Origin of the sequence: Methylobacterium nodulans ORS 2060 (assembly GCF_000022085.1) — a bacterium.
Lineage (GTDB): Bacteria > Pseudomonadota > Alphaproteobacteria > Rhizobiales > Beijerinckiaceae > Methylobacterium > Methylobacterium nodulans.
In genome coordinates this window covers 168,092-225,762 of sequence record NC_011892.1, presented here as the reverse complement: position 1 = coordinate 225,762, position 57,671 = coordinate 168,092, and the positions used below count along the sequence as shown (strand labels likewise).

Annotated in this window: 48 protein-coding genes and 6 pseudogenes (2 of these 54 running past the window's edge); 30 read left to right on the top strand and 24 right to left on the bottom strand. The window is 67.2% G+C overall.

Annotation, left to right across the window (positions count from 1 at the left end):
• Positions 1-630 carry the 5' portion of a 4-hydroxy-tetrahydrodipicolinate synthase gene (dapA, locus tag MNOD_RS37360; RefSeq protein ID WP_015934137.1) on the bottom strand. 312 nt of this gene lie to the left of the window's left edge, so the window shows 630 of its 942 coding nt (coding positions 1-630); the start codon lies at positions 628-630; its stop codon lies off the left edge, out of view.
• Positions 631-647: 17 nt separating this feature from the next.
• Positions 648-2,090 carry an FAD-binding oxidoreductase gene (locus MNOD_RS37355; RefSeq protein ID WP_015934136.1) on the bottom strand — a complete coding sequence of 481 codons (1,443 nt, stop codon included), beginning with the start codon at positions 2,088-2,090 and terminating at the stop codon, positions 648-650.
• 253 nt (positions 2,091-2,343) lie between these two features.
• On the opposite strand from MNOD_RS37355, the gene MNOD_RS37350 reads away from it, so the two are divergent.
• The 7 genes from MNOD_RS37350 to MNOD_RS37320 are packed head-to-tail and all read left to right on the top strand — an operon-like array spanning position 2,344 to position 10,950.
• On the top strand, positions 2,344-3,429 hold the full coding sequence (locus tag MNOD_RS37350) for an ABC transporter ATP-binding protein (RefSeq protein WP_244424867.1): 1,086 nt from the start codon (positions 2,344-2,346) through the stop codon (positions 3,427-3,429).
• Complete coding sequence (locus MNOD_RS37345; protein ID WP_015934134.1) at positions 3,413-4,279, top strand: ABC transporter permease; 867 nt, start codon at positions 3,413-3,415, stop codon at positions 4,277-4,279. The genes MNOD_RS37350 and MNOD_RS37345 overlap by 17 nt, the downstream gene beginning before the upstream one ends.
• Positions 4,276-5,097: an ABC transporter permease gene (locus tag MNOD_RS37340; protein WP_015934133.1), complete on the top strand. Its 822-nt coding sequence runs from the start codon at positions 4,276-4,278 to the stop codon at positions 5,095-5,097. Before MNOD_RS37345 ends, MNOD_RS37340 begins: the two co-directional genes overlap by 4 nt.
• 51 nt (positions 5,098-5,148) lie before the next feature.
• Positions 5,149-6,189, top strand: coding sequence for an ABC transporter substrate-binding protein (locus MNOD_RS37335; protein ID WP_015934132.1), 1,041 nt, complete (start codon positions 5,149-5,151; stop codon positions 6,187-6,189).
• A gap of 47 nt (positions 6,190-6,236) precedes the next feature.
• On the top strand, positions 6,237-8,285 hold the full coding sequence (locus tag MNOD_RS37330) for a hydantoinase/oxoprolinase family protein (protein ID WP_015934131.1): 2,049 nt from the start codon (positions 6,237-6,239) through the stop codon (positions 8,283-8,285).
• Positions 8,282-10,297 (top strand): hydantoinase B/oxoprolinase family protein, encoded by a 2,016-nt coding sequence (locus tag MNOD_RS37325; protein WP_015934130.1) that lies wholly within the window; start codon positions 8,282-8,284, stop codon positions 10,295-10,297. Before MNOD_RS37330 ends, MNOD_RS37325 begins: the two co-directional genes overlap by 4 nt.
• A 38-nt stretch (positions 10,298-10,335) precedes the next feature.
• A complete protein-coding gene (locus tag MNOD_RS37320) occupies positions 10,336-10,950 on the top strand; it encodes a helix-turn-helix domain-containing protein (RefSeq protein WP_015934129.1) in 615 nt (204 codons plus the stop codon).
• A 191-nt stretch (positions 10,951-11,141) separates the two neighbouring features.
• Here MNOD_RS37320 and hglS read toward each other — a convergent pair whose 3' ends face one another.
• The 3 genes from hglS to amaB all read right to left on the bottom strand — a co-directional run bounded on the left by hglS (position 11,142) and on the right by amaB (position 15,453).
• Positions 11,142-12,536: a 2-oxoadipate dioxygenase/decarboxylase HglS gene (gene hglS / locus MNOD_RS37315; protein WP_015934128.1), complete on the bottom strand. Its 1,395-nt coding sequence runs from the start codon at positions 12,534-12,536 to the stop codon at positions 11,142-11,144.
• A gap of 122 nt (positions 12,537-12,658) precedes the next feature.
• The gene (locus tag MNOD_RS37310) at positions 12,659-13,888 is read right to left on the bottom strand and encodes a pyridoxal phosphate-dependent aminotransferase (protein ID WP_015934127.1); all 1,230 of its coding nucleotides are present in this window, start codon (positions 13,886-13,888) and stop codon (positions 12,659-12,661) included.
• Positions 13,885-15,453 (bottom strand): L-piperidine-6-carboxylate dehydrogenase, encoded by a 1,569-nt coding sequence (gene amaB, locus MNOD_RS37305; protein WP_015934126.1) that lies wholly within the window; start codon positions 15,451-15,453, stop codon positions 13,885-13,887. The genes MNOD_RS37310 and amaB overlap by 4 nt, the downstream gene beginning before the upstream one ends.
• Positions 15,454-15,491: 38 nt before the next feature.
• Between amaB and MNOD_RS37300 the strand changes: the two genes are divergently transcribed.
• Entirely contained in the window at positions 15,492-16,505 is a 1,014-nt protein-coding gene (locus tag MNOD_RS37300; protein ID WP_244424866.1) for a LysR family transcriptional regulator, read from the top strand.
• Between the two features lie 582 nt (positions 16,506-17,087).
• Here the strand turns inward: MNOD_RS37300 and MNOD_RS37295 are convergent.
• Positions 17,088-18,149 carry a tyrosine-type recombinase/integrase gene (locus tag MNOD_RS37295; RefSeq protein WP_015934124.1) on the bottom strand — a complete coding sequence of 354 codons (1,062 nt, stop codon included), beginning with the start codon at positions 18,147-18,149 and terminating at the stop codon, positions 17,088-17,090.
• A gap of 174 nt (positions 18,150-18,323) precedes the next feature.
• Between MNOD_RS37295 and MNOD_RS37290 the strand changes: the two genes are divergently transcribed.
• Together MNOD_RS37290 and MNOD_RS47535 are read left to right on the top strand one after the other, a co-directional pair.
• Complete coding sequence (locus MNOD_RS37290) at positions 18,324-19,559, top strand: RHE_PE00001 family protein (RefSeq protein ID WP_015934123.1); 1,236 nt, start codon at positions 18,324-18,326, stop codon at positions 19,557-19,559.
• A gap of 250 nt (positions 19,560-19,809) precedes the next feature.
• A pseudogene (locus MNOD_RS47535) lies at positions 19,810-19,974 on the top strand (DDE-type integrase/transposase/recombinase); the annotation flags it as partial.
• Between the two features lie 89 nt (positions 19,975-20,063).
• Here the strand turns inward: MNOD_RS47535 and MNOD_RS37285 are convergent.
• From MNOD_RS37285 to MNOD_RS42145, 4 genes are all read right to left on the bottom strand, one after another.
• Entirely contained in the window at positions 20,064-20,522 is a 459-nt protein-coding gene (locus MNOD_RS37285) for a ParB N-terminal domain-containing protein (protein WP_015934122.1), read from the bottom strand.
• A 166-nt stretch (positions 20,523-20,688) separates the two neighbouring features.
• Positions 20,689-21,360, bottom strand: coding sequence for a GntR family transcriptional regulator (locus tag MNOD_RS42150; RefSeq protein ID WP_157091795.1), 672 nt, complete (start codon positions 21,358-21,360; stop codon positions 20,689-20,691).
• A 249-nt stretch (positions 21,361-21,609) separates the two neighbouring features.
• A complete protein-coding gene (locus MNOD_RS37275) occupies positions 21,610-22,917 on the bottom strand; it encodes an MFS transporter (protein WP_050783607.1) in 1,308 nt (435 codons plus the stop codon).
• Entirely contained in the window at positions 22,914-23,303 is a 390-nt protein-coding gene (locus MNOD_RS42145) for a GNAT family N-acetyltransferase (protein ID WP_050783594.1), read from the bottom strand. The genes MNOD_RS37275 and MNOD_RS42145 overlap by 4 nt, the downstream gene beginning before the upstream one ends.
• 650 nt (positions 23,304-23,953) lie before the next feature.
• On the opposite strand from MNOD_RS42145, the gene MNOD_RS37265 reads away from it, so the two are divergent.
• Positions 23,954-24,655 (top strand): IS6 family transposase, encoded by a 702-nt coding sequence (locus MNOD_RS37265; protein ID WP_015934119.1) that lies wholly within the window; start codon positions 23,954-23,956, stop codon positions 24,653-24,655.
• Between the two features lie 394 nt (positions 24,656-25,049).
• Here MNOD_RS37265 and MNOD_RS37260 read toward each other — a convergent pair whose 3' ends face one another.
• Entirely contained in the window at positions 25,050-26,075 is a 1,026-nt protein-coding gene (locus tag MNOD_RS37260; protein ID WP_015934117.1) for a LysR family transcriptional regulator, read from the bottom strand.
• A 112-nt stretch (positions 26,076-26,187) separates the two neighbouring features.
• Between MNOD_RS37260 and MNOD_RS37255 the strand changes: the two genes are divergently transcribed.
• The 4 genes and pseudogenes from MNOD_RS37255 to MNOD_RS50860 form a co-directional block, all read left to right on the top strand.
• The gene (locus tag MNOD_RS37255) at positions 26,188-27,423 is read left to right on the top strand and encodes an ABC transporter substrate-binding protein (RefSeq protein ID WP_015934116.1); all 1,236 of its coding nucleotides are present in this window, start codon (positions 26,188-26,190) and stop codon (positions 27,421-27,423) included.
• Positions 27,424-27,425: 2 nt separating this feature from the next.
• On the top strand, positions 27,426-28,148 hold the full coding sequence (locus MNOD_RS37250; protein ID WP_015934115.1) for a nitroreductase: 723 nt from the start codon (positions 27,426-27,428) through the stop codon (positions 28,146-28,148).
• Position 28,149: 1 nt separating this feature from the next.
• On the top strand, positions 28,150-28,707 hold the full coding sequence (locus MNOD_RS37245) for a DUF4863 family protein (protein ID WP_015934114.1): 558 nt from the start codon (positions 28,150-28,152) through the stop codon (positions 28,705-28,707).
• Between the two features lie 283 nt (positions 28,708-28,990).
• Positions 28,991-29,173, top strand: a pseudogene (locus MNOD_RS50860) (transposase); the annotation flags it as partial.
• Positions 29,174-29,180: 7 nt separating this feature from the next.
• Here MNOD_RS50860 and MNOD_RS50855 read toward each other — a convergent pair.
• The 5 genes and pseudogenes from MNOD_RS50855 to MNOD_RS37220 form a co-directional block, all read right to left on the bottom strand.
• Positions 29,181-29,312, bottom strand: coding sequence for a hypothetical protein (locus MNOD_RS50855; RefSeq protein WP_425277530.1), 132 nt, complete (start codon positions 29,310-29,312; stop codon positions 29,181-29,183).
• A gap of 274 nt (positions 29,313-29,586) precedes the next feature.
• Positions 29,587-29,856, bottom strand: a pseudogene (locus MNOD_RS37235) (SDR family NAD(P)-dependent oxidoreductase); the annotation flags it as partial.
• Positions 29,857-30,121: 265 nt separating this feature from the next.
• Positions 30,122-31,354: pseudogene (locus MNOD_RS37230) on the bottom strand (ABC transporter substrate-binding protein).
• 26 nt (positions 31,355-31,380) lie between these two features.
• On the bottom strand, positions 31,381-32,817 hold the full coding sequence (locus MNOD_RS37225; protein WP_015934113.1) for a glutamine synthetase family protein: 1,437 nt from the start codon (positions 32,815-32,817) through the stop codon (positions 31,381-31,383).
• Between the two features lie 41 nt (positions 32,818-32,858).
• Positions 32,859-34,205: an aromatic ring-hydroxylating dioxygenase subunit alpha gene (locus tag MNOD_RS37220; RefSeq protein ID WP_015934112.1), complete on the bottom strand. Its 1,347-nt coding sequence runs from the start codon at positions 34,203-34,205 to the stop codon at positions 32,859-32,861.
• Positions 34,206-34,393: 188 nt separating this feature from the next.
• Between MNOD_RS37220 and MNOD_RS37215 the strand changes: the two genes are divergently transcribed.
• From MNOD_RS37215 to MNOD_RS47530, 5 genes and pseudogenes are all read left to right on the top strand, one after another.
• Positions 34,394-34,717 carry a 2Fe-2S iron-sulfur cluster-binding protein gene (locus MNOD_RS37215; protein ID WP_015934111.1) on the top strand — a complete coding sequence of 108 codons (324 nt, stop codon included), beginning with the start codon at positions 34,394-34,396 and terminating at the stop codon, positions 34,715-34,717.
• Positions 34,714-35,964, top strand: a complete 1,251-nt coding sequence (locus MNOD_RS37210; RefSeq protein WP_015934110.1) for an NAD(P)/FAD-dependent oxidoreductase — start codon at positions 34,714-34,716, stop codon at positions 35,962-35,964. Before MNOD_RS37215 ends, MNOD_RS37210 begins: the two co-directional genes overlap by 4 nt.
• Positions 35,965-36,065: 101 nt before the next feature.
• Positions 36,066-36,866, top strand: a complete 801-nt coding sequence (locus MNOD_RS37205; RefSeq protein WP_015934109.1) for an IclR family transcriptional regulator domain-containing protein — start codon at positions 36,066-36,068, stop codon at positions 36,864-36,866.
• Between the two features lie 420 nt (positions 36,867-37,286).
• A complete protein-coding gene (locus MNOD_RS37200; protein ID WP_015934108.1) occupies positions 37,287-38,615 on the top strand; it encodes an AmpG family muropeptide MFS transporter in 1,329 nt (442 codons plus the stop codon).
• 93 nt (positions 38,616-38,708) lie between these two features.
• Positions 38,709-39,246, top strand: a pseudogene (locus MNOD_RS47530) (IS630 transposase-related protein); the annotation flags it as partial.
• 264 nt (positions 39,247-39,510) lie between these two features.
• Here MNOD_RS47530 and MNOD_RS37190 read toward each other — a convergent pair.
• Entirely contained in the window at positions 39,511-40,536 is a 1,026-nt protein-coding gene (locus tag MNOD_RS37190) for an IS110 family RNA-guided transposase (protein WP_043753531.1), read from the bottom strand.
• 67 nt (positions 40,537-40,603) lie between these two features.
• On the opposite strand from MNOD_RS37190, the pseudogene MNOD_RS37185 reads away from it, so the two are divergent.
• Positions 40,604-41,020, top strand: a pseudogene (locus MNOD_RS37185) (IS630 family transposase); the annotation flags it as partial.
• 495 nt (positions 41,021-41,515) lie between these two features.
• Here MNOD_RS37185 and MNOD_RS37180 read toward each other — a convergent pair.
• The 4 genes from MNOD_RS37180 to MNOD_RS37165 form a co-directional block, all read right to left on the bottom strand.
• Complete coding sequence (locus MNOD_RS37180) at positions 41,516-42,721, bottom strand: IS91-like element ISMno24 family transposase (protein WP_015934105.1); 1,206 nt, start codon at positions 42,719-42,721, stop codon at positions 41,516-41,518.
• Between the two features lie 15 nt (positions 42,722-42,736).
• Positions 42,737-43,597 (bottom strand): tyrosine-type recombinase/integrase, encoded by an 861-nt coding sequence (locus tag MNOD_RS37175; protein ID WP_015934104.1) that lies wholly within the window; start codon positions 43,595-43,597, stop codon positions 42,737-42,739.
• A gap of 167 nt (positions 43,598-43,764) precedes the next feature.
• Positions 43,765-45,987 carry a xanthine dehydrogenase family protein molybdopterin-binding subunit gene (locus MNOD_RS37170; protein ID WP_015934103.1) on the bottom strand — a complete coding sequence of 741 codons (2,223 nt, stop codon included), beginning with the start codon at positions 45,985-45,987 and terminating at the stop codon, positions 43,765-43,767.
• 11 nt (positions 45,988-45,998) lie between these two features.
• Complete coding sequence (locus tag MNOD_RS37165; protein ID WP_015934102.1) at positions 45,999-46,469, bottom strand: (2Fe-2S)-binding protein; 471 nt, start codon at positions 46,467-46,469, stop codon at positions 45,999-46,001.
• A gap of 132 nt (positions 46,470-46,601) precedes the next feature.
• On the opposite strand from MNOD_RS37165, the gene MNOD_RS37160 reads away from it, so the two are divergent.
• The gene (locus MNOD_RS37160; protein ID WP_015934101.1) at positions 46,602-47,198 is read left to right on the top strand and encodes a hypothetical protein; all 597 of its coding nucleotides are present in this window, start codon (positions 46,602-46,604) and stop codon (positions 47,196-47,198) included.
• 65 nt (positions 47,199-47,263) lie between these two features.
• Positions 47,264-47,479 (top strand): putative molybdenum-binding oxidoreductase, encoded by a 216-nt coding sequence (locus MNOD_RS47525; protein ID WP_015934100.1) that lies wholly within the window; start codon positions 47,264-47,266, stop codon positions 47,477-47,479.
• Between the two features lie 539 nt (positions 47,480-48,018).
• Here the strand turns inward: MNOD_RS47525 and MNOD_RS37155 are convergent.
• Complete coding sequence (locus MNOD_RS37155) at positions 48,019-48,666, bottom strand: hypothetical protein (protein WP_015934099.1); 648 nt, start codon at positions 48,664-48,666, stop codon at positions 48,019-48,021.
• A gap of 180 nt (positions 48,667-48,846) precedes the next feature.
• Here MNOD_RS37155 and MNOD_RS37150 point away from each other — a divergent pair, with 180 nt between their 5' ends.
• A complete protein-coding gene (locus tag MNOD_RS37150) occupies positions 48,847-49,548 on the top strand; it encodes an IS6-like element ISMno6 family transposase (protein WP_012631082.1) in 702 nt (233 codons plus the stop codon).
• A 276-nt stretch (positions 49,549-49,824) separates the two neighbouring features.
• On the opposite strand, the gene MNOD_RS37145 is transcribed toward MNOD_RS37150, so the two are convergent.
• Both MNOD_RS37145 and MNOD_RS44805 read right to left on the bottom strand, forming a co-directional pair.
• Positions 49,825-51,159, bottom strand: coding sequence for an IS1182-like element ISMno38 family transposase (locus MNOD_RS37145; protein ID WP_012631034.1), 1,335 nt, complete (start codon positions 51,157-51,159; stop codon positions 49,825-49,827).
• Between the two features lie 72 nt (positions 51,160-51,231).
• Positions 51,232-52,193 (bottom strand): IS630-like element ISMno11 family transposase gene (locus MNOD_RS44805; protein ID WP_076611772.1). Its coding sequence is split into 2 segments (ribosomal slippage): positions 51,232-51,854 and positions 51,854-52,193, totalling 963 coding nucleotides; the frame shifts between segments, so codons are not numbered across the junction.
• Between the two features lie 233 nt (positions 52,194-52,426).
• Between MNOD_RS44805 and MNOD_RS37130 the strand changes: the two genes are divergently transcribed.
• The 6 genes from MNOD_RS37130 to MNOD_RS37105 form a co-directional block, all read left to right on the top strand.
• Positions 52,427-53,446 (top strand): helix-turn-helix transcriptional regulator, encoded by a 1,020-nt coding sequence (locus MNOD_RS37130; RefSeq protein WP_244424865.1) that lies wholly within the window; start codon positions 52,427-52,429, stop codon positions 53,444-53,446.
• Between the two features lie 575 nt (positions 53,447-54,021).
• A complete protein-coding gene (locus MNOD_RS37125; RefSeq protein ID WP_015934097.1) occupies positions 54,022-54,939 on the top strand; it encodes an NADP-dependent oxidoreductase in 918 nt (305 codons plus the stop codon).
• Positions 54,940-55,148: 209 nt separating this feature from the next.
• Entirely contained in the window at positions 55,149-55,766 is a 618-nt protein-coding gene (locus MNOD_RS37120; protein ID WP_015934096.1) for a nitroreductase family protein, read from the top strand.
• Positions 55,767-55,802: 36 nt separating this feature from the next.
• A complete protein-coding gene (locus MNOD_RS37115) occupies positions 55,803-56,348 on the top strand; it encodes a carboxymuconolactone decarboxylase family protein (protein WP_015934095.1) in 546 nt (181 codons plus the stop codon).
• 156 nt (positions 56,349-56,504) lie between these two features.
• On the top strand, positions 56,505-57,215 hold the full coding sequence (locus MNOD_RS37110; RefSeq protein ID WP_015934094.1) for an SDR family NAD(P)-dependent oxidoreductase: 711 nt from the start codon (positions 56,505-56,507) through the stop codon (positions 57,213-57,215).
• Between the two features lie 27 nt (positions 57,216-57,242).
• On the top strand, positions 57,243-57,671 hold the 5' portion of the coding sequence (locus tag MNOD_RS37105) for a glutathione S-transferase N-terminal domain-containing protein (RefSeq protein ID WP_015934093.1). Its footprint extends 267 nt past the window's final position; 429 of the gene's 696 nt are visible here — the first part of the coding sequence; its start codon is at positions 57,243-57,245; its stop codon lies beyond the right edge, outside the window.

The window sequence follows — 57,671 nt, the reverse complement described above, 5'->3', positions numbered from 1 at the left end:
CACGATGATGCCGCCTCTGGCGCCTGCCGCGACGTGCAGCGGGTACAGGCTGTCCTCACCGCTGAGGACGGCGAAGTCCGGGTCCACACCGGCCACGACCTGCAGGAAGTGGTACATGTCCGTATTGCACGCCTTCATGCCGATGATGCGCTCGTGGCGCGACAGCTCGTGCGTGACGGCGGGATTGATCGCGATGCGGGTGCGGTAGGGGATCTCGTAGATCAGGATCGGCACCGGCGCGGTGTCCGCGAGGCGCAGGAAGTAGTCGCGGATGCCGGCCTGGGTAGGGTTGGTGTAGTAGGGTGTGAGCACCAGCACTGCGTCGATGCCGACATCGGCGAATTCCCGGGTGGCCTGGAGCGCGTCGTGGTAGCCCGTGTCAAGGACGCCGGCGATCACGGGGCCCTGGCCGTTCATGGCTTCGACCGAGAGGCGGGCGGTCCGGATGCGCTCGGCCCGTGCGAGCGCGCCGTACTCGCCGGTGCCGCCGAGGGGGACGATCCCGTCGATCCCCTGCTTCAGGAGCCAGGCGAAGAGCGCCTTCAGTGCGCCCTCGTCCACGGTGTCGTCGTCGCGCACGGGTGTCGGGATGGCGGGCAGGATGCCGCGAAGGGCGTTCGCCGTCAGCATGATGGGGTATCCGATCGTCAGGAGTGCGAGGCAGAAGTCGGCGCGGTGGCGCGAAGCGGCAGGAGTCGGCCGGAATTGAAGAGGTCGCTTGGATCGAAGGCCTGCTTGATCGCCCGCATCATGGCGAGTTCCACCGGGGGCTTGTAGCGAGCCATCTCCGGCAGGTGGGTCGCGCCGACCCCGTGCTCGGCGCTGAAGGTGCCGCCGAGGGCCATCGCTGCGTCGTCGACCGCGTGGCGGATGCGCTGCACGATCGCCTCACGCTCGGCGAGCACCTCCCATGCGGCGAAGCTGAAGAACGGTATGAAATGGACGTTGCCGTCGCCCAGGTGGGCGACGACCAGCACCGTCAAGCCCGGGATGATGGCGCGCACGGCCGCCGTAGCCGATGCGATGAACGCGGGCACCGCGGAGATTGGCACGGCCGTGTCCGAGGTCAGACTGACGCCTTCCTTCTTGTTCGCTTCAGACACCCCATGCCGGACGGCCCAGAGCGCCTCGCGCTGCGCCTCGCTCGCACCGACGACGGCGTCCGTCACGAGGCCGCGGTCGAGCGCATCCTCCAGAACCGCCTGCATCGCAGCATCGAGGGAGGCCTCGTTGCCCGTGTCGGCGAGTTCGACGAGGACGTGCCATCCGCCCCCCGTCACGGGGATGCGGCGCCCCGGCACGTGCTTCACGACGAGGGCCGCTTGGCTGTCATTGATCATCTCGAAGGCCGAGAGCCGCGACCCGCAGGACGCGCGGAAGAGGCTAAGCGCCTCGATCGCCGCCTGCGGCTCGGCCACGGACAGCCACGCCACTGAGCGGGCGGTCGGCAGCGGATGGAGCTTGAGCACCGCGCCGGTGATGAGACCCAGCGTGCCCTCCGAGCCGATGAAGAGGTGCTTGAGGTCGTAGCCGGTGTTGTTCTTGCGCAGGGCCGTAAGGCCGTCCCAGATCGTCCCGTCGGGCAGCACCACCTCGAGGCCGAGCACGTTGTCGCGGGTATTGCCGTATCTCAGCACGCCGGTGCCGCCCGCATTCGTGGCGATGGTACCGCCAACCTGGCAGGAACCCTCGGCGCCGAGGCTCACGGCATAAAGCCGGCCGTGCTCGGCCGCCGTCGCCTGCACGGTCGCGAGCACGCATCCGGCATCCACCGTGATCGTGTCGTTGACGGGATCGATGGCGCGGATGCGGCGGAGCCGCTGCAGCCCGACGATGACCGGCCGCGGACCGCCGCTCGGGGGGACGGCACCACCGCAGAGGCTGGTGTTGCCGCCCTGAGGCAGCACCGGCGTCCCGGTCCTGGCACAGAGCCTGACGACCTCGGCTGCCTGCTCGGGCGTGGCGGGCAACACCACGCACAGCGCCTCACCCTGGGAGAGGCCGCGCCAGTCCTCCACGAACGGCGCCATGTCTGCTGCGGACGAGAGGATGCCAGACGCACCGACGATAGCCGCCAACTTCTCGAGCATCTGACACCCCCGATGAGTCGCCGCGCCTGGTCGCGGCTGAAAGGTCGACCTCCGCCACGGTCGAACGACAACGCCGGCTGCGGCGCGGCCAGCAGCCTTACGGCGATTAAGTCTCGGGAAAATTTTTCTTTCAAGATAATTATTCTCTTTACAGAAGAAAAAATCGGCGCACGATCAGGGGTAGCGAGGGGGATCGGCGATGCGGGCAGACGGCATAGCGCCTAACGGTGCGGCAGGATTGCAGGTCGATGCCGTGACGAAGGCATTCGGCGGCGTCGTCGCCCTTCAACCCTGCTCCTTCACCGTGCCGGCCGGCGCGATGTGCGCACTCCTCGGGCCGTCCGGCTGCGGCAAGACCACGACCCTGCGCATCGTCGCGGGCTTCGAGTTGCCGAACAGCGGTCGCGTGCTCATCGGCGGCGAGGACAAGACCTACGCACCGCCGCAGCGCCGCCGCCTCGGGATGGTGTTCCAGAGCTACGCGCTGTTTCCCCACATGACCGTGGCCCAGAACGTCGCTTTCGGGCTGCGGATGGCGGGTCTGCCTCGGGCCGAGATCGAGGAGCGGACGCGGCGGATGCTCGATGTCATCCGCCTGCCCCAGTTCGCCGACCGGCATCCCGCCCAGCTCTCGGGCGGGCAGCAGCAGCGGGTCGCCCTGGCGCGTGCGCTGGTGACGGAGCCCTCCGTCCTGCTCCTCGACGAGCCCCTCGGCGCCCTCGACAAGAGCCTGCGCGAGCAGATGCAGTTCGAGATCCGGCAGCTCCAGCAGCGCCTCGGCATCACGACGCTCATCGTGACCCACGACCAGGAGGAGGCTCTGACCATGAGCGACCTCATCGTGGTGATGAGCAAGGGCCGCATCCTCCAGGTCGGCACGCCGACGGAGGTCTACGAGCGGCCGAAGAGCCGCTTCGTCTCGGAGTTCCTGGGAACGTCGAACATCCTCGCCTGCCGCGTCCGGTCGCAGGACAGCGGGGGGGCCGTGCGGGTGGGTGTCGCGGGACTTACCCCGGAGGCGGCGTTCACGGCGTGGTCCAGGCACCCGCCCGGCGCCGACGCGGAGGTTCTGGTCGCCATCCGCCCCGAGCACATCCACATGGCACCCAGCAGCGGCCACGAGGGCATCACGGGATTCGTGGACGGCCAGATCACCGGGCACGTCTTTCGCGGCGCGACCCATGTCTACCAGGTGGCGGTGCCAGGTCTCGAGGTTCCGTTCATCGTCTACCAGCAGGTCACCGGACCGATGGCCGACGTGGCCCTGCCGCTCGGGACGCCGGTGGCGCTCACCTGGCCCGAGGGAGCCGCGAGGGTCGTCGATGCAACCGCTCATTAAGGCCCAGGCATGGCGGCGCCGGCTGTCGAGCCTGCTCGCCCTTCTGCCCGCCCTGACCTTCCTGATCCTGTTCTTCGCGGTGCCGCTCGCCGAGAACGCGGTCCGCAGCGTCGCCGTGCCGACGGCGGAGGGAACGCGGATCTCCGGCGAATACTACGCCCGCCTGTTCACCGATCCCTACTACCTCGGCATCCTGGCTCAAACCGTATGGGTGAGCTTCGAGGCGACGCTGATCTGCGTGGTGATCGGCTTCCCGATTGCCTACTACCTGGTACGGCACGGGGGCCGCTGGACCAGCCTGCTGATCTTCCTCCTGGTCGCCCCGCTCCTGACCTCGATCATCATGCGCACCTTCGGGTGGAGCGTGATCCTGGCCCGCAACGGCGTCCTCAACGTCGTCCTCCTCGATCTCGGCCTGATCGAGCGTCCCCTCCGCCTGCTGCAGGGGCCGGCCTCGGTCATCATCGGGCTCGTGCACGTGCTCGTGCCCTTCATGGTGATCTCGATCGCCGCCGTCCTGCGCGGCATCGACCGGCAACTGGAGGAGGGAGCGCAGATCCTCGGCGCCGGCCGCCTGCGCACCTTCTGGGAGGTCACGCTGCCGCTCAGCCTCGACGGCATCGCCACCGGCTCGATCGTCGTGTTCATGCTGGCGAATGGCAGCTTCCTGACGATGCTGCTCCTGGGCGGCGGCAGCGTGGTGACACTACCGCTGCTGATCTACCAGCAGTTCCTGCTCGTGCAGAATCTCGGCTTCGCCTCGGCGATGGGGAACGTCCTCCTCGCCCTCGCGGTGGCCTCTCTCTTCCTGCAGCTGCGTCTGCTCCGGCGCCGGGGGACGAGAGCATGATAAGCCTTCCGCTCCTGCGACGCCTCGAGCGCGTCCTGCCGCAAACCGTCCTCACGGCCTTCGTCGTCCTCTTCTTCGTCTTCCTCCTGGCGCCGATCGTCTTCGTGGTCCTCGTGTCGTTCTCGGATGCAGCCTTCGTTCAGTTTCCCGTGCAGAGCTACTCGCTGCGCTGGTACTATCGCCTGCTGGAATACACGCCCTTCCTGACCTCGCTGCTGTTCAGCCTGAAGCTCGCGGTCCTCGCCGCGCTGGCGGCGGCGCTGCTCGGCGTCCCGGCGGCCCTGGTACTGGCGCGCAGCGGCACGGCAACGGCGGATGCCGTCTCGACCTTCCTGCTCTCGCCGATCTCCATCCCGATGATCCTGCTCGGCGTGGCGCTCCTCTTCAACCTGTCGTCGCTGGGGCTCGGCATCTCCTTCACGTCGCTGCTCATCGGCCACACGGTCGTGTCGCTGCCTTACGTCGTGCGCACCGTCGTCGCCGTCTACCGGGGCATTGGGCGGGAATATGAGGAGGGCGCAGCCATCCTGGGCGCCAGCCGGTGGCAGATCTTCCGGTACATCACGCTGCCGCTCATCAGCTCCGGGATCTTCAGCGGCATGCTGTTCTCGATCCTGATCTCCCTCGACAATCTCTCGCTCTCGCTCTTCTTCACCAGCGCGCAGACCAACACCCTGCCGGTGGTGATGCTGAGCTACCTGCAGAACCAGTTCGACCCGGCGATCGCGGCCATCGGTACGGTGCAGATGCTGATCGCGTTCCTCGCCCTCCTGCTCATCGATCGGACCGTCGGTCTCAAGCACATGAGCTCAACCTGACGCGGGCTCGGCCTGCCCGCTTCCTCTCAGACCGACCCTGGAGACCAGACCGTGCCCACACTCACACGCACACGATCCGTCGCAGCCAGTCTCGTAGCGGTCACGGCCGTCGCGTCAGGCCAGGCGCGCGCCGCCGACCTGACCGTCACCGCCTTCGGCGGCGTCTGGGAGAAGTCGCTGCGCACCTGCTACATCGAACCGTTCCAGAAGCAGACGGGCAAGACGGTTGACGTCGTGCTCGGCACCGGTCCGCAATACGTCGCGCAGATCTCCGCCAACCCGCAGAAGCCGCCGATCGACGTCCTGCTCCACCTCATCGACAGTGCCGAGGATGCCAAGAACAAGGGACTCGTCGAGACGATTGATCCGGCCAAGGTGCCGAACCTCGCCGACGTCCCCGAGCCGTTCAAGCGGATCGCGGGCGGGACCGCCGTCGCCACCCATTACGGGGCGGCGGGACTCGCCTACAACGCCGACAGGATCAAGAACCCGCCCAAGACCTGGGCCGAGTTCATCGACCGCACCATCAAGGGCGACTGGCAGGCGAGCCTGCCCGGGATCAACGTCGCCAGCACCACGCCGACGGCGGTGATCTGGAACTTCAACGACGTCCTGGGCGGCAAGGGGGCCGACGTCGCGCCGGCGGTCGCGAAGCTCAAGGCGATGCGCGACAGCGGCAATATCGTCTTCTGGAACGACGTGAACCAGTTCCTCACCCAGATGCAGTCGGGCGAGGCGGAGATCGGCATCTACTGGGACGGCCGGGCCTGGGCCGCGAAGGATGGCGGCTTCAAGGCCCTCAACTTCGTCTATCCCGAGCCGGGCGGCGTCGTGAGTCCGACGGTGGTGCAGAAGGTCAAGAACGGCTCTCCGCTCGCCTGGGACTTCATCAACTTCCTGTTCGCGCCGGACCGCCAGTCCTGCTGGGCCGCCGCCATCCAATATCCCGTCGTGAACACCAAGGCGGAATACAAGCCGGAGCAGAAGGCCCGCATGCCGTCCTGGCAGAGCGTGCGCTGGCCGCCCTTCGCCGAGATCCTCGCGAACAACGCGCAGTGGGTCGAGACCTGGAACAAGCAGATCGGACGCTGACGCCCGCGCCGCAGCCGGCCCAATCGGACGAACGCCTGGAGACGACAATGGGTTATCGCGTAGGAGTGGATATCGGCGGATCCTTCACGGACTTCGCGCTGTTCGACGAGGCGACGCAGAGCCTCAGGACGCTCAAGGTCTTCTCGCGGCCGGACGAGCCCGGCGCCGAGGTGATGGAGGGCGTGCACCTCGTCGGAGAGCGCTACGGCATCGCGCCCTCCGACATCAGCTACTTCACCCACGGGACGACGGTGGGGATCAACACCGTCATTCAGCGCAAGGGCCTGAGGCTGGCCCTGTTCACGACCGAGAACTTCCGGGACGTGCTCGAGCTGGCGCGCCTCAAGATCCCGGACATGTACAACCTCCTCTCGAAGCGGCCCGAGCCGCTGATCACCCGGGACCGGGTCTTCGGGATCGCCGAGCGGCTCAACGCCGACGGCAGCGTGCAGCGGCCGATCGACGAGGCGAGCGTCGGCGAGGCGGTCGCCGCGGCCCGCGCGGCGGGCGCCGAGGGCATCGTCGTCGCGTTCCTGCACGCCTACCGCAACCCGGTCCACGAGCAGGCCGCCAAGGCGGTGATCGCCCGGCTCGCGCCGGATGTCCCGGTCTTCCTGTCGAGCGAGACCTGGCCGATTGTGCGCGAGTACGAGCGCACCATCACGGCGGTGATCGGCGCCTACGTGCAGCCGCGGGTCGCCCACTATCTCGGCTCGCTCCAGGCCGCCCTCAAGACTGCCGGCGTCGACGCCGAGCCGCGGCTGACCAAGTCGAACGGCGGCGTGATGACCGCCGAGCAGGGCAAGAGCGAATGCGTGCAGATGATCCTCTCGGGCACCGCCTCGGGGGTCATTGGCGCCGCCTACGTCGCCGAGACCTGCGGCGTGAAGCACTGCATGAGCCTCGACATCGGCGGCACCTCGGCCGATGTCGCCGTGATCATCGACGGCCAGCCGCAATACGGCATCGGTGAGCTGATCGGCGACTTCCAGATCTACATCCAGTCGGTCTCGGTTTCATCGATCGGCGAGGGTGGCGGCTCGATCGCCTGGATCGACGCGCAGGGCGTGCTCAAGGTCGGCCCCGAGAGCGCCGGCTCGCGGCCAGGTCCCGCCTGCTACGGACGCGGCGGCACGCGCCCCACGATCACGGATGCCTTCGCGGCGCTCGGCCTCGTCGGCCTCGCCGAGATCGGCTACTCGGCCGTGACGATCGACCGGGAGAAGGCGCGGGCCGCGGTCGCCACCCTGGCCACGCCGCTCGGGCGCACGATCGAGGAGACCGCCGAGGCCATCATCCGGATCGCGGTCTCGGGCATGTACACCGACACCAGCGCCCTGGTCTCTCGCTTCGGGATCGACCCGCGCGACTTCTCCTGCCTCGCCTTCGGCGGCGCGGGGCCGATGATGGCCTGCTTTCTCGCCCGCGAGCTCAACATGCGCGACGTGCTGGTGCCGCCGACGCCGGGAGTTCTCTCGGCCCTCGGCGGCCTGATCGCCGACATCAAGAGCGACTTCATCAAGACGCTCTACACCGACCTCGTCCCGGATCTCGGCGGGACGATCCGCGCGGAGTTCGCGGACCTCGAAGCGCAGGCCGTGTCCTGGCTGCGTGACGACCAGGGTTATGCGGGCGACTACACCCTGAGCCACTCGGCGGAGCTGCGCTACAAGGGGCAGTCCTTCGAGCTCGACACGAAGATCCCGGCCGGTCCGGCCTCGGCCGGCGACGTCGCCGCCATCGCGGAGGCGTTCCACGCCGAGCATCAGCGCGTCTACGGGCATTGCGACCGCCGCGCCGCGGTCCAGATCATGGCTCTGCGCCTCATCATCAGCGGCGGAACGGCGAAGCCCGGCTTCCTGCGCCAGCCCCTCGTCGAGGGTGTCGCCACTCCCCTGCGCCACGCCGAGGTCTGGCTCGACGGTGCGATGCGCTCGGTCGGCGTCTTCCACCGGGCCGATCTGAAGCCCGGCCAGAGCTTCGCCGGCCCAGCCGTGGTGACCCAGGACGACTGCACCACCGTCGTGCCGCCGGGCATGGCGGTCCGGGTCGACGAGTACACCAATCTGCGCATTGCTCAGGAGGCCGCGCGATGAACCTCGACATGACCGCCCTTCAGGTCCTCGCCAATTACTGCGCCGCGGCCGCCGAGAGCATGGGCTGGACGCTGATGCGGACGGCCTACTCGACCTTCGTCAAGGAGACCGAGGACTTCTCCTGCCAGGTGCTGACCCGCGACGGCCTCACCGTCGCTTCGCCCAAGACCTTCGGGGCGACCTGGTACACGGGCCTCGATTACGGGGATCTGATCCGCCTCTTCGACTATGAGGAGGGCGACATCTGCATCACGAGCGACCCCTACGCGGGCTACGTCGCCACCCACACGCCGGACATCCACATGTGGAAGCCGGTGTTCCGGGACGGCCGGATCGTCTGCTTCGTGGGCTGCCACATCCACAACACCGATGTCGGCGGCGCCGTGCCGGCGACTCTGTCGCGCACGAACACCGAGATCCACCAGGAGGGCTTGCGCATCCCGCCGATGCGCCTCATGCGCCACGGCGTCCTCAACGCGGATCTCCTCGCGCTCATCGCCAACAACGTGCGCCTGCCCGAGCAGAACCACGGCGACCTCAATGCCCAGATTGCCTGCGTCAACGTCGGCGAGCGCAAGATCCACGAGATCATCGACCGCTTCGGCGCGGACGACTTCGTGACCGGCCTCGACGACCTCCTCGAATATGCCGACAACCAGGCCCGGGCGGTGATCCGGACGATCCCGGACGGCGAGTACGCCTTCGCCGACTATGCCGACGAGGATCAGACCGGCGGCTACCCGGTGCGGATCGCCGCCACGCTCAAGGTCCACGGCGACACGCTGACGGTGGATTTCACCGGCAGCGACCCGCAGCTCGCCTCGGCCCTCAACATGCCAACCGGGGGCAAGGAGCGGCACGCGCTCGCCACCGTCGGCACCGTCTATGCGCTCTACTGCCTCGACCCGACGATGATGCTCAATGCCGGCCTGATGCGGCCGACGCGGGTGATCCTGCCCGAGGGCACGGTGATGAACGCAGTGATGCCAGCGGCGGTCGGCATGCGGAGCCTCCTGTGCAACCTGGCGCAGACGGTGGTCATCGGCGCGTTCTGCCGGGCGGTGCCCGAGCGCCTGCCCGCGTCGCCCGGCAGCGCCGTCAGCATCATGAACGTGAAGACGACGACGAAGGGCGGCCGCACGGTAATGGCCTCGATCGGCCCGGTGGGCGGCGGGGCCGGCGGCGGCCCGTTCGCGGACGGCTCGGAGGGGTGCGGCGCCAACATGTCGTTCCTGAAGAACACGCCCGTCGAGATCAACGAGGCGGAGGTCCCGATCACGATCCGCCGCTACGGGCTCGTGCCCGACACCGGCGGGCCGGGCCTTTACCGCGGCGGCACGGCTCTGGAGATGGAGTTCCAGCTCCACGCGCCGCAATCCATGGTGACGGCGCGCAACCGCGACCGCTCCGTCTTCTCGGCTTGGGGGCTCGCCGGCGGGCGGGCCGGGACGGTCTCGCGCTTCGCCCGGAATCCTGGCAGCGAGACCTGCACGGAGCTGGGCTCGCAGGACGTCGTCGTCTGCGAGCCCGGTGACGTCATCCTGATTCAGGGGCCGGGGGCGGGCGGTTACGGCGATCCGCTGGAGCGCCCGCCGGAGGCCGTCCTCTCGGATGTCCGGCGCGGGCTCGTGTCGCGGGCGCGGGCGGAGACGGATTACGGCGTCGTGATCGGCCCCGACCTGACGCTCGACGCCGCGGCAACCGCCGCCTTGCGCGAGCGCGGGCGCTCCGAGGCTCCTTGCCCCGAATTCGGCTTCGGCGAGGGGCGGCTGGCGTTCGAGCGCGTCTGGACCCGCGACCGCTACGCGGCCCTCACCGCCATCCTGGCCGAGGTCCCGGTCAGCTGGCGCTTCTTCGTGAAGCACCAGATCTTCGCGGACCTGAAGCAGCGGGGGGAGGCCGCCCAGGGCGGGGCCGCGGACGTCTACCGCGCCTACGAGGCGGTCGCGGCTCGCTTCTCGGATCTTCCCCGGGTACAGGCTCTACCCCAAGTGGTGCAGTCCGCCGCCTGAGCGTCGGACTTTATCGGCGAGCACAGACGGCTGTCACGATGGATGTTGTCCTCGACCCTGACCCGCGCGAAGGCCGCGCGGGTGGCAACGCAGAGCAGAGTCTCGGCCAGCGGCTCAGGGAGCTGCGCCGGAGCCGGAAGCTGACGCTCCAGCAGGTTAGCGACCGGAGCGGCATCAGCCTATCGAGCCTGTCGAAGATCGAGCGCGACGAACTCTCGCCGACGGTCACGACCCTCGAGCGGATCGCAGCCGGGTACGAGATCGACTCGGCGGCGATCTTCGGCGGGCGGGAGGCGGTGCATCGCGCCCCCGGCCGCCGCTCGATCACGCGGGCGGATGGCGGCCGCTCGATGCCGACGGGAACCTGCGACAATGTCTGGCTGTGCCCCGAGCTCAGCCACAAGCTCATGACGCCGATCCTCACGACCGTGACCGCGCGCTCCCTCGAGGATTACACCGAGTGGGCGCGCTACGAGGCCGAGGTGTTCATGTACGTGCTGAGCGGCAGCGTCATCGTCCACAGCCAGATCTACGAGCCGACGCGGCTCGCCACCGGCGAGTCGATGTATTACGACGCGAGTACGCCGCATCTCTGGGTCACGGAGTCGAAAGATCCCGCGAAGGTCCTGTGGCTTTACGCAACCTATCGTTGAGATGATCCGCCGATCCGCCTGAGAGCCTGCGTGTTTCGTGCCGCCCCCGGGCGGCACGCCGTCGGCTAGAGCAGGATCCGATCACGTTGCAATCGGATCCTGCTCCAGATCTTTGTTTTTTGACGCATTTTCTGCGACGAACCGGCATCCACTTCGTCGGAAAATGCTCTCCCCCGACTCCGCTTCCTGCCCTACGCGGCGCCTCGCATGGAGGCGGCGAGCGCCGCCCGGACCGCCGCGATGCTGGCGCGCTCGGCCGCGGCGTAGAGCGCGTCCTCGTCGGTGACGGTCGCGCCCAGGTCCCTCTCGAAGGCCGCCCTAGCTGCGCGCCGGGTGTGGTTGCGCTGGCCTTCGTCGCCGAGGTTCGACGCGAAGATGCCCGCCGCGCTCACCGGCAGGAAGTCCTCGTAGGTGATCGGCTCCGCTCCGACGAAGCCGGAGGCGACGAGGGTGTCCAGGTCGGCCTCCGCGGGCGCACCGGGCTTGCCGGTCGGCGCGTAGCGGAAATAGGCGAGCCCCTCGCTGCGCAGCGTGGCTTCGTCGTCGGGGAAGGCCCGGAATACCTCGGCCAGCGCCGCGCTGTAATCGGCGGCGTTGGAGCCGTCCGGCTTGACCTGGACGCGGTCGCGAACCTCCGTGAGCAGACGATCGTAGAGCGCGCGCCCCTTCGGGGTGAGGGCGACGCCCCGCTGCTCGATCTCGCCGAACCGGGCGGTGTGGGTCCCGTTCTCGGCGGTGCCGCTGCTGCGGAAGCGGATGGGTTCCTGCAGGGCGCGGAAGCTCGTCTGCCGCAGGAGGATCGGCACCCTGCGGCGCGGCGGCCCCTCGATGACGGCCTTCGGCGTAATGCCTTTGCCCGGCATACCGTCCTGTACAGCGTCGATGTCGAGCGTGCGGGGGGTGAGATGGTTGATGTGCGGTCCCTTGAAGCAGACGATGTCGGCGACGAGGGGGTGCACCTTGCGCAGGCGGGCATAGACTTCAGCCGGCACGGTCGCCTCGCTTTGCCAGCGGAAGGTCTCCAGCGCCTCGGCCACGAAGGCGTCAGCCTCGGCCGCGTCGAGTCCTCCGTCCCGCTCGGCCAGCGCGATCAGGTCGAGGCAGCCCGAGGTGAAGATCGACCTGCTCCCCAGGATCTCGGCCGCCTCCCGGCGCAGGGTCTCGTCCGGCAAGAGGTCGAGACGCAGGAGCGAGGTGAAGACGCGGAAGGGGTTACGCCGCAGCGCCTCCGCATCGACCGGCCTGAAGGCGGTGGAGTGGACCGGGACACCGGCGACGGAGAGGTCGTAGTAGCCGACCGGCACCATGCCCATGACGGCGAAGAGCCGCCGCATCGTGGCGAGTTCCGCCGCGGTGCCGACGCGGATGGCGCCGTGGCGCTCGAGCTCGAGCCGCTCGATCTCGTCGTTGTCTCGCAGGCGGCGGTCGAGGAGGGCGTCGCCGCGGCGGACATCGAGGTTCACCGTGCGAACCAGGTCCATGAGGGTGCCGTATTGCGGTACCTCCGCGCGGTACATGTCCGACATCGCGCGGGAAAATCTCGTCCGCACGAGGTCGGGACTCACGATGGTCTTGTTCGCGCTCACGTCAGATCTCCTCGCCTTCGAAGCGTCCCACCGCCCGTGCCGGTCCCAGCGCGGCCGTTCCGGCGCACCGGCCGGCTCGCGCCACGCCCGATCGCGTGGCACGGCATGTCCTCTCGCGGTCTTCAGGCCAGAGCCGCGCAGGCGGTGCGGATCCGCCCGCAGGCCTCGGTCAGCTCGGCTTCCGACGTCGCGTAGGAGATGCGAAAGAAGCCGGCGAGACCGAAGCACGACCCCGGCACCACTGCCACGTCGGCCGACTCGAGCAGGTGGCGGCAAAAGGCGCGGTCGTCCTCCAGCACCGTCCCGTCGGGCGTCGTTCTCCCGAGCAGGCCGGCGCAGTTCGCGAACGTGTAGAATGCGCCTTCGGGCCTACGGCACGAGAGGCCCGGCATCGCGTTCAGCGCCTCGACCACGAGGTCGCGGCGGCGCTGGAACGCCACTCTCCGGTCGGAGATGCTCGCCTGGTCGCCGACGAGAGCCTCGAGCGCGGCCGCCTGGCTGATGGAGCTCGGACAGGAGGTCGACTGGCTCTGCACCGTGGCCATGGCCTGGATGAGCGCCTTGGGTCCCGCACCGTAACCGATGCGCCAGCCCGTCATCGCGTAGGCCTTGGATACGCCGTTCACGGTGAGCGTGCGCAACCTGAGCTGCGGCGCCGCGGATGCGGGCGTGGCGAAGCGGCGCCCGTCGTACAGGATGTGTTCGTACATGTCGTCCGACATCAGCCAGACGTGCGGATGGCGGTCGAGGACCTCGGCAAGCCCGACGAGGTCGTCCGCCGTGTAGGCCGACCCCGTCGGGTTCGAGGGTGAGTTGAGAAGAAGCCAGCGGGTCCGGGGGCCGATCGCCCGCTCCAGAGCCTGCGGGGTCAACCGGAACCCATCCGTCTCCGCGCAGGGAACGATGATTGGGACGCCGCCGCAGATGGCGACGATATCGGCATAGCTCGTCCAGAACGGCGCCGGGATCACGACCTCGTCGCCGGGATCGAGGCTCGCCATGAAGGCGTTGTAGAGGACCTGCTTCGCCCCGGTCCCGCAGGTGATCTCGTCTAGCGCGTAGTCGAGGCCGTTGTCGCGACGGAATTTTTCCCGGACGGCAGCCTTCAGCTCGGGCGCGCCGTCGAGGATCGTGTACTTCGTGCGGCCCTCGCGCATGGCGCGAGCCGCCGCCGTCTTGACAGGTTCAGGCGTGTCAAAGTCGGGCTCGCCGGCGCCCAGCACGATCACCGGACGCCCCGCACGCTTGCGGGCGCTCGCCTCCGCGGTGATCCTGAGGATCTCGGAGACCTCGATCGAGGCGAGACGGGCGGCCGGCCGAAAGACCGGCCCGGTCTGGAGGGGCGCGTTCATGCCTTCGCCGAGCCCTCGTCCGCGATCTCGAACTTGACCCCCTGCGCCAGCGGCATCGCCCGGCCATAATTGATGGCCGTCGTCTGGCGGCGCATGTAGGCCTTCCAGGCGTCCGAGCCGGATTCACGCCCGCCGCCCGTCTCCTTCTCGCCGCCGAAGGCGCCCCCGATCTCAGCCCCGGAGGAGCCCATGTTCACATTGGCGATGCCGCAATCGGAGCCGGTCGCCGACAGGAAGCGGCTCGTCTCACGCATGTCGTTGGAGAAGATCGAGGACGAGAGCCCCTGCGGCACGCCGTTCTGGAGATCGAGCGCTTCGTCAAAGCTGCGGACACGCATCACGTACAGGATCGGCGCGAAGGTCTCGTGCAGCATCGGCCCGACCTGCGCCGGCATCTCGACGAGGGCCGGGCGGACGTAGAAGCCGCCGGGCGCGACGCCGTGCGTGTGGCGCCCGCCGCCATGCACGATTCCGCCCACCTCCCTCGCCTCCGCGAGCGCCCGCTCCATCCCGGTATACGCCGCCTCGTCGATCAGCGGCCCAACCAGGGCGTCACCCTCAAGCGGGTTGCCGACCGAGACCGACGCGTAGACCTGCTTCAGGCGCGGCACGAGCGCGTCGTACACGCTGTCGTGGACGAAGAGGCGGCGCAGGGTCGTGCAACGCTGGCCGGCGGTGCCCATGGCCGCGAAAGCGATGGCGCAGAGCGCCAGGTCGAGGTCCGCCGACGGGCAGACGATCGAGGCGTTGTTGCCGCCGAGTTCCAGGATTGCCCGGGCGAAGCGGGCCGCGACGCGCTGGCCCACCACCCGGCCCATCGCGGTCGAGCCCGTGGCCGAGACGACCGGCACGCGTTGGTCGTCGACCAGCACCTCGCCGACGTCGCGACCACCGAGGATCAACGTTGAAAGACCCTCCGGTGCCTCGGGGAAGCGCGCGATCACGCGCTCGGCCAAGGCCTGAACGGCGATGGCAGTGAGCGGCGTCTTCTCCGAGGGCTTCCAAACCACGCTGTCGCCGCACACGAAGGCGAGTGCCGCATTCCAGGACCACACCGCCACGGGGAAATTGAAGGCCGAGATGACGCCGACGATCCCGGCCGGGTGCCATTGTTCCATCAGGGAATGATCGGCCCGCTCGGACCCCATGGTCAGCCCGTAGAGCTGGCGCGAGAGGCCGACGGCGAAATCGCAGATGTCGATCATCTCCTGGACCTCACCCAGGCCCTCGGAGACGATCTTGCCGACCTCGATGGTGACGAGCCGACCGAGCGCTGCCTTATTGGCCCGCAGCTCCTCGCCGAGGAGCCGCACTAACTCGCCCCGCCGCGGCGCCGGCACTTGGCGCCAAGCCAAGAAGGCATCGTGCGCCCGTCCGATTGCCGCGCGAGCCTCGTCCGGCGAGGTCTCCTGGACCCGGACGATCAGCTCACCCGTGAGCGGCGAACGGACGATGCACGACCCTTCCGCCTGGCGCGGAAGCTCGGCGCCGAACGACTCGAGCAGCGCGGCGACCTCGTCGGCAAGCGGATGCGCGACGGGAGCGGCTTCGACGGCCTGGGACATCGTAATCTCGCGGATGGTGTCCCGAACGGGACGGCGGGGTGAGCCTTCGGCCCGTCGGGGCGATTTTGCAAAGGAGACTTCTTCACCAGTGCATGACGATTTGGAATAAGAGGTCCATGGCGACGTCACGCACCCGAATGCCCTCGTTCCAGGAGCTCACCGCCTTCGAGGCGGCCGGCCGTCACGGCAGCTTCACGCGGGCCGCCGACGAACTCGCCCTGACTCAGGGGGCGATCAGCAAGCAGATCCGGCAGCTCGAGACCACGCTTGAGACGGTGCTGTTCGAGCGCGCCAAGGGACGCGTCATGCTCACCGCCGCCGGCCGCGCCCTGCTGCCGACCGTCGGGCGCCTCCTCCAGGACTACGTCACCGCGGCCCATTCCGTGATGGCGTCCGCCGGCAGCGAGGTGACGCTCAAGCTCGCCGTCCTGCCGACCTTCGCCACCCGCTGGCTCATTCCCCGTCTGCCGAGGTTCCTGGCGTCACACCCGCACATCACGATCAACCTCGTGACCGAGCCGGAACCCTTCGATCTCATGGCACAGTCCGTCGACGCCGCGATTCATTTTGGGGCTCCAAACTGGGCTCAAGCGGACTGCATCAGGCTCTGCGACGAGGCCGTGGTCGCGGTCTCGGGGCCAGCCTACGCGGAGCGCTATGCTCTGAACTGCCCCGCCGACCTCGTGCGCGCGACGCTCCTGCAGCAGGCCAGCCGTCCCGGCCTGTGGCGGGACTGGTTCGCGGCGATGGGGTTCGTCCACCCATTTCCTTTTCGAGGACCGCTCTTCGATCAGTTCGCGATGACAATCGAGGCTGCGAAGGTCGGAATTGGTATCGCGCTCCTTCCGTCCTTCTTGGTCGAGCAGGAACTCGCCGATGGCAGCCTCATCCAGATCGCGGCGCCACTTCTCACGGGATCGGGGTCGTACTACATTGTTGTTCCTATCGATCGAAGGCGGGAATTCACCATCGTATCCTTTGTGGATTGGCTTGTCGCTGAAGCGGCCACCTCAGCATCAGGGCGATCCAAAAATTTGTTGACTGAAATATAATATAATTTCTGATATTAATATGTATAATATTAATAAGGGTACTTTGATATATAATATTATGACTTTGGTTGCACGATTGATCACCATGCCATCATCAACTGCTCGCTCTGACATAAGCAACGCAAGGGGCGGCTGATGTCAGAAAACTACGCCATGAAATCATATGTCCGAAAACTGCTCGCAACCGGACGTTCTCGACACGCCCCGCGAATGTCCGCGAGGGGTCATGACCAGCCCTGCTTGCCCACGTGCCCCGACATTGAAAGCTACGATGCATGTCAGTCTGCCCTAGCTTGCACGACGGCGGCTTTCTAGCCCGTCTTATTCGCGAGGGCCTGGACGATGCGGTGTTTCGAGGTGTCGGCGTGCGCTGGCGGGCGCCCTCGATGACGCCTCCAGTCGCCGTTTGATCGAGATAGGGCTGGAGGAACAGGAGCGGGTAGGTGGGGGCGTCGCAGCCCCGTGGCTCAGGCGGAAGCTGGGCGGAGCACGCCTGCCAGATGGCGCACCAACGCCGCTTCAGGAGAGGCGGCCGCTGCGCGCTGAGCCCGTCGACGCGGTGAGCGGGCCACTCCCCCTCACTCAAGCTCGATTTTGCAGCGTCGCGAGCTTGCGGGCGGCGCCCCGTTGGGCTCTCAGCCGCTCGCCGTAGCGGGCCGGCATGGCGGGCGTCTTCCACGAGCCCGCCTGCATGACCTCGAGCAACTCGAACCCGGCCGCGAACATGTCCTGGGTCGCCCCGACCCGGGTCGAGTGCCCCGACGGGGGACGCGCGAGCTTCACGCCCGCGGCCAGCGCGATCTCGCGGTAGAGCCGATGCACCTCCGCGTCGCCCAACGCCGCGGCCCCGACCCGACCACCCTTCGTCACCGGCCGGAACAGCGGCCCGCTCGTCAGCCCGGCTGCCTCCAGCCACGCGGACACATGCCCGACCGTGTCCGGCGCCAGGTACTTGACTGCGCCTTCGCCCTCCTGGTCGGTCTTGGTCCGCCGCACCAGGATCGTGCCCGAGCCGTCCTCCACGCGCTCGAGATCCTCGATGAGCAGCGACACCAGTTCCGAGCGCCGCAGCAGCGTATCGTAGGCCACGGCCATCAGCGCGGCATTGCGCAGCGCGATCAGCGGCACCTCCCGATCGCCCTCGGCCACGCGCCGGTGCAGCCGCTCGGGGGTCTTCACGGCGAGCATGCGGTCGATGCTGGGCCGGTTGAGCGGCTCGGCCTGCTTCTGGCGGCGGCCCTTGGCCCGGCTCATGCGCTTGACCGCCAGCCGCACGCGCTCGTCCGTGCACGGGTTGGGCAGACCGGCCGCGCGGTGGAGCATGGCGATCGAGGAGCGGTAGCGCTCGACCGTGGCGCGCGACTTCCGCGCGGCCTGGGCGTCGATGAAGTCGGCGACCGTCTGCGGCGCGGCGGGCAGGACGGAGCGGCCGTGCGCGCGGCACCACGCGGCAAAGATGCGGCTGTCGGCGGCAAGCGCCCGCAGCGTGTTGGGGGCGAAGGCGCCCTGGGCGGCGCGGGCGTAGGCCTCGAGCCGCTCCAGCAGCGCGGGTCCGGGCGGCAGGGCCGCGGCGAGCGGGACGGGGAGGGCGAAGGATGAGCCGTGGGGCGGCGCGGGGGCGGGATCGGCGGGGTCGAACTCCATGGCCGCAGCGTAGCCGTACGATCCTCAACAATCCACCCATTCCCGACGATAGCTGGTATTATCGGGGGTGATTTCGAGGGCGTTTGGAGAGGCGTTTCGGGGCCGCAAGCGCCCCCTCCCAAGTGAACCAAGTGATAGTGCGATTCACTTGGTTCACGTATCATCAACCACGTTGTGAGAAGCCCTTACGCCGTCGACAAACTCTTCACCGCCGCGACCTGGCGCCGGCTCGCCGGTCCGGCCGAGCGCGCGGCCGAGGCGCTCCTGCGCCTGGACGAGCGCCTCGCCCGCACGGAGCCGGCCCTCGCCGACGGCGTGAGGGCGCGCGCGCACTTCGTCGACGCCCAGGCTGCCCTCGGGCTCGAGGGTCGGCTCGTGCTCATGGAGGACCTCGTCCTGCACGACGCCGCCATGCCCGTGCGCCGGCCGACCCCGGAGCTCGGTCGGGCCGCGCACATCCTCGCGACCCGCCGCCGGATCGCCGCGGCCCGCCCGGACTGGCCCTTCGCGCGCGAGGGCTGGTCCGCCCTGTTCGGAGCCGCGGGACGCGATCCCGACGGAACGGAAGCACCGCTCGGGAGCCCATCGACGGAGACGCCGCGCCGCGGTGACGCCACCGAGCCGCAACCCTGGGCCAGGCCGCGCTTCGGGCAGGATTCGTTCGACGACGAGGACGACGGGGCCACCAGCTCAGGTGATGAGGATGAGCTCTGGACAGCGGACGAAGCCAGCGATTCGGCCTTCGCGGACATCGACCAGCTGCTCGCCCGCAGCCGGCGCACCCTCGCCGAGTTCAACGACCTGACCACGGATGAGGGCCGGGCTGTGCTTCGGGTGCGCGATCCGCAGTACGGGGAAGCCGAACGGCTGGCGGCCTGGCGGCGGATCGCCCTCAAGGACGTGCAGGAGCTGCCGACGGTTCTCGCGGCCGCGGTCGCGCTCGACGCCTGGTTCGCCCTGGACCCGTCCGAGCGCCAGCCCTTCCTCGGCCCCCTCCTCGCGGCCGCCCTCCTCCATCAGCGCGGGACGGCGCGCCATCACCTCCCTGCCCTCGCGCTCGGCCTGCGCGAGAGCCGGACGCGGTGGCTGACGGTGCACCCCGCGCCCGAGCGCCTCGGCGCGATCCTGCGTGCCGTTGAGGCGGCGGCACACGCCGCCGGCCGCGACCTCGACCGGCTGAGCCTCGCCCGCGAACTGATGCTTCGCCGGGCGCAGGCCAAGCGCCGCACCTCGCGGCTGCCGCAGCTCGTGGAGGTGTTCCTGGCGAGCCCGCTGGTCACGGTCCAGAGCGCGGCCCAGCGGCTGGGAACCTCAGCCCAGGCGATCGAGGCCATGCTGGCCGATCTCGGCCCGGCCTGCCCGCGCGAGCTGACCGGGCGCAGGCGCTACCGGGCCTGGGGCATCGTGTGAGGCGCATGCACCGCAGAGCATGAACCTGTTCCTGATCAGATGGCTGATGCGCAAGCACAAGAGGCTGGCAGGCCACAAGACACGGGCTGCCAAGACGCTCGGGCAGATGGCGCAACAGCAGCCGCGGGCATTCGTTCATTGGTCGCTGGGTTATCTGTCATAGGCTGGTGATAGGAGCCGGATGAGTCGAGAGGCTCCCGTCCGGTTCTGAGAGGGGCCGGAGGTGAAATCCCTCCGGCCTACTCACCCCTACGTGGCGACCTGGGCCGGGTTCGTCTACGTGGCCTTCGTGATCGACGCGTTCGCTCGGCGCATGGTCGGCTGGCGGGTGTCTCGGACCGCCCATGCTGGCTTCGTGCTGGATGCCCTGGAGCAGGCGCTGCGCGAGCGCCGCCCTGTCGTAGGACGCGGACTCCGCCCGCTACCAGGGCGGCCACTTCGCCACGGCGCGCATGCCGGAAGATACCGCCTGAGACAACTGCGCGCCCGTGGCGGAGCCCGCGCTCAGTGTCCCGTCCTGAGCTGCGCGAGAGGGACGAGGCATTCGGAAATCGGGAACTCCGTCGAGTGCCGGCTCGTCTTGGGCGGCAGCAGGGGTCCGCGGATGGCCGCGTGCATCACGGCGGACCGATCGACATGACGATCCTCACGCCAGCTCCCGACCCGGATGTAGCGGTGATCGTAGTCGACGACCGCGCACGGCACGACGCTCAGCTGGAGCCGTTCCGATGCGGCATGCCGGTGGTGGCCGTCCAAGATCACGTGATGTCGGCTCTCCACGAGCAGTGGGTGCGTCCAGACATCCCTCTCCCTGATCCGCCCGAACAGCCGATCCACGTGGAGCGCATCTGTCCTCTCGTGCGGGATCAGGGCGCGGACCGGCAGGAGCCGCAGCGTCCACCACCGGTCATCCTCGCCCTCCCGGCGTACGTCCACAGGTTCGAAGGCGGTCTCGATGGGCATGGGCCAAACTCCCTCGTCCGTTGGGTAGGTTGTGGGGGACTTCGCGCGTGTTCCGCGCGGCCAACGGAGGCGCCGTGCCCTGGTGACCGGCGCCCCGGTTCGACGCGGGCAGCGGACGCACCCGACGCCGCGTCGGACCGTCCGCTCCCGCACACCGGCGTCGCGCCTAAAGGAAGAAGTGCTTCAGAGCGCGCACATTCACCTCCTTCACCAGTGTAGGAAGTCGCTCTATCGTGCCTACAAGTAAGATCTTTAGTTCAAATACCGCTAAATCTGGATTCTTTTCCCGAAGGTGACCGATCAAGCGGGAGACGTTTGCGAATACCATGCGCGCGGTTCCAGCATCCTCCAGATCCAATAGGCGGATATACCGAGTGTGATCATTGAACGTCTGCATCAACGCGAGTGCAGCGGTGTTGCCGGCGAGGCCCGCGATGCGTTCCAGAAGCTGCCCGACGAAGACCGACTGCGACAGAGCGAGGTGCTGCTTGGAGGCGACGTCTCCCACCCCCCCAATCTTCGGAACTGCGGGCTCCTCAAGACCGCGCATCGTGAAATGCGCGATGCCCTTCTCGACGGCATAGCGGCTGACCATGAAGGCCAATTCGTACCGGTCAGAGAGTTCGCTCAGGTCGAGTGGCTTGGTGTAGAAGCCCTTGTGCGGCACCGACACAATCAGGCCCTCGACGCTGAGGCGGATGAGAGCCTCGCGCACCGGGGTGGCGCTGATCTTCAGCCGGTCGGCGAGGTCCCGGGCCCGAAGTTGCTGGCCCGGGTGGAACGCGTGTTGGAGGACAAGATCCTTGAGGCGGGAGTGGGCGTCCCGCATCGCGGTCATCGCGTCATCTTCTCTACAGGTCGGACCCGGTATGATCAGCCTGTCTTGGATTTGGCCATTGACGATCACTGGCCGTGTCTCCGTCAGTTCCGAAGCTTTATGCTTCGGAAATTCCGAGCTTGGCAGTCAGATTACCTTGCGAGAGGAAACCTGTCAATATAGGTTGTATATGTCCCTAAACTGACATCTGTAAATGGAATTTTCGCCGCGGCAGCCGCCGAGGCGCTGAATCACGGCACTGTGCGGCCGCTACTGGCGGGGCGGCGCGTCCGTCCCGGATCCGGCCGCCGACCGGCCGGAGAGCACGATCGCGGCGGCCAAAGCCTGCATGAGGACCATCATCAGGAGGGGAGCGGTGCTGCCCCGCGAGAGGTCCCGCAACAGGCCGAGGATCGCCGGCGCGAAAGCGTAGGACGTCTGGTTGGCGGCCGTCACGAGGGCCATGACGCGAGGGGCGTCCGTCGGGGTGAATTCGACGCCCGCGATCTGCGGCGGGAGCGAGAGTTGGCTGCCGACCCCGATCCCGAAAAGCACGCAGCCCGCGAGCAGGAGGACGAGCGACTGCGTCCCCGCGGCGACGAGGGCGAGGGTTCCCACGGCCTGCAGGGTAAAGTTCCCGCTCGCGACGATGCGCCAGTCCGATCGCGCGGGCAGCAGCATCCCGACCAGCGTCCGTCCGGCGATTGCGCAGGCGGTGACTAGGCTCACGGCCACGCTCGCCCAGTCCTCTCCGAGCATCGGCGCCGCGACGAGGACGAGCGTGACGATGATCCCGATCTGGGCGAATAGCCCCAGCGAGAACGCCGCGGACAACGTCAGGAAGCGGCGATCGGTCAAGGCCGCGGCGCCGGCCGGGAGGGCCGGCTGCCGGGCCGCTGGCTCGGCGCGCGCCTCGGCGGCTTGCACGGCGGCGCCGTCGGGAAGCAGCCCGAGGCTCTCGGGCGTCGGCCGCAGGAACCGGCCTGCGCACCACCACAGGCTGCCCGTCATCGCGGCCCCCATGACGACGGCCGCGCCGAGGAGATCCAGCCGGACGATCAGGAACTGCCACAGGGGCGCGAAGACGATGCCCCCGACGCTCGCGCCGTTGAATGCCGCGCCGAGCGCGGCCGGGCGCAGCCGCCTGAACCACGGCGAGACCATCGCGTTGATTGCCGCGCCGCTCGTCAGGGCGAACCCCGTCCCGGTCAGGAGCGCCGCCGGAAAGAGCTGCCAGGGCGCGGCCGCGAGCGCCCAGCCCAGCATCCCGGCCGAAGCGGACGCGGCGCCCAGGCGCGTGACGGCGACGAGCCCCAGGCGCACGTGCAGGCGCGCGATCTGGCTGACGATGCCGGCGCTGACCAGGAAGTGCGCGGTGACCGCGGCCGAGGTTAGGGACACCGGCCATCCGTGCTTGAGGTGGAGCGCGGCGAGGAAGATCGACGGGCCGTAGAAGCCCACGCCCCACGCGAAGGTTGCGACCACGAAGGCGCAGACCACCACCCACCAGCCGAAATATACCTGCCTCGGACTGCGCGCGACCCCGAGGAGAGCCGAGAGGCGCGTCGCGCGACTCACGTCCGCGCCCCGCGCCGCCACAGCAGCACCCACAGTTCCGTCCGCTTGCGGAACCCGAGGCGCCCGTAGAGCGGTCGCGCGCCGTTCGCCGCGTAGACGTGGAGGAAGGGCACGTCGCCGCGCCGGTGCGCGGCCCGGGCGAGGCTCGCCGTCACCGCGGCGCCGAGGCCGCGCCCGCGCGCCTCGGGAGAGACCGCGATCGCGCTCAGTTCGACGTGTCCGTCCAGCCGGAAGCGCTCGCCGCCCATCGCGACGAGCCGGCCCGTCCGCGCGTCACGGACGCCGACGTAGCGGCCGAGCACGGGGGTCCGGCGCGCGAAGGGACCGGGTCGCGCGGCCTCGACGAGGGCGAGGATGTCGCCCTCGTCGGGGCGGTCCGAGCACAACCACCTCGTCCTCCGCCGGAAGGGGCTCCGGCAAGTTCGCGGCCGGCATGACCATCTGGAGGATCGGATGGGCGCCGACCGTGTGCCAGCCGGCCGGAGGCGCTTCCTCGCGGGGACGGAACAGGCGCACGTCGCCGGGCGGCAGATCGATCATGAGATCCGACAGGGCCGCCTCGCTCGCCTCCCTGACCGCCGAGTACGGCGCCACGTCCCGGGGGTAGTGGCGCGCGAGGCCGCGCCCCGAGGCGAGCGTGGCGTGAGGCCCGGTCAGGGCATGCCATGCGGGATTATCGAGTTGATCGCTCATCGAGCCGTCCCATTGAGTGTTGTCTCTGCTCCGGCGCTCCCGCGGGCATGCCGGCCGCGGGATGATAGGCGCGGACCGTCGCACGACGCTTCGGAGCCGGCCGAAGCGTGGCGTTCGCCCCCGCGCGCCGGACCGGCCGCGTCACGCCGTCCGCTGCAGGGGCTGCCCGAGCGACGCGAGCAGGCCGCGGGCGCACAGGCTCTCGGTCACGCGACCGGCCTTCACGGCGATCATGCTGAAGGAGTTCGACGCGCCCAGTCCGTGCGAGGCTTCCGCGGCGGGCTTGTCACGTTGCCGAGCAGCCCAGCTTGCGGCGACTGATCTTGCACCGTAGCCGGAGGGGATGAACGCGCCTTCCTACGCCGGCTACCGCTTCCCGTCCGACATCATCCAGCGGGCCGTCTGGATGTATCTGCGCTTCACCCTCAGCTACCGCGATGTCGAGGAACTCCTGGCCGAGCGCGGCATCAGCGTCGCCTACGAGAGCATCCGGCGCTGGGTGCTCAGCTTCGGTCCCGCTATCGCGCGTCGGCTGCGCGCCTCTCGCCCGAAGCCACACGGACGTTGGCACCTGGACGAGGTGTTCGTGCAGATCTCTGGCCGACAGATGTACCTGTGGCGGGCCGTGGATGCCGAAGGCGAGGTGCTGGACGTGCTGGTCCAGCCCAAGCGGGACAGGCGGGCTGCCCAGAAGCTGATGCGCAAGCTGCTGAAGAAGCAGGGCATGGCACCCGAGGCGTGGGTCACAGACAAGTGCCCGGCCTACGGTGCCGCCCTTCGTGAGATGAAGCTGAGCGGGGCTGAGCACGTCCAGCGAAAGCGGGCGAACAATCGGGCGGAGAGCTCGCATGTGCCGGTGCGACGACGGGACCGGAAGCAGCAAGGCTTCAAGTCAGCGCGCTCAGCTCAGCGGTTCTTGTCCATGCACGCGGCCACCTACAACACCTTCACTGTTCCCCGCCCCCTTGTCTCGGCTCCTACGCACCGGCTCTTGCGAGCCGAGGCGTTCGATATGTGGCGCAGTGCGGCCGGCGTCGCTGCCTGAAATGAGCCAGCCGGGTCTTATCGCGGCCAAGCGAGCCAACGTGACAAGCCCCTTGTCGGGAATGTCCGGTTGCGAGGGTTTTCCGGATGTTTGATTTCCTGACGCGGTTCCCTGATATCCGCCGTCACGCCGCGCTCTCGTGTCAGGCGCGTCAACAGAAACGGCCGCTCTGGCTGTAAGGAATCGGTCGTTTTCCCGCACAGCCTGGCACAGGCGGCGGGAGGGTTTCTCGAAATCGGAAGCGTCCGCACATCGGCGACGGCGCACGAGACTCATGCCGTCCTTGCGCCTCCGATCGCTCAAGGACGACAAGTTCGGTTCCGATCCGCAAATCTTCCTCAAGGCGAATGCTGCTTCTGCACCCTGCAGCGCCAGGACGGCCTCTTGTCGACGGTCAGGATTGATCTGTGGCTTGCCCAACCGCATCTGCGATGCCTCGACTGGCACGAAATAGTGCTTCCCGAAGCCACGCATGGGCCGGATCCTGCCTCCAACGCTCGTGCCAGACCATCTGCACGGCCATCGTACGGGGCTCCCAAGGCGGCATGGACACGCGCGCGACGCCGGCCGCCTCGAAGCCGTGCGCCAGCGACGCCGGCACGATCGCCACGCGTCGCGAGTCCGCGAGCAGGCTCGGCACCGCCAGGAAATGGGGTTGGAGGACGCTGAGGCGAGGCACCAGGCCCGCCGCCCTGAAGGCACGGTTGAGGGCGTCGCGGTCGAACATCTCGGTCTGCCGCGTCAGGCCGCGCTCGGAGAGGCGTCCGTCCGGCAGGCCGTCCTCGGTCCCGCCGACGGTGACCACCATCAGCGGGTCCCGCGCCAGCGTGCGGATGTCGGTCGCGCCTCCCGCTTCCGGATGATCGGGCGCGGTGACGAGGACGTCGCGGTCCTCGAACAGGGTTCGCGCATGCAGGCGGTGCGGGATCTGCGAGAAGATGCCCACGACGATGTCGATCTGGCCGAGATCGACCTGCATGGTCAGGTCGATCCGCGTCGCAGGACGGATCAGGATCGACGCGAGGGGCGCCTCCGTCTCGAAGGTCCGCATGAGGGCAGGAGCGACGACCGCGGTGATGTGGTCCGTGGCGGCAAGCCGGAACTGCCGCGTCGAGCTGGCCGGATCGAAGCGCTGCGGCCCGATCGCGCCTTCGATCGCCGTGAGGGCATCACGCACCTGCACGGCCATGGCCAGCGCCCGCGGGGTCGGCTCCATGCCCTGCACGGTCCGCACGAAGAGGTCGTCCCCGATCAGCGTCCGCAGGCGACGTAGGCCGTGGCTCACCGCCGACTGGCTCAGCCCGAGGGACTGGCCGGCCCGAGCGACGTGACGCTCCCGCATCACCGCGTCGAAGAGCCGGATCAGGTTCAGATCGAGCCGATTTAGGATGCTCGCGCGTGTCCCAGCGCCCCTCGTCATGATCGACCCCTCTGCGCGCGATGAACGAAGCTCATAATGAGATTGCCGAACTTGCACTTCCGCAAGTGCAGCCTGGCCAGGCATCGTTCCTCGTCCTCGAAGGGAACGCGCTATGCCGTTTTCGCCCGCTCTCGCCCAACGCTTCCTCAGGCGAGGATCGTTGGCCCTGACCGGCCTCTGGCTCGCTGTCTCGCCGGCCGTCGCGGAAGGCGGACCGCCCGTAAGGATCGGCGTGCTCACGGACCTCTCCTCGCTCTACGCGGACAACAGCGGCAACGGTTCGGTCGTCGCCGCGCGTATGGCGGTCGAGGATTTCGGAGGCCGCGTCCTCGGACGCCCAATCGAGGTGATCGCCGCCGACCATCAGAACAAGACGGATGTCGGCGCCGCGTTGGCGCGCCGCTGGCTCGACGCGGACGACGTCAAGGTGATCGCCGACGTGCCGAACTCCGCCATCGCGCTCGCGGTGCAGGATATTACCCGCGAGCGTCGCCGGTTCTTCCTTGCCTCGGGGGCGGCGACCTCCCGGCTGACCGGGGACGCCTGCTCGCCCACTGGCATCCACTGGACCTACGACACCTACGCCCTCGCCCAGGGTACGGCGCGCGCCGTGACCCGGCGCGGCGGCAAGTCCTGGTACTTTGTCACGGCGGACTACGCCCTCGGCACGCAGTTCGAAGAGGACGGCCGGCGCGTGATCCAGGCGGCGGGCGGTCGCGTGCTCGGCTCGGTGCGCCATTCCATCGGCAGCCCGGACTTCTCCTCCTACCTCCTGCAGGCGCAAGGCTCGGGGGCGCAGGTCGTCGGGCTGGCCGATGCGGGCGGCGATCTCATCCTCGCGCTGAAGCAGGCCGCCGAGTTCGGGGTGGTGCAGTCGGGCCAGACGCTGGCGGGCCTGCTCGTCTTCATCGCCGACATCCACGGCCTCGGCCTGCCGGCGGCCCAGGGCCTGATCCTGAGCACCGCCTTCTACTGGGACCTGAACGACGAGACCCGGGCATGGTCGCAGCGCTTCGTCGCGCGCACCAATAAGGTGCCGACCATGATCCACGCGGGTACTTTCGGTGCGGTGACGCACTACCTCAGGGCGATGGCCGCCGCGAACACGGACGACGGCCCGACGGGCGCGGCGCAGATGCGCAAGATGCCGGTCAACAACTTCATGACCCGTGACGGCCACATCCGCGAGGACGGGCCCCTCGTGCGCGACATCTACCTGATGCAGGTCAAATCCCCCGCCGAGAGCAAGACGCGCTTCGACTACTACAAGCTCCTGGAGACGATCCCGGGCGAGGAGGCGTTCCGGCTGATCTCGGCCGGCAACTGTCCGCTGGTCACACGGGGGTGAGAATGGCGAACCTCGATCTAGTCCAGGCGCTCGACGGTGTCATGAAAGGACGCTTCGCCACCCGCTTCTACATCGACCGGCCCGTCTCCCACGGCACGATCCGCGACATCCTCGATGCCGCGCGCTACGCGCCAAGCGGCGCCAACATCCAGCCCTGGCGGGTGTACGTGCTAGCAGGTGCAGTAAAGGCCGAGATCTGTCGCGACATCGTCGCGACGCACGCGGCCGAAGCAGCGCACCACGCCTCCGAGTACACCTACTACGCGCCGAGCCTCCCCGACCTGTACCAGAGCCGCAAGCAGGCCTTCGGCCGGATTTTCTACGGCTCGCTCGGCATAGCCCAAGACGACTTGCGCGGTCGGGCCGCGCAAACGGCCAAAAATTATGATTTCTTCGGCGCGCCGGTCGGCTTGATCTTTACGCTCGACCGCCGACTGGAAAAGGGCAGCTGGCTGGATCTCGGCATGTTCCTGCAGAACGTGATGCTGGCCGCCAAGGTGCGCGGCCTCGATACCTGTCCGCAGGAGACTCTGGCGAAGTACCACCGCGTGCTGCGCCGCCACCTCCCGATCGCGGCCGAGGATGTCGTCGTGTGCGGCATGGCGCTCGGTGTCTGCGACGCCGCCGCGGTCGCGACCCGCGGGGTCATGGAGCGCGCATCGGTCGAGGCGTTTGCGAGCTTCCACGGTTTCGAAGCGCCACGGGCGCATGACCAAGGAGAGTGAGATGGACGGACGCGAACAACTGATCGAGCGGAGCATTCCCTTCCTCGACGAGGTCAAGAACATGACCGCGGGGCCCGAGGTCGAGCGCTGGCTCAACGAGACCTACGGACCAGGCAGCGCCCTGTATGAGGACCTATCGCGCCTCATCAAGCAGGGGGTCGAGGAGGGCTGGGCGGCCAACATCGAGGTGGGCGGCCGGCGATACCGCCGCAGCCGGCTGTGCGAGCCGATGGCGCGGACGCTGAACTTCAGCATCACCGCCGTCTACATGGACAGTCAGGGCGGCCGGATGGCCGTCGACTATCACGACGGCGAGCCGGGCGACGCGGACGCGAGCTTCCGCGGCGACTACCACGGCCACCCCTACGGCGAGCTGAACATGGTCGTGCCGCTCGACGAGAACGCCGTGCTCGCCGGGCCGAGCGGTTGGTGCCACGCGGGCTGGACGGCGCCGGCGCCGGGCAGCCATCACTACCCCGAGGTCAAGGGCGGCGCGCTCATCGCCCTGTTCTTCCTCCCGGCGGGACGCATCTCCTACGACGTGAAGCCGCCATCCTGAGACCGGCCACGGTCAGAGAAGGAGCGATCCTCCCGCCATTTGCTTGCACCACCGGACGTATCCTCGAATGAGGCGAGTCTCACGTCGATGGGCGTCACGCGGACCGGAACGCGGACATCGCACCATTTAGGATGAAGTTGACACCGGTTCATCGTAGAAAGTGCGACAAAAATCAAAGATCTAGAGCAGCGTCCGATTGCAACACGATCGGGCGCTGCTCTGGGGTCAGGACCCATTGATATGAGAGGCGCGATCTGATTCAGGCTCTGCGAGGAGACTAAGAATGAGCGACCTGTACTGGTTGACGGATGAGCAGATGGCGCGTCTGCGACCGTACTTCCCCAAGAGCCACGGCAAGCCGCGGGTTGACGATCGGCGGGTGTTGAGCGGCATCGTTTTCGTCAATCGCAACGGGTTGCGCTGGCGCGATGCGCCGAAGGACTATAGTCCGCACAAGACGCTCTCATGCGACCTTAGGAGCTTGTCTGGTTCGTTTCCCGAGCGCGCTGGCTGCGGTACTCGGGCACCAGCAAGCCGCTGCGCCCCAAATATTCGAGCTCAACTTCCTGGAAGATTACGGACGTGTCGTCAGGGTGCTTGCCCATAGCCTCGAAGAGCAGGTCCGAGACCCCTTATAGATCGCAGCCTTCTGCTCGCTCGTGGTGCGGTCTGCGCCCGGGCTCGCTCCTCCGCGGGTCACCTGAATGGTCACGATCGGCATGTCATACCGCCGCGCGTTTGTGTTGACGCGTTCTCCTCCCCACCCGCATCTCCGCGCAGCATGGTTCGTATGGACGGATCAGATCAAAGGCGCGCCGGTATCACTCCCCAAGAAAGGTGTGGGGAGGGCGCGGGGGGAAACGCCCTCTCCTGGGGACGTCAATGGCCGGCGATCCGGCCGCCGTCGACGTGGAGGATTTCGCCGGTCCCGAAGGCGGCAGACTCGAGGTAAAGCACGGCCTGGGCGATGTCCTCGATTTCACCCATACGGTTTATCGGGTGGGCGCCGGCCAGAAATTCGTACGTGTCGGGGGAATGCATCGGTGTCCTGATGATGCCGGGAGCGACGGCATTCGCGCGGATGCCGCGTGCGGCATATTCGATCGCGAGGCTGCGGGTGGCCGCGTTGAGGCCGCCCTTCATCAGCGATCCGGCGCCGGACTTGCGCTTCTCCCTCATTATATCGGCCGCCTCGACCCGCTGTTGAGGATTTGCGATCTCGAATCGGCACCCCCGAGCAAGGACGTATTTCTACTGACCCGCAGGCGCGACAGGAAGGATCCGTTCATCCGCGCTGTCTCCGATGAGGTGGTCGGAATGTTTGAGCAGGCCCGCGAGGTGTTTCTATGAATCTCAAATATCGCAAAATAAAATCGCGGAGCGGAAAACGAGATATAGCTAGGAATATGACGACTTAATTGCTTTTTTCGATCATTGCACAGCCGCCATCTTTCACTGGGCGAAATGCCTGACTGCCAGCAATAGTGGTCACGTGCTTATAGTAGTCATATGGCCGCTCGCTCTCGGATGGCGCCTTCACTTCGTAGAGGTACATATCGTGGACCGCGCGCCCGTCCGGGCGGATCGTTACGGTTCCGAAGAGGGGGTCTTCAATGGGTGCTTTCCGCATCATTGCCACGACCCGGTCGCCCTCAATCGTGCCGGCGGCACGCACGGCGCGAAGATAGGCGAGCGTCGCCGAGTACACCCCCGCGTGATCCTCCGTCGGACGCCGACCGTTCATGACGGCGGCGAAGCGATCACTGAACGCGCGCGTGCTCTCATTGCGATCCCAGTAGAAGGCCGAGACGAGCTGCAGCCCCTGTGCCGTCGTCAGTCCCAGAGAGTGAATGTCGGACAGCTGGATAAACAGAGCCGCAGCCTTCATCCTGGGCGTGAGTCCGAACTCCCCGGCCTGCTTGATCGCATTGATCATGTCGGCGCCGGTATTCGCGAGGGCCAGGATCTGTGCCCCCGAGCTCTGAGCTGTCATCTGAGCTGTCAGGAGCGCTGAGGAAAAGTCGCTGGTGCCAAGGGGAAGTCACGACCCGCCGGTCGATCTGCCGTTCATCTCGCCGAGTGCCCTCGTGGCGTCGCGCTCCAGGGCGTGGCCGAGCGCGTAGTCGACGGTGAGGAAGTACCACTGCCGTGACCCGCGCTCGGCCAGCGCCCGTGCTGTGGCGGAGCCTTGGGCCCACGTGTCCGACACCCATTGGACGGTTGTCGGTGCGCAGAACTTGCCCGTCAGATCGGACGTCATCGCGCTGGACGCGAGCGTGACGCGATTGCGCTCGCGCAGCAGGTTGGCGACCGCGAGGGCGACCCCCGAATTCGGCAGGTCCACGATCGCCGAGACATTCTCCTGGTCGAGCCAGCGCCGCGCGATGCCGAGGCCGATGTCGGGCTTGTTCTGGTGGTCGGCGGAGAGGAGCTCAACCTTCAGGCCGCCGCTCTCCCGGGCGAAGTCGTCGAGGGCGAGGCGTGCGGCGGCGACGGAGCCGGCGCCGACCTGGTCCGAGAACGGCCCGCTCATGTCGCTCAGGACTCCGATGCGGATTGGCTGATCGAGCGCCCTGCCCGGAGCGGGAAGTCCGGCGCAGGCCAAGGCCAGGAAAACGACGAACCGGAACGTGCGACCAAGCTTCATCTCTGTGGCTCCGCGCCAGGCGTTTATCAGAATATTTCGAAGTACTCACGCTGCTCCCACTCGGTGATTTCCGATTGGAAGCGCTCGATCTCGGCGTTCTTGATATGCGTGTAATAATCGACGAACGACTCGCCGAGCGCGCCGCGGAAGAACGGGTCCTCGCGCAGGGCGAAGACCGCCTCCCGTAGCGACGTGGGTAGGAGGTCCGCCTCGGCCTCGTAGGGCGTGTCGGCACTCGGCCCGGGGTCGAGGTTCCGGTCGGCGCCGTCGAGCCCGGCGAGCACCTGAGCAGCCATGTAGAGGTAGGGGTTCGCCGCCGGCTCCCCGACCCGGTTCTCCAGCCGCGTGGCCGGATCGCCCGGTCCGCCGAGCACGCGGATCATTACCCCGCGGTTGTCGCGTCCCCAGACCGCGCGGTCGGGCGCGAGCGAGTAGGAGCGGTAGCGCTTGTAGCCATTGATGGTCGGCGTTGTGAAGACGGTCGCGGCACGCGCGTGGGCGAGCAGCCCGCCCAGGAACCCCATACCGAAACCCGAGAGCGGCTGGGAGCCATCGCCGGGGACGAAGGCGTTCGCTCCCGTCCGCGCGTCGCGAAGCGATTGGTGCAAGTGCCAGCCCGACGAGACCACGTTCGGGATGCGGGGCCGGCACATGAACGTGGCGTGATAGCCGTGCCGGCGGCAGGTCTGCTTCACCGCGCTGCGAAACAGCACCATCAGGTCAGCGGGCACAGCGCCGGCGGTGGGCTGGAAGGTGAACTCGCACTGGCTCGGCCCGTACTCGACCTCGATCGAGCGCAGCGGCAAGCCGAGGGCGAGGACGTCCTTGCGGAGGATCTCTAGGATCGGCTCGACTTGGTCGTAGCGCTGTTCCGTGAGGTACTGGTAACCGTGCGAGATCAGGCTGACGCTCGGCGGCTCCCCGGGCTGCCCGGCATCGGCGGGCGCCATGCGCGGGTCGTCGAGCTTGAAGACGTGAAACTCGACCTCCAGTCCTGCGACGTATTCGAGGGACCTTTCGGACAGACGGTCCAGGACGGAACGGTAGATGCCTCGCGTGGCGAAGGGGACAGGACGGCCGTCTTGGAAATAGAGGTCGCAGAGAAGCCACCCTGTCCGTGGCGCCCATGGCAGCGTCCTGAACGTCGTGGGGTCGGGTACCATGACCACATCGGCGGCGCCCTCCATCTCCCGCATTCCGAAGCCGCCGCCGGCGGTGAAGACCGGAAATACGGTGCGATGCGAGGTGTCCTTGGCGAGCATCGTCGTGGTGATCGCGCACCCGCCGGTGAGCGCCTTCACGGCCTCGGAGGCGACGAGGGTCTTGCCCCGCAGGATCCCGTGCTGGTCCGGGAAGGACAGGCGGACGGTGTCGATCCTCTCCGGGTCGCATCGCTCGCGCACGTCGCGCGCCGCGTCGGCCTGCGCGTCGGTCCACAATCCATGGTCCTGTACGAATGTCATCGCCGTCGTCCTCCCGGCAATCAGGCGACCGATGCACCAGGCTATTCGGCCGCGTTCAGGCGTGCCACGTCGGTGGGGACGGCGGGCATCCACGGGGCTCCGCGGCGGCGGCGCACGTCCACTTCCATCCAGTAGGTCTCCCATCCCTTGGACGGACCGATCCCGTCCATCGTCGCGGGACCCTGGATGCTTTTTGCGTGCCGCCCGTCGAGCACCATCAGTGGAACGTCGCCCTTCACGGCCTTGTCAATCTGCTCACGAAGGATCCGGCGGTAGAGCACGATCGCTTTGTCGGACTGCCCGAGATGCTCACGAGTCCGGTCCTGGATCGGTCCCATCGACTCGACAGCCCACTGGTCGTGGACGTTGATGTCGAGCCCCATCCCCGTGTAGGTCGCGTGGGCTTGCTCGTGCGGATCGAAGCCGTAGTCGTTGGTTCTATTCTTCCGCGAGCGGTATTCCGGAAGCTCGTACAGCTCCAGGCGCTGCTCCCGCATCCGCTTCTTGTCCACCGGTGACGTGTAGCTCGTGAAGATCGCGTACCAGTAGCAACGCTCGTCATCGACGGGCACGTGCCACTGCGTGATGGTCATATCCGCCGACATCGGAATGACGAAGGCGTGCGGGAACACTTGGTTCGTGACGCGCACATGCGTGCGCTCCTCGTCGATCTCGCGCAGGGCGATCAGCCGCATGCCGTACTCCGTGCGCTCGACGTTGATGAGCGGACGGTCGTACTCGCGCAGGATCTTCGTCATCGGCAATTCACTGTCGGCCGATGCGGCGCGGAATTGCTTGCCGTAGGACGACGCCGTGTCCTCGTCCTCGAAGAACCGGTGCAGGAACGAAGCATGTGCCGGATCGATTCCGACCTCGAGCGCCTGAAGCCAGTTGCACTCGAACAGGCCCTTGAACGCGAAGGTGTAGGCGTTGGGCGCGAGGAAGCAGTCGAGTTCCGGGAACGCCGGAGGCTCGCCCTCCCCCAGGTAGGCGAACAGGATGCCGCTGCGCTCAACCACCGGATAGGCACGCTGCCGGATATTCCGGCAGAGCTTGCTGCCGACCGGCTCGGCGGGCGTCTCGAGGCAGCGCCCCTCCACGTCGAACAGCCAGCCGTGAAAGGCGCATCGTAGTCCGCCGTGCTCAAGCCGGCCGAAGGCGAGGTCCGCACCGCGGTGCGGGCAGTCGCGGTCGAGGAGCCCGTACCGCCCAGCCTCATCGCGGAACAGCACGAATTTTTCGCCCAAGAGTTGCACCGGCACCACCGGGCGCTCGCCCTGGAGTTCGTCCACGAGGGCGGCCGGCTGCCAATATCGGCGCATCAGCGTGCCCAGAGGCGTCCCGGGTCCACTACGGGTGATATGGTCGTTCTGCTCCCGGCTCATCATGGCGTCTGCCTCCGTTGAGCGTCTGCCCGCGTTTAGCCGGGGCAAACACGTTTGTTCAATCAACGAACATATGTTCATTATAGAACGGTTTTAGCGCTTTGCAAGCGTGACCGGAGCGCAAGCCCGCTTGCCTCCACGCCGCACTTCTGCATACTAGACGAACTGACGTTCGTTAGATGGACAATCGCATGCCACGCATCGTTTTTGTGGGCCGTGACGGAGCCGAGCACGGCGTCGAGGTGCCAGCCGGGATCAGCGCCATGGCCGCGGCCATCAGGAGCAATGTCCGTGGCATCGAGGCGGAATGCGGCGGTTCGCTCGACTGCGCCACCTGCCACGTCTACGTCGATAACCGTTTCGTAGGCCTACTGCCCGAGCCGTCGGAGCTAGAGCGCGAAATGCTCGCATGCGTCGCCGCGGACCGTCGCGAGACCTCGCGGCTCAGCTGCCAGATCGTGCTGACGCCGGAACTCGAGGGGCTGACGCTCCACCTCCCGGAGGTTCAGTCGTGAGGCACGGCGGCCCACTCGTGATCGTCGGCGCGTCCTATGCGGGCCTCCAGGTGGCAGCCTCGGCGCGAGAGGCGGGCTACGAGGGGAGGATCGTCCTGGTGGGCGCGGAGGATAGCCTGCCCTACCAGCGTCCGCCGCTCTCGAAGGGATTTCTCTCCGGCAAAGTCGGGGAAACCGACCTTGCGCTGCGGCCGGCGAGCTTCTTCGACGCCGTCCGGATCGAACTCGAACTTGGTACAAAGGCGACCGCGCTCGAGCCGGCGTCCCGGTCGGTGTCGCTGTCGAACGGCCGCCGCCTCGCGTTCGGCTCCCTGGTCGTGGCGACGGGATCGCGGGCCAGGCGCCACCCCGCCCTCGACGGTCGGGCAGGCAACATCCGTTATCTCCGCTCCCTCGACGATGCGAGGGTGCTCAGGGAGCGTCTGTCGGCGGCGCGGGAGGTCGTTGTTGTCGGAGGCGGCTTCATCGGGCTGGAGGTCGCATCGGCCATCCGTGGGCTGGGCAAGGAGGTCACGCTCCTCGCCGCGGGTTCTCGCCTGCTGCCCCGCGCCATCGACGGCGAAATTGCCGGGTTCCTGCTCCGGCTGCATCGCGCGCACGGCGTGAAGGTGGAACTCGACGCGGCCGTAGTAGGCGTGGAGGTTAAGGGGGAACACGCCCGGCAGGTCCACGTAAGCAACGGGCGGAGTTTTCCCTGCGACCTCGTCCTGGTCGGGGTCGGCGCAGATCCCGACGTCGCGCTCCTCGCGTCGGCTGGCATCTGCAGTCCCGACGGCGTTCCCGTCGATCAATACGGCCGTACAGATCATCCGGATATCTTCGCAGCCGGCGACTGCACGCTGCACTTCAATCGATATGCGGGAACAATCCTGCGTCTGGAATCGGTGCAGCACGCCATCGATCAGGCGAAGGTGGTGGCCGACGCCCTAGTGGGTCGCGATCGATCCTACGACGCCGTCCCCCGGTTCTGGTCCGACCAGTACGACGCGAAGCTCCAGATGGTGGGCCTCCCGCGCGGTGCAGACCGACGCGTCCTGCGCGGGGCACCCGAAGAGGGCCGCTTCTCCGTCCTGCATTTCTCAAAAGGGCGCCTCATCTGCGTCCAGGGTATCGGCCGTCCCGCCGACGTGGCGGCGGGACGTCGACTCCTCGCCGCAGGACGCTCGCCGCCGCCGGCTCTCGCCGGCGATCGGTCCCGCGACCTCGCCGATTTCCTCGCGGACGAGGCTCCGCGCGCGAGCGCGTGACGGTCCGGCACGTGGGAGCGGACGCGGCTCTTGCCAGGTCGGGCGGGGCCGCGCACAGGGAGCCAGCCCATCGATCCGGGTGCCGCATCAGAGACCGTATCATGCCGCGTGTCAGACGTTCCGAGACAGACCAGCAACTCGTCGACGAGCACGGCCCGGACTTCTCCGAGGCCTTGGCGCGGGGATTGCGCGTGATCTCGGCGTTCGGCGCGGAGCGCCGTCTGATGACGCTGGCCGATGTCGCTCGGGTGGTGGACCTGCCGAGGGCCACGGTCCGGCGGGCGCTCTACACCCTCGACTGCCTCGGCTACGTGAGGTCGGATGGGCGGCTGTTCCAGCTAACGCCCAAGGTCCTGTCCCTCGCGACCGCGTATCTGGCGTCCAATAGCCTGTCCGCGACGCTGCAGCAGACCGTCGAGCAGATCTCGGCCCAGCTTAACGAGGCCTGCTCCGCCGCAATCCTGGACGGCGATGATATCGTGTTCATCGCGCGCGCCGGACCGACCCGCATGCTCGGTGTGGGCGTGGATGTGGGCTATCGGATCCCAGCCTATTGCAGCTCGATGGGGCGGGTTCTCCTGGGGGGGCTCGATGAGAAGGACCTTGCCGCGTTCCTGGACCGCATCCGGCCCGAGCCGCTGACGCCGCATACCCTGGTCGATCGCGCGGCCCTCCAGGCCGCCATCCATCGCGACCGTGAGCGGGGCTACTCCCTTGTCGATCAGGAGGCTGAGGTCGGTTACCGATCCCTCGCGGTGCCGGTGAGACGATACGACGGGCGGATTGTCTGTGCCCTGAATGCCGGGGCGAACGCCGACCGGGTCGCAGTGGACCGCATGGTGGAGAGTTTCTTTCCCGTCCTGCGCGATGCAGCCACGGTCCTTGGACCGCAGATGATCTGACAGATTGTGCGTGGACAAGAGACTCTTGGCGATCGTAGATGGGAATGGACCAACCTATCGCAACCGAGCCGATCTTGAGTGAGTGTCAACTCGAACGTCAGCGCCCGCAGTCAGACACTCTTGTTTCATAAGCCGCGCTCACGCGAACGCGACGAAAGTCGGGGGCGCGATCTGAGTGACCTCGAGAGGTCCGCTGTCGGGTGACGAGCGGCCATTCAGGCGGCATCGATCGAAGGTCCGGAAGTGGCGCAAAGCGTTCTGCTCGCTTCGAGGCACAGCTGATCGAGCAGTTCTGGATAGGCGGATCGGCTCTCGGAGCTAGTCTGTCACGCTTCGGGAACGGGTGCTTGTGACCGCCGGTTCATCGCGTAATGCCCGGGCCTGGTCCATCACGCAGGTCAGCAGCGAAGCGGAGTGAGCATGAATGCGCCGGCTGTCGTCAGACCTGAGAAGACGCCGTTCTGGTCGGCGCTGTTCACCGACCGGCGGATCGCACCGGCGCTCGGGCTCGGCTTCACCTCCGGCATCCCGTTCCTGCTCGTCTACGCGACGCAAGCGGCATGGCTGTCCGACATCGGCATCTCGATCGCGACAATCGGCCTCCTGAGCGAGCTGACCCTCGCCTACAAGTTCAAGTTCGTGTGGGCACCGTTCCTCGACCGCTACGACCCGCCCCTGCTCGGGCGTGCGCTCGGCCGACGGCGCGGCTGGATCGTCGTGGCGCAATTGAGCGTGATGGCGATGCTTGCCGGCATCGCGTTCGGCGACCCGGCGCACTGGCTCGCCTGGACGATCGCGTTTTCGCTGGCTCTCGGCTTCGCAGGCGCAACACTCGACCTCGTCATCGACGGCTGGCGCATCACCAGCGTGCGGCCTCCCGAGAAGCAGGCCGTGCTGTCGTCCTGGACGGAGATCGGCTGGCGGGTCGGCAACCTCGCGGCTGGCGCCGGCGCGCTGTTCCTGGCCGACAGGATCGGGTGGCGCGGCGCCTATCTCAGTATGGGCGCGCTGATGGGCGTCGGAATGCTCGCAGCCGTGCTCGCACCCGAGCCGCCGTCGGACCAGCTTCCCCACCAAGCCCGAGCCGGCTTCGCCGACACGGTCTGGGCCCCCATCCGAGAGCTCCTGACCCGGCTCGGCCCGATGGCGCCAGCGATCCTGCTGCTCGTCGCGGGCTTTCGCATGCCGGGCTACGTCGCGAGTGCGATGGCGGTCCCGCTGTTCAAGCACCAAGGCTTCTCCAACACCGACATCGCCACCGTCACCAAGCTCTTCGGCTTCTGGATTGGGCTCGGCGGCACGTTTCTGGCCGGCGCTCTCGTCCCGCGGATCGGCATGCTGCCGAGCCTCCTGATCGGCACCGTGGCGGGCTCGGCCTCTCACTTGAGCCTCGCTTACCTCGCCGCGCACGGAGGCGACGGCGGGACGGCCTTCTGGACCTTCGCGGTCACCGTCAGCATTGATGGCTTCGCCTATGCCTTCGCCTCGGTCGTGCTCATCACCTATATGTCGACCCTTGCCTCTGAGGAGCATGCGGCGAGCCAGTTCGGGCTTCTGACGTCCCTCTGTGCTTTCCCGGGCAGCTTGCTGGCGGGCTTATCGGGCTTCGTCGTCGAGTGGACGGGCTTTCCCTGGTTTTTCGTCTGGACGTCCCTGATCGGCCTGCCGGTGGCGCTGCTCGCGTTCTACGTCTGGGCCAAAGTCGGCATCTCTGACGAGGCCACGCAGCCGCCTAAGACAGCGTCCTAGAGCGGTATCCGAGCCATGTGAATCAGCAGGGAGTTCCGCCGATGGCGTGGGAGTGCTTCACCCCAGCTGTGAACGGTGGAAGCGGGTTGAGGCATGTCATTTGCGCTGTCAGGGGATCTGCGCGAGCGTGTGCTTGCGGCGATTGAGGCCGGGATGTCGGGCCGGCAGGCGGCCGTGCGGTTCGCCGTCAGCCCGGCCAGCGTCAGCCCCTGGCGGGCGCGTGTGCGGGAGACGGGCTCATGCGCGCCCGGTGCCCTGGGCGGCGATCGGCGCTCGCATCAGATCGAACAGCATGGCGAGATCATCCTCGCCCTGGTGCGCGAGACGCCGGATCAGACGCTGAAGGAACTGCGCAGTCGCTTGGCTGAGAAGGGTCTGCCGATCGGCTATGGCGGGCTCTGGCGTTTCCTCGACCGACACCAGATCGCATTCAAAAAAAACCGCGCACGCCAGCGAGCAAGAGCGTCCTGACATTGTCAAGGAGCGTCAGACTTGGCGCGAGGGGCAACGTCAGCTCGATCCAGCCACTCTCGTGTTCATCGACGAAACTTGGGTCACGACCACCATGGCCCGCACCCACGGCAGAGCCCCACGGGGTCAACGCCTGCGCGCCAGTATCCCGCACGGGCATGTGTGGACGCCCCCTCCGGTGCAAGAAGAATCTCAGGATAAGCTGCGAGCGCGTGATCGGGTGCTGCCATGTGTCCGGCCTCTAGTGCGGCACGAAGATTGGCCGCGGGCCCGTATGGGAGTTCGAGGATCAGGTCCACATCACTGGAACGCGCTCGAAGCGCTCCCCGTGCGCCTGGTTCTCCTGATCCCGCCTCACCGACGTTGCGCCATACCTGTCCTTCGACCTCCTCACCCCGTCGACAGCCTCACATCCGCCGACCGCTCACGCGGCGACGGCCGGAGCTCGATAGGTCCCGCCCTTCGCAAGCAGCGCCCAGGCAACGCGGGCGTTTTTGTTGGCGAGTGCGACGATGACCAGCATCGGCGGCTTGCGCGCCAGCATCCGGCCGAGCCACGAGCCGGCCGGCACGCCCTTGCGCTTGGCCCAGCGCACGACGGCGCTGGCCGCGAAGATGAGGAGGCGTTGCAGCGTCCGCTCACCCATACGCGAGGTGCGGCCGAGACGCTCCTTGCCCCCGGTCGAGCGCTGAATCGGCGTCAACCCGACCCAAGCAGCAAAATCCCGGCCTGAGCGGAACGTCTCGGCAGGTGGCGCGAGCGCCTCGATGGCGGTGGCAATCAGCGGACCGATCCCGGGCACCGTCATGAGCCGGCGCGCAGCGGCGTCGGCCTTGGCCCGTGCCGCAACCGCCTTGTCGAGTTCGGCGATCTCGTCCTGCAGATGACGGAGCACCGCGACGAGCCGCACGAGGCAAGCGCGAGCTGCGGCGGGAATGCCGGATGTCGGATCCTCGACCTGCACGATCAGGCGCTCGATGTTCGAGGGACCTTGTGGCGCGATTAGCCCGTACTCGCCCAGATGGCCGCGCAACGCGTTGATGATCTGGGTACGCTGACCGACAAGGAGATCGCGCGCCCGGAAGATCACGGCGGCAGCCTGCTTCGCCTCGCTCTTCACGGCCACGAACCGCATGGTCGGGCGTTGCGCGGCTTCGCAGATCGCTTCTGCATCGGCCGCATCGTTCTTCTGACGTTTGACGAAGGGCTTCACGTAGGCCGGCGGGATAAGCTTCACCTCGTGCCCCAGCTCGCCGATTGCGCGTGCCCAGTGGTGCGCGCTCGCGCACGCCTCCAGGGCGACGCGGCAGCGAGGCTGACCGGCGAAGAAGGACAGCACCTGCTCGCGTCGCAGCTTCTTGCGGAACAGGACGGCGCCAGCCGCGCTCGCGCCGTGCGCCTGGAATACGTGCTTGGCCAGATCCAAGCCGATGGTGCTAACCTCCGCCACGGACGCCTCCCTCCGGTGGTGCTCAACACCACCACCTTGGCACGTCGATGCCGTCGGGGGGCGTCCACCCCATCACTGGAAGACCACGACCCTGATTGCCGGCCTGCGCCTCCAGGGTTTCACTGCGCCCTACGTTCTCGATGGCGCGGTCAACCGCGCCACCTTCGAGGCCTATGTCGGTCAAATCCTCGTTCCGGATCTGAAACCCGGCGACCTGGTCATCATGGACAACCTGCCCAGCCACAAGGGACCTCGCGTGCGCCAGATGATTGAAGCAGCGGGGGCACGGCTTCTCCACCTGCCGCGCTACAGTCCCGACCTCAACCCGATCGAGAACGCCTTTGCCAAACTCAAGGCGCTCTTGCGTAAAGCAGCCGAACGCACCGTCGAGGGCCTCTGGGATGCCGTCGGACGCTTGCTGGAGAAAATCACATCAGACGATTGCGCCGGCTTTTTCGCCCATGCCGAGTATGTTTCAGTCTGAGCGAATACCGCTCTAAGCGGCGTCTCGCGACCTATCGCGGGCCTTGCAGGCACCGCAGCTCAACACGGGATGTGGCGGTCTGCGCGCTGGTTCACGCAGAGGTCCGTCTTCGTGCAGCGACCCAATCTCCGCTCGTGTGAAGGTTTTCGGATGGCGGCCCTGACGCGACGGCTGAGCGCGGGCTGGGGGCCGGCGTTCGAAAACCTCCAGGGGAGGAAGCCGCGGGGGCGCCGCGACGCTGAAGGTGGTGCGCGCGCTATGGGGATTTGAGGGCGCGGCGGCTGCGTTGGCGCTCGTTCATGGCGCTGACTGGGCGCGATTCCAGGGTGCAGGTTGGCTTTTGTGACCGCGCATCGCGTCCGCGAAGAGGGCTGCGGACGGTGTTGGACGGGGCAACCTGATCGAGAACAAGCATCCTGGCACGAGCGAACCCGAGGCGGGTCGATGATCCCGCGGTCTGTCGACTGGCGGTCGTGATCAGGCTCGGGGCCGCGGTCATGACGTGTTGATCCGAACGGCGCTTGGGCGCAGCTTCGGGACCTCGCCCCGGCGGAAGCGCTCGATGACGACGAGGCGTCCGCCGCAGCACGGGCAGGCCGGTCCCGCGGGTGGGTCGGTCATGGCGGCGGGTTCGGGCTTGGCCGCGCACGGAGCCTGCATCGGCGCCAGCAGGCTCCTGATCCGGGTGATGTTGGCAGCCCGCGTGCCGCTGGCGAACAGGCCGTAGTGGCGGATGCGGTGGAAGCCGTCAGGCAGCACGTGGAGCAGGAAGCGGCGGATGAACTCGTCCGGGGCCAGCGTCATGGTCTTGATCCACTCGCGACCCTTCGCGCCATCCCGAGCCCGGTAGTCCTTCCAGCGGAACGTGACGCCGCGCTCGTCCATAGCGATGAGCCGGCTGTTGGCGATGGCGACGCGGTGGGTGTAGCGCGACAGGTAGGCGAGCACGGCTTCCGGCCCAGCGAAAGGGCGCTTGGCGTAGACGATCCACTCGGCGCGCCGCAGCGGTGCGAGATGAGCTGCAAAGGCGCCCGCCTCGGCCAGCGGGGCCAACTCGCCGTGGAAGCCGAGCCTGCCGACGCGATGAGCCTCGGCCAGTCGGGTGAGGAAGAGCCGGCGGAACAGGCGTGAGAGCACCCGCACGGGCAGGAAGAAGCCTGGCCGGCAGGCGATCCAGCGCGATCCGTCAGACGAGAGGCCGCCGCCCGGCACGACGATATGCACGTGCGGATGGTGCGTCATGGCCGAGCCCCAGGTGTGGAGCACGGCGGTGAGCCCGATCTTTGCGCCCAGATGCTTCGGATCGGCGGCGATGGTGAGGAGCGTGTCGGCGGCGGTGCGGAACAGCAGGTCGTATACTGCGGCTTTGTTCTGGAAGGCCACGGCCGCGACCGGCGCCGGCAGGGTGAAGACGACGTGGTAGTAGGGCACGGGCAGCAGGTCGGCCTGACGCCGCTCGAGCCACGCCCGCGCCGTTTGGCCCTGGCACTTCGGGCAGTGCCGGTTGCGGCACGAGTTGGAGGCGATGGCGACGTGGTCGCAGCCTTCGCAGCGCACGACATGACCGCCGAGCGCCGCGGTGCGGCAGGCTCGGATCGCGGCCATGACCTTCATCTGGCCGTGGCTCGGGCGGTGACGCGCGAGGAAGGCGTCGCCATGCCGGTTCAGGATATCCGCGACCTCAAGAGAAGACCGCGCCACGACGGGCGCGGCAGCCTACGGCGGTGGTGGGGATGCGAGCAGCGCGAGCGGGCTCGTGACCTCGCGGATCGCCTTGAGCGCGACCCGGGTATAGACGGCGGTGGTGTCGAGCTTGCGGTGCCCGAGCAGCACCTGAATGACGCGGATGTCGGTCTTGCGCTCCAGGAGGTGGGTGGCGAAGCTGTGCCGCAGCGTGTGCATCGAGACGCGCTTGTCGATCCGGGCGGCCTCGGCGGCGGCATGGCAGGCGCGGTTGAGCTGACGCGTGGTGATCGGCTGGGCGGGCTGCTGGCCGGGGAAGAGCCAGCCGCGCGGGCGCTTCACCCGCCACCACTGCCGCAGCAGGTCGAGGAGGTCGGGCGAGAGCATGACGAAGCGGTCCTTGCGGCCCTTGCCCTGCTCGACCCGGATCAGCATGCGCGCGCTATCGATGTCTGTGACCTTCAGGTTGGCGATCTCGGAGACGCGCAGGCCGCAGCCGTAGGCGACGCTCAACGCCGCGCGGTACTTCAGGCTCGGCGCGTGCGCGAGCAGGAGTGCCACCTCCTCGGGGCTGAGCACGACGGGCAGCCGCTCGGGCGTGGGGATGCGGGCCAAGCGGTCGGCAAAGCCCGATCGGCCGAGCGTGACGTGGAAGAAGAACCGCAGCGCTGTGATGGCCAAGTTCATGCGGGCATAGCTCGCGCCGAGCGAGGCCATGTGGAGCTGGTAGCGCCGGAGGTCCTCCGGCTCGGCCAGGTCCGGCGCGCGGCCGAGGAAGATCGTGAACTCGCGGATCTGTCGGATGTAGTCGCGCTTTGTGTGCTCGCCGAACCGGCGGATGGTCATGTCCTCGATCATCCGCCGGCGCAGCGGAGAGACGGCGTCGTGGGTCATGGGAGGCTCCCATCTGGGGTGAGGTGAACCTCACGATCCTCAGACAGGGCGACCGCCCCTCCATCATGACTCGCAACGCGACCGACACGCGCCGCCCCTGCCGCGAGAGCGGCTTAGTCCAATGGGGTTTTCCGGACGTTTGATTTCGTGACACGGATCCCCTAGCGTCAGGTTCCCTGCAGAGCAGCTTTCACCTTTGCCGGCGAGAACGGCACCGAACGCAACCGAGCGCCCGTGGCGTCGAAGATCGCGTTCGAGATCGCCGCCGGCACGATCGCCGCGGACGGCTCGCCCGCTCCCCAGGGCTTCTCGGTCGGCCGGTCGATTAGGTCAGTCACCACCTGCGGCACGTCCGGGAACGTGATGATCGGGTAGCTCGCCCAGTCCAGGCTGGTGACGGCGCTCCGGTCGAAGGTGACCTCCTCCATCAGTACCCGGCTCACCGTCTGGATGACGTTGCCGTCGAGCTGATTGCGCACGCCGTCCGGGTTGATGATCTGCCCGCAATCCTGGGCGACGAAGAAGCGCGGCACCCGGACCTGACCCGTCTTGCGGTCGACCTCGACCTCGGCCACGCCCGCCACGTAGGTGCGGTTCAACTCGTAGCGCACGTAGGAGAGCCCGCGGCCGCGCAACACGTCGGCCCTGGCGTCCTCTTTTAGGGGTGAGGGCCGCGCCTGCCAGCCCGCGATCTCGGCCACGCGCTTGAGCACCGTGATGCCGCGCGGGTCCTTCAGGACGCGCAACCGGTACTCCAGCGGGTCGGCGCCGGCCGTCGCCGCGCACTCGTCCAAGAAGGCTTCGTTGGCGAAGGTGTTCTGCATCCGCCCCGGCGTGCGGATCCAGGAGGGGCGGAACGGCGTGTCGGCGAGCCGGTGGCAGACCGTGCGCACGTTCGGGAAGCCGTAGGGCAGCGCCGAGTTCTGGATGACGTTGCCCGGCGCCATCGTGGTCTCGTGCGGCAGGCCGGCGAGGGTCGCGGCAACGAGCGGCACGTTGCCGGCAGCTCCTTCCGGGACGTGGAACTGTGAGGACCACGCAGCAACGTTGCCCGCAGCGTCAAGCCCGGCTTTGAGGTCAATCAGCGTCGGTGGACCCTTGGGATCCCAGCCGTGCTCGTCCGCCCGCGACCACTGCACCCGCACCGGCCGGCCGACGGCCCGCGCAAGCAGCGCCGCGTCCCCCGCCGCGTCCTCGTGCCCGTTTCGCCCGTAGCAACCCGAACCCTCGATGTAGATGCAGCGCACCGCCTCCGGCGCCAGCCCGGTCATCGCTGCGAGTTGCATGCGTAGCGCGTGGGTCATCTGCGACGCGGTCCAGCAGGTCAGGAGTCCGTCCTTGAACTCGGCCACGGCGCAGGAGGGGCCGATCGAGCCGTGAGTGTGGATGGCAAAGTCGTAGGTCGCCTGCAGGACCTTGGACGCCTGGGCGAGCGCGCCCTCCGCGTCGCCTGTGCTGCTGGTGACATCGTCCTTCGTCACCTTCGTGGCACGCACGTGCTCCCAGAGCTGATCCTGCGCGGGCAGGCCCGCCCAGGCAGACCATGTGGCCTTGAGCTGACTTGCTGCTTTAATGGCCGCCCACTCGCGCTCCGTGACGACGGCCAGGAAGTTGCCCTGGCGCACGACCTTGATCAGCCCTGGGATGCTCGCCACAGAGCCCTCATCGACACTCTTGAGCGTCGCGCTGATGGCCGGCGGGCGCACCACGCGGGCGTGCACCATGCCGGGCACGCGGAAATCCTGCATGTAGGTGAAGTGACCGGTCATCTTCTCGGGGATGTCGAGCCGCGGCACCGACTTACCGACGAGCGCGAATTGCGCCGGGTCCTTCGTGGTGACGGCCGAGTCGACCTTGGTCTCGAAGCGCCCGTCCTTCAGGAGGTCCGCGTAGGAGACGCCGGTTCCTCCCGCCTTCGGCCGCACGCTGCCGTTCTCGGTCACGAGCGCATCAATCGGTGCGCCAAGCCGCTCGCTCGCGAGCTGTACGAGGCGAGCGCGGGCGGTGGCCGCGGCCTGCCGGATCTCGACGCCGCCCTTCTGGATCGAGAGGCTGCCGTAGGTCGGACCCTGGTCGGGAGTGAGCGCGGTGTCGCCCTGCACGACCGTGACGTGGTCGAGCGGCAGGTCGAGTTCCTCGGCGGCGATCTGAGCCATCGCTGTCTCGACCCCGGTGCCGAGATCGACCTTTCCGGAGAAGATCGTGGCCCGGCCGTCGGCCCCGAGCGCCAGGAAGCTGTCGACCTGGTCCGGCGCGATAGCTTTCGAGAAGCCATTCGTAGCGACCGAGGCGGCGGTCTGCGCCAGCGCGGAGCGGCCCGCGAGCGAGAAGCCGACGACGAGCGCGCCGCCCTGCAACAGGGCACGGCGCGAGAACACGGGTGCGTTCATGACGGCCTCCCTCAGAGCGACTGGGCGGCGCGCTGCACCGCGCGCACGATCCGCAGGTGGGTGCCGCAGCGGCAGAGATTGCCCGCCAGTGCCTGCCGGATCGCGGCCTCGTCGGGCTTGCGGTTCTGATTCAGCAAGGCCGCCGACTGCATGATCATGCCGTTGATGCAGTAGCCGCACTGCGCTGCCTGCTCGGCGATGAACGCCGCCTGCACCGGATGCAGTTTCTCCGGCGAGCCGAGCCCTTCGAGGGTGACAATCTTGGCCTCGGGCTTGAGGCTCGACATCGGCGTGATGCAAGAAAGCACCGCCTGCCCGTCGACATGGACCGTGCAGGCGCCACACTGGCCGAGCCCGCAGCCGAACCGCGGCCCGCGCAGGCCGAGGTCGTCGCGCAGCACGTAAAGCAACGGCGTGTCCGGATCATCGACACTCACGGGCGCGGCGCGCCCGTTCACATTGAGAGACAGCTGGTGGGCCATGGGGCGTCTCCCGGGAACCATTGTGGTCTCGCCCGCCTGTATCTGGTGCAGTTTCGAGGCAATGCGATCGGGTGGCGGGCATCGTCCGTCAGGGCCGCGCCCCCGGTTCGGCCCTCGCGGGAGGGAGCGTCAATGCCGTCTCCGAAGAGCGTCCATCTAACCGCCGCGCTGGTCCTCGCCGTCGCGGTCGGGAGGGCCAGCGCCGAGGAGCGACCGGCACAGGACTGGCCCGCGGCCTCACGGGCAGCCGCGGACGCGATCGTGGCGAAGTACGGTCCGCCCCAGGAGCAGACCGCGACCCTGCTGATCTGGTATCGGAACGGGCCGTGGATCCGCACCGTCGTGCACAAGCTCGGCGCGGAGCACGACTTCCCGGTCAAGCACCAGGACGTGCTAGAGCAGAGCCTGCCCTACAAGGTGCCGCTGAACCTCTATAGCGCGGTGGCGACCTTCAACGGCAGTGTCATTCCCGACCGGACCCGGGGCACGCTCACCGCTTTCGGCGCCAGCGAAGCCGAGAACATCCTGTCCCTCAACCTCGCGCGGGCGGTCGTGCGGGGTGAGATGAATGCCGAGCAGGCCCGCGACGCCCAGGTGGCGGCCGAGCGCGACCTGGCGAACGGCAAGACGCCCGAGATCGCGGCGAAGCTCAGGATCGAGCAGCAGCAGGAGGGCGATGTTACGGACCCAGACACGGCAATGATCCTGCCGCCTGGCCGCACGCCATAGGGCAACCTCGATATCTCGAAGTCCGCGGCCGGGCCTGGGGGAATACGCCGGTGACCGAGGTGTAGGTGAGCGGTGACGGCGGGCGCACCTGGACGGGCGCCGCCCTGGCACCTCGGAACGGGCACGGCTGGCGGGAGCGAAGCTGCGCCTTGGCCTTCGCCTCCGACGGCCCGGTGACGCTGATGTGCCGCGCGACAGATGCCGCGTTCCGGACGCAGCCGATGGGTGGCTTGCGCAATGAGGTCCATCGCGTGCCCGTCACCGTGTCCCGGGTGGGCTAGCTGGGAGGCTCTTCGCCAACTTTCGTGGAAATGGTGGGCAGAAGGTCGATGCCCAGATCCCGCCGGTCGCGCCGCAAAGGCCTGCCCTCCGTAGACGCAGAGCCGGTCCTCGTAGACGCAGAGAGGGTCCCACCGGGCGTGTGTAGAAGCTCCATGTCCCGAATGGCTTAAGCCGCTCCACGAAAGTTGGCGAAGAGCCAGCTGGGACGGCTTTCCGGTGATGGCGGACCGACTATCTCGACATGTGCACAACTCAACCTCAGTACACGTCCTTGTGCGGACGGGATGAGGGCCAGAGCTGAATCTTTGAGTTTTCGAGAGGTCCGCTGTTGGGTGTCGAGCAGCCATTCCGACGGCATGGATCGAAGGTCGGTTCGTGGCGCATAGGCGAACAAGTTAACGCGAGCGGAATTCCACCTGATCTCTGAGTTTCACTGCTGTCGTCGCCCCACATCACGCAAGACGTCAAGGAAGTGGACCACTCTTGCTAGATTTGAGCGGCGCGTCTGAGTTTGCCGCAAGCTTCTGCTGGTGAGAGATCAGGGCCTTGCATCGAAGTCTTGTCGGTCCGGAACGCCCATCGTGTCGATCATGCGCGGCGCGGACTCCGTAATGTCGTCCAGCACGAGCTGGTTCATGGCGCAGATGAAGGAGGACAGGCGGTACCCGTCGTGGCGCGACAGCGCGTTGTCGAACGCGCGCACGTTCCAGAAGGGATCGTTGGCCAGGGTGATCGGCGCGATGCCGGTCAGGTTGAGCCCGTGCAGGAAGCGCGCCGCCGGCCTCCCAAGGCCCGGATCGGCGGCATCGACCGAGGCGAGATCCTCGCTGTCCCAAAACGCTCCGTACCGGCCCTGCTGGCGCGCCCGCGCCCGGCTCAGCCAGCGATCCGCGCGCGGGCAGTCGATCGCGGCGTCCGCGAGGGTCGCGTAGGGGTGGTGGCGCTCCACGCCCGCATCGTGCAATCCCAGCAGTTCGTGGGTCGTTCCGAAGGGGGCGGCGGAGGGCTGCGCGTCTGCGAGCACACCAGCCGCCGGGCGCGGCGGATCGAGGTTGCCGATGGTGTGCGACTCCTCCCGCAGGCTCACCTGGAACGGGAAGGTCTCGGCGAGGACCGATAGGGCGCGCAACGGCAGCGTGAGGAGCGCATCGAAGGTTCGGGCGGATCTGGGCGGCTCGCAGCTCATCCCGCGCGGCTGGCGGCCTTCGGGCGGCGACGCGATCGAGGTAGCCCGCGGCGGGGCGGAAATCGAGCTTGAAGGTCGGAAACAGATCGTGTGTCGCCCAATCGTAGTCGACGCCGGGGGCTTGTCACGTTGGTTGGGCGCTGGCTTGCGGAGGGCTGGCGCGCAGCGTAGCCGGGTCGCATGACCGTGCTCTCGTACTCCGGCTACCGCTTCCCGCGTGACATCATCCAACGCGCTGTGTGGTTGTATCTCCGGTTCACCCTCCGCTTTCGCGACGTCGAAGAACTCCTGGCCGAGCGGGGGATCACAGTGACGTACGAGAGCATCCGACGCTGGGTTCTCACCTTCGGTCCGACGATCGCACGCGGGCTGCGAGCCCGCCGCCCCAAGCCGCACGCGCGATGGCACCTCGACGAGGTGTTCGTGCGCATCAGCGGCACGCAGATGGACCTGTGGCGGGCCGTGGACGCCGAAGGCGAGGTGCTGGACGTGCTGCTCCAGACCAAGCGGGACAGGCGCGCGGCTCAGAAGCTGATGCGCAAGCTTCTGAAGAAGCAGGGCATGGCACCGGAGACCTGGGTCACGGACAAGTGCCCGGCCTACGGAGCCGCGCTTCGTGAGATGAAGCTGAGCCGAGTGGATCACGTCCAGCGCAAGCGGGCGAACAACCGGGCGGAGAGCTCGCATGTGCCGGTGCGACGACGAGAGGCGAAGTTGCAGGGCTTCGAGTCGCCTGGCTCAGCCCAGCGGGTCTTGTCGATGCCCGCGGCCACCTACAACACCTTCACCGTTCCTCGTCACCTCGTCTCGGCTCGCACGCACCGGCTCTTCCGAGCCGAGGCGTTCGCGATGTGGCGCGGTGCGGCGGGCGCGCCGGCCTGAAAGGGGCCAACGTCGGTTTTCTCGCGGCTATTCCGACAACGTGACAAGCCCGGCCACTGAGCTAAACCGCTTCCGCAGTAGGGGTGGCCAGCAATGCCGATGAGATGGTCGGCCCAGTGGGGCCTGTCTGAAGATCGTGGGGCCACCCCGTCTCGGACAGGAGCCCCTCATGAGCAACCAAACCGCAATTACCCACACTAGGAGCCCGTCCGAGTAACGGTTTGATGCGTTGGGACTAAGGTTGAGATCTGGGCGGATGGCTCCTGCGCCACAGGCTCAGCGCGCGGCCTGCGCCAGCTTCAGGAGGTTATGGGCGGTGCAGATCATCGCCCACTCGCCGCGGACCTGATCGAGCCCACGTAGCAGGAACTGTCGGAAGCCTCTGGCCTGCTTGATCTGCCCGAACACCGGCTCGACGACCTGCTTCCTGAGACGGTAACGGCTCCGGCGCCCAGCCCGCTTCAGGCGGACGGCCATCGCGCTCATCAGGGGCATCTTCGTCAGCCTCCGGCGACCTGCTGCATCCGCCTCGCCGTGACGGGCACGGCCCGGAGCGAGATAGGCTGTGATCCGTCGCTCCTGCAGCGCGGCCAGGTTCGCCTCGGTGGCAAAGCCGGCATCTCCGGAGACCTCCCGCGGCTTGCGCCCGAGATGGGTGCAGACGCCGTCGACGAGCGGCACGAGAGCGCGCGAGTCGGCGGGGTTCGTCACGAGCCGATGCGCGACGATCACCTGATGGGCCGCATCAACCGCAATCTGGCCGTTGTAGCCCTGCACGAACCCGTCGCGCGTGGGCAGGATGCGGCTGTCCGGGTCGGTGAAGTTGCGCTGCGCCCGGTCGGGCGGACCGCCGTCCTCGCCCCGCAAGGGCCGACCTTGCCAGCGCATGCCCGACGAGGCCCCCGGCCCGTCCTCGTCCTCCGGATCGGGCGGATCGGCAGCCTCTGCCTCCAACGCGGCCTTGGCGGCGCGGATCGTCTCCAGCCGCCGCTGCTTGTCGGCCATCCAGGCCGGTGTCTCGTCGCCACGATGGTCGGTCCCATGAGCCCGATCCTCCGCCGCGTCGGCCTCGCGCGCTTGATCCAGCCAAGCCTCGACCTCGGCGGCCAGCGTCGACTCGGCCGCCTTCATCCGGCCGTAGCTCATCGCCTTGTGGCGCGAGGCGTTGGCCTTCAGCTTGGTGCCGTCCACCGCCACGTGGGCAAAGCCGACCAGCCCGGCCGCCCGGCACAGCCGCAGCACCTGCACGAACAGGTCCGAGAGCGCCGTCAGATGCCGCTTGCGGAAGTCAGCGATGGTGCGGAAGTCGGGCCGGTTCAGGCCGGTCACGGCCATGAAGTCAACCCGCTCCTCGCAGGCGCGGGCGAGCTGACGCGACGAGTACAGACCGCGGCTGTAGCCGTAGAGGAGCAGGGCCACCATCATGCCGGGATGGTAGGGCGGGTAGCCGCGCTCCTCGGTGTAGGTGTCGAGAATGGCTGAGAGGTCGAGCGCCTCGCGCACCGTATCGCGCACGAAGTGCGCCATGTGCCCGGGCGGCACGAACTCATGCAGCGAGGGTGGCAGCAGCCAGCCCTGATCGACGTCCCAGGAGCGAAACACCTTGGCCATGAGCCGAGTGAATCATCCCAAAGCGCCGCCGTCGAGGTACTTACTCGGACGGGCTCCTAGAGCCGCTCCCGATCAGGTTGAAGCGTAAGCATCATCCTCGTATCCAGCAGCTGTGAAGTAGTTGCGGCACTCAGCCGGCGAGAAGCATTTGAAGGCTTGGTGGATCGCCGCCCAGAGTTCACTGACACTGCGGGCCGCCGCCCTGCGCAACAGCGCTTTCAGCTTGGCGAAGGCCTGCTCAATCGGGTTGAACTCAGGTGAGTACGGAGGAAGATAAAGCAGCCGGGCCCCGGTTGCCGCGATCGCCTCGCGCACGCCGGCCACCTTGTGAGCGCCCAGATTGTCCAGGATCACGGTGTCGCCGGGTCTCAGGGTGGGGACCAGGGTGTCGGTCACGTAGGCGCGGAAGCGTTCGCCCGTCACAGGGCCGTCCAGCAGAGCGATCGCGTCAGGCCCGCTCGTGCGCAGCCCGGCAATCACAGTGGTGGTTTTCCAGTGCCCTGCGGGTGCCGCGAGGCGGCAACGCTCGCCGCGCGGGGCCCAGCCGTAGCGGCGGACCATGCTGGTGGTGGCGGCGGTCTCATCCAGGAACACCAGTCGCTCCGGATCCAGCTCAAGCTGGCCGGCAAACCACGCCTCACGAGCCGCCTTTACATCCTCCCGCTCCTGCTCAGCTGCGTACGTCGCCCTTTTTTCCGCGTGATGCGGTGCCGGGCGAAGAAGCGCGACAGGCTACTGCGGCTGACCGGAACGCCTTGCTCCTGGAGCGTCTCGCAGAGCTCATGCAGGAAGCTCTGCGGGTGGGCTTGGTAGGTCTGCAGGATGAGCTCGGCATGAGCCTCGATGCGCTGCGAGCGCTGGTCGCCGCCCATGGGCTTGGGCGTGACATCTCCCTGGCCCTCCTGCTGCCTGGACCAGCGGCTGACGCTGGCCACGCTGACCCCGAAGCGCGCGGCGGCCTGATGGCAGGAGGCGCCTTCTGCAACGGCCGAGACGACGCGCTGGCGCAGGTCGACAGACAAAGCTGAGGGCATGGGCCACCTCCGTTGAGCCGCCCCCCCGGGGACCGGCCAACGCGTTGCCATCACCACGGTTTCAACCCGCTCGGACCCCGCTCTAGCGCACCCTCCCGCCCTCAGATCGACCTGCATATCTAACCGACCGGCCGCAGCAGAGAGTCCTTTCGGCGTGCCCTAAGATCCAGTTCAAGCAATGAAGACATGATTCGACTACCAGATTCACGGTTTGATCTTGTAAGCAGGTTGCTATGCAAAACACGACCAAATCGCCGGCCGGAAGCGGACAGGGGGAGGGGACCGATTCGATGATCGCCGTCTCTGCCACGAAGCTCGCCACCGCCGACCTCAACAACCTGATGCAGGCACTTGAGATCGATGTCATCGCGCTCACCGAGATGCTGATTCCATCAGGCTATCGTGCCGAGATGGGGACGATCGACGCGCCCGCGATCCATTACACAATCAGTGGCAGGGGACGAATCTCGATCGGCAATGGGCCTTCGATGTCGCTCGAGCCCCATCTGCTCATCATCAAGCCTCCGAATACCCCGTTCGCGATCGAAGTCGACGGAGCCAGCGGCCCGAAGAGGCTCATCTCCCGCGATTGCTGGAAGCGGCATGACGGCGTGTTGCGCATCGGAATGCCGACCGAGCAGCCCGAGGTCATCCAGATCTGCGGCTTCTTCAACGCATCCTTCGGACAATCCGTCGGATTGTTTCGCGAATTGCATGAGCCCGTGGTCGAGAAATTCGAGCCGACGGACAAGATCGACCTGAAGCTTCGCGAAGCGATCGAGGAGCTTTGCGCGCAGGAAATTGGCATGGGCGCCATGACGGCTTCCCTGCTAAAGCAGGTCATCGTCGCCCTGGTGAGGCGGTCGATGAAGTCCTCCCGCAGCTGGACTGATCGGTTTTCGATTCTCGCGGACCGGCAGATCACGCGCGCATTCGCCGACATGGTGGCGCGTCCGGGGGCCGCCCATACGGTTCGGAGCCTGGCGCACAGCGCGGGTCTGAGCCGGTCGGCATTCATGGCGCGGTTCTCGGAGATCTTCGGCCGTTCGCCGATGGGCATCCTTCGCGACCTCAGGATGCGGCAGGCCGCGCTTGATCTCACGACGACGTCAGCCCCAGTCGACGTTGTGGCCTACAACGCCGGCTACGAAAGCCGGTCAAGCTTCGTGCGAGCATTCCGCAAAGCCTACAACGTTGATCCTAGCGAGTACCGGCAGCGCGTGAAGAATGGTGAGGGTGATAAGGGCGCTTGAACCAAACACCGCGCTCCGGGGCATCTCTCCCGTCAGGCATGCGATTTTAAAAGGGCATGCCGCTGGCGACATCCGCTCATCTGTTGAAACTGTACGTCATGATTTCAGCGTTGGCTGAGCTCTCTGCCTGGCGGAAGAAAAAACTGGAAACAGCAAAGGCCGAAAGCAAGCCGCGTGAGCTCGTGCACGCCCGACGCTGCGACCCAACCGAGCTCTTGCCGGTCCTCAGCCAGCTTCGTGCACGGTTGGCGCACTGATCCTGCGCTGGCCAGCTCTGGAGTCCACAATGCGTGTCCGCTCGTCCAGGGACGCCTGACGCGGGTTTCATCGCGCCGGCACCGGTGGCAACGTGGTTTTCAGATGTAGCGCTTCTGCGCGCCGCGTGATGCGGCATCGCCATCACACGTGCTCAGTAGTGGCAGGAATAGTTGACGGTGAACATCCAATAGATCTCCACCAGGTTCGGTACTTTCGAGCGGTTACAAGCACGCTGAACTTCACGCGTGCTTCCTATTTTGGCCCGTCTGCAAAGGAATTCGGAAGATGACGAGCTACCACACACAAGCAGGTGGACGATGAAGGCAATCATGGTAACGGACCAGGCCGCGGGATTGGCCGGGATGAAGCTGACCGAGCGGCCCGAGCCGCCGGCAGCGATAAACGACGTCATCGTTCAGATTCATGCATCGGGATTCGTCCCGACCGAGATGGAGTGGCCCTCGACCTGGACCGATCGCCGTAACCGTGATCGAACACCGTCGATCCCCGGCCACGAGCTGGCCGGAGTTGTCACTGCTCTCGGCTACGGCACGACGGGCCTGTCGGTAGGACAGCGAGTGTTCGGCCTCGCCGACTGGTATCGCGACGGTACCCTGGCGGAGTATGTAGCCATAGAGGCACGCAACCTCGCGCCGCTCCCGGGCGACGTCGATTTCACGGTGGGCGCGAGCCTGCCAATCTCGGGCCTCACCGCGTGGCAGGGACTGTTCCAGCACGGCCGCCTTCAGGCGGGGCAGAGCGTCCTCGCGCACGGCGCGGCAGGCGCAGTCGGGACGATGGTGACGCAATTCGCGCGCGAGGCCGGTGCATATGTCATCGGCACCGGACGCGCGGCCGACCGTCAGAAGGCGCTCGACTTCGGCGCACAGGAGTTCGTCGACCTCGACAACGACGCGCTGGAAGACGTCGGCGGCGTCGATCTGGTGTTCGATGTCATCGGCGGCGACATCGGCAAGCGGTCCGCACGCCTGATTCGAGCTGGAGGAACACTGGTGTCTATCGTCGGGCCGCCCGAGGCGCGGCCCGCCGACGGCCTGACGGTCGACTTCGTTGTCGAGTCCGATCGCGCCCAACTGAGTGAGATCGTCCAGCGGGTGCGGGACGGACGACTGCGGACGAACATCGGCAACGTCTCAACCCTCGACGATGCCCTCGCCGCCTTAAACCCGACCGAGCGACGCAGGGGGAAGACAATCATCCGCGTTCGTCAGTGAGCGACACGCACCTTTCGATGCACGCGGCCGGCCGGCGCTGTCCAGATCGGCCGGCTGCGTCCTATCAGATCCGTCGGGGGCAACCTGGGAAACTACCCATGGCCCCTGGCATGAGATGTCGAACGGGCTCCATCCCTGCAGCATCTCCAGCAAAGAGAGCGAAAGCACTCTCGTACCTCAACCTTATTCCTTCACGCATAGGACTAACCATGACCAACGCTGTCATCGAATGTATCCTGAGCCGCAGCAGCACCAAGTATTACGACCCTGCCACCACCTTGAGCGACGACCAAATCCGCGAGTTGGTGCGAATCGGCACCACAGCGCCGACATCCTTCCACTTGCAGAACTGGCGCTTCATCGCCGTACGCACGCCTGAAGCCAAGGCTCGGCTACGTCCGATCGCCTGGAATCAGCCCGCGATCACCGAAGCAGCCGTTACCTTCATCATCTGCGGCCAGTTAGCCGATTCCAACGTAATACCAGAGCGCCCAGCCCCAGTGGTGGAAGCGGGCATCATGCCGGCAAACTTGGTGCCGGATTGGGAAATTCCCGCACGCGGTCTGTATCAGGATTTCCCGCAGCGCCAGCGCGATGAAGCAGTACGCACCGCCACCTTCGGCGCGGCGGCGATGATCTATGTGGCCCGCTCATGGGGCCTGGGTTCGACGCCGATGATCGGTTTCGATGACAAAGCGGTGCACCGCGAGTTCGGACTGGCCGAGGACGAAGTTCCCGTGATGCTGTTGTCCGTGGGCGCGGAGTGTCCGGGCAACTGGCCGCAGAAGCCCCGCCGTCCGGTGGCCGATGTACTGCAGCTTGTCTAATTGATCGCTAAACCAGTTACTTAGGGAGATTACGTGATGGCCAGAACCACAGCTCTGAATCCGGAACAGGTGCCGGCCGATTCGAGGCCGACTCTCGATGCGTTCACCAAGAACATCGGGTTCACCCCAAATATGATGGCGACCTTCGCGCAGAGCCCGATCGCGTTCAACGCGTGGGCCACCTTGCTCGGCTCTTTGAGCAAGGCGCTCGACGTGAAGACGCGTGACAGCATCGGCCTTGCTGTTTCCGAAGTGAATGGGTGCAACTACTGCCTGACGGTTCACAGCTTCACGGCCGAGCATATGGCCAAGCTGCCGGCCAATGAAATCATTCTTGCTCGGAAGGGTCATGCCAGTGATCCGAAGCGCGATGCCGCCCTCCAATTTGCGCGCAAAGTCATCGAGACCCGTGGCAAGGTCAGTGACGCCGATGTGAAAGCCGTCCGCGATGTCGGCTACACAGATGCGAACGTCATGGAGATCGTCGCGCTGGTGGCCATGTACTCCCTGACGAACTTTTTCAATAACGTGTTCGATCCCGAGCAGGACTTTCCCGCCGTTACGCCGGCTGGCTCGATCTGAACTCTAACCGGTCGCATAGACGGTCTCCGAAGGTGAGAGGTTTCATGTGATGCGAGTGTAACGCGAAAGCCCAGGTGCGCCCGGATTCTTGGGAACGCGTCTGGGCTTTCGTACGTGCCGGCAAGGTCAGGACACTGTATTTCCCAAGGCGTGAGCATGAACAAGTCACAGAAGGTCGTTGTCGTTACCGGTGCGTCACAAGGCATCGGCGCGGAAGTCGTAAAGGCATTCCGAAAGCTCGATTACCGCATTGTCGTCACCTCACGTTCGATCAAGCAGTCTGACGACGAGAACATCCTCAGTATCGTCGGTGACATCGGCGATCCCACAACGGCCCAACGTGTAATTTCCGAAGGCGTCTCGCGATTTGGCCGGATCGATACGCTGGTGAACAACGCCGGCATCTACATCGGAAAGCCTTTCACCGAACACACCGCCGAAGACTACGCCGCCGTGATGAATGTGAACATGGCGGGCTTCTATTACATCACGCAACTCGCGATCGCCGAGATGGAAAAGCATTCGAGCGGCCACGTGGTGAGCGTCACGACCAGCATAGACCAAGTTGCAATCAGCGGGATCTACTCGGTCTTGGCGGCTATGACCAAGGGCGGCCTCAACGCTGCCACGAAGTCACAGGCGATCGAGTACGCGAAGAAGGGCATTCGCGTGAACGCCGTTGCTCCGGGGAACATAAAGACGCCGATGCACGCGCCTGAAAATCACGAAGCGCTCAGCGCCTTCCAGCCTATCGGACGCATGGGTGAAACAAGCGATATCGCCAACGCCATCCTGTTTCTCGACTCTGCACCGTTCATCACCGGAGAGATTCTGCACGTCGACGGTGGGCAAAGCGCCGGCCGCTGAGATGCGCCATCACTTAGGAGGGAGAAAGTGACGCTCAATCATCCAATTTTCGAGCGTTGGCCGGCGCAGTACCCTGATCGGCTCCAGCTCTTTTCTCTGCCGACGCCTAACGGCGTAAAGGTCGGCATCATGCTGGAGGAAACGGGCCTCGCCTATGAGCCGCATCGGATCGACATCATGGCGGCCGAAAACCACGACCCGGCCTTTCTCGCGCTCAACCCCAACGGCAAGATTCCCGCCATCTACGATCCCGATGGGCCGAGCGGCAAGCCGCTCGCGCTGTTCGAATCGGGCGCGATCCTCCTCTATCTCGCCGACAAGACGGGACAGTTTATCTCGGCCGATCCGAACACCCGCTACGAAACGATCCAGTGGGTGATGTGGCAGATGGGCGGTGTCGGGCCGATGTTCGGTCAGGTCGGTTTCTTCAACAAATTCGCCGGCAAGGCGTATGAG

Coding starts and splice junctions, on each gene's coding strand:
- MNOD_RS37325 (WP_015934130.1), top strand. CDS start 8,282: ATGAACCTCGACATGACCGCCCTTCAGGTCCTCGCCAATTACTGCGCC.
- MNOD_RS37260 (WP_015934117.1), bottom strand. CDS start 26,075: ATGACGAGGGGCGCTGGGACACGCGCGAGCATCCTAAATCGGCTCGAT.
- MNOD_RS37175 (WP_015934104.1), bottom strand. CDS start 43,597: ATGACCCACGACGCCGTCTCTCCGCTGCGCCGGCGGATGATCGAGGAC.
- MNOD_RS37170 (WP_015934103.1), bottom strand. CDS start 45,987: ATGAACGCACCCGTGTTCTCGCGCCGTGCCCTGTTGCAGGGCGGCGCG.
- MNOD_RS42150 (WP_157091795.1), bottom strand. CDS start 21,360: ATGACCGCGATGCGGGACGCCCACTCCCGCCTCAAGGATCTTGTCCTC.
- MNOD_RS37225 (WP_015934113.1), bottom strand. CDS start 32,817: ATGACATTCGTACAGGACCATGGATTGTGGACCGACGCGCAGGCCGAC.
- MNOD_RS37125 (WP_015934097.1), top strand. CDS start 54,022: ATGAAGGCAATCATGGTAACGGACCAGGCCGCGGGATTGGCCGGGATG.
- MNOD_RS37220 (WP_015934112.1), bottom strand. CDS start 34,205: ATGATGAGCCGGGAGCAGAACGACCATATCACCCGTAGTGGACCCGGG.
- MNOD_RS37160 (WP_015934101.1), top strand. CDS start 46,602: ATGCCGTCTCCGAAGAGCGTCCATCTAACCGCCGCGCTGGTCCTCGCC.
- MNOD_RS37255 (WP_015934116.1), top strand. CDS start 26,188: ATGCCGTTTTCGCCCGCTCTCGCCCAACGCTTCCTCAGGCGAGGATCG.
- MNOD_RS37120 (WP_015934096.1), top strand. CDS start 55,149: ATGACCAACGCTGTCATCGAATGTATCCTGAGCCGCAGCAGCACCAAG.
- MNOD_RS37155 (WP_015934099.1), bottom strand. CDS start 48,666: ATGAGCTGCGAGCCGCCCAGATCCGCCCGAACCTTCGATGCGCTCCTC.
- MNOD_RS37150 (WP_012631082.1), top strand. CDS start 48,847: ATGACCGTGCTCTCGTACTCCGGCTACCGCTTCCCGCGTGACATCATC.
- MNOD_RS37145 (WP_012631034.1), bottom strand. CDS start 51,159: ATGGCCAAGGTGTTTCGCTCCTGGGACGTCGATCAGGGCTGGCTGCTG.
- MNOD_RS37295 (WP_015934124.1), bottom strand. CDS start 18,149: ATGGAGTTCGACCCCGCCGATCCCGCCCCCGCGCCGCCCCACGGCTCA.
- MNOD_RS37215 (WP_015934111.1), top strand. CDS start 34,394: ATGCCACGCATCGTTTTTGTGGGCCGTGACGGAGCCGAGCACGGCGTC.
- MNOD_RS37110 (WP_015934094.1), top strand. CDS start 56,505: ATGAACAAGTCACAGAAGGTCGTTGTCGTTACCGGTGCGTCACAAGGC.
- MNOD_RS37205 (WP_015934109.1), top strand. CDS start 36,066: ATGCCGCGTGTCAGACGTTCCGAGACAGACCAGCAACTCGTCGACGAG.
- MNOD_RS37250 (WP_015934115.1), top strand. CDS start 27,426: ATGGCGAACCTCGATCTAGTCCAGGCGCTCGACGGTGTCATGAAAGGA.
- MNOD_RS37165 (WP_015934102.1), bottom strand. CDS start 46,469: ATGGCCCACCAGCTGTCTCTCAATGTGAACGGGCGCGCCGCGCCCGTG.
- MNOD_RS37285 (WP_015934122.1), bottom strand. CDS start 20,522: ATGCCCATCGAGACCGCCTTCGAACCTGTGGACGTACGCCGGGAGGGC.
- MNOD_RS37340 (WP_015934133.1), top strand. CDS start 4,276: ATGATAAGCCTTCCGCTCCTGCGACGCCTCGAGCGCGTCCTGCCGCAA.
- MNOD_RS37245 (WP_015934114.1), top strand. CDS start 28,150: ATGGACGGACGCGAACAACTGATCGAGCGGAGCATTCCCTTCCTCGAC.
- MNOD_RS37310 (WP_015934127.1), bottom strand. CDS start 13,888: ATGAACGCGCCCCTCCAGACCGGGCCGGTCTTTCGGCCGGCCGCCCGT.
- MNOD_RS37115 (WP_015934095.1), top strand. CDS start 55,803: ATGGCCAGAACCACAGCTCTGAATCCGGAACAGGTGCCGGCCGATTCG.
- MNOD_RS37330 (WP_015934131.1), top strand. CDS start 6,237: ATGGGTTATCGCGTAGGAGTGGATATCGGCGGATCCTTCACGGACTTC.
- MNOD_RS50855 (WP_425277530.1), bottom strand. CDS start 29,312: ATGGGCAAGCACCCTGACGACACGTCCGTAATCTTCCAGGAAGTTGAG.
- MNOD_RS37130 (WP_244424865.1), top strand. CDS start 52,427: ATGCAAAACACGACCAAATCGCCGGCCGGAAGCGGACAGGGGGAGGGG.
- MNOD_RS37355 (WP_015934136.1), bottom strand. CDS start 2,090: ATGCTCGAGAAGTTGGCGGCTATCGTCGGTGCGTCTGGCATCCTCTCG.
- MNOD_RS37265 (WP_015934119.1), top strand. CDS start 23,954: ATGAACGCGCCTTCCTACGCCGGCTACCGCTTCCCGTCCGACATCATC.
- MNOD_RS37200 (WP_015934108.1), top strand. CDS start 37,287: ATGAATGCGCCGGCTGTCGTCAGACCTGAGAAGACGCCGTTCTGGTCG.
- amaB (WP_015934126.1), bottom strand. CDS start 15,453: ATGTCCCAGGCCGTCGAAGCCGCTCCCGTCGCGCATCCGCTTGCCGAC.
- MNOD_RS37345 (WP_015934134.1), top strand. CDS start 3,413: ATGCAACCGCTCATTAAGGCCCAGGCATGGCGGCGCCGGCTGTCGAGC.
- MNOD_RS37320 (WP_015934129.1), top strand. CDS start 10,336: ATGGATGTTGTCCTCGACCCTGACCCGCGCGAAGGCCGCGCGGGTGGC.